The 57,427-nt window shown below is 50.5% G+C and carries 57 protein-coding genes (2 of these 57 only partly in view); 32 read left to right on the forward strand and 25 right to left on the reverse strand.

Going from position 1 to position 57,427, the window contains the following annotated elements; genetic code table 11:
* Together KNP02_RS07380 and nfsA are read left to right on the forward strand one after the other, a co-directional pair.
* Positions 1–227, forward strand: partial view of a catalase gene (locus KNP02_RS07380; RefSeq protein ID WP_214707948.1) — the 3' end only. The gene continues 1,243 nt to the left of window position 1, outside the view; only the last 227 of its 1,470 coding nucleotides appear in the window; its start codon lies beyond the left edge, outside the window; it ends in the stop codon at positions 225–227.
* A gap of 136 nt (positions 228–363) precedes the next feature.
* Positions 364–1,113, forward strand: a complete 750-nt coding sequence (nfsA, locus tag KNP02_RS07385) for an oxygen-insensitive NADPH nitroreductase (RefSeq protein WP_214707950.1) — start codon at positions 364–366, stop codon at positions 1,111–1,113.
* Between the two features lie 21 nt (positions 1,114–1,134).
* On the opposite strand, the gene KNP02_RS07390 is transcribed toward nfsA, so the two are convergent.
* From KNP02_RS07390 to KNP02_RS07400, 3 genes are all read right to left on the reverse strand, one after another.
* Positions 1,135–2,256: a redoxin family protein gene (locus KNP02_RS07390; protein WP_214707952.1), complete on the reverse strand. Its 1,122-nt coding sequence runs from the start codon at positions 2,254–2,256 to the stop codon at positions 1,135–1,137.
* 63 nt (positions 2,257–2,319) lie between these two features.
* Positions 2,320–3,720, reverse strand: coding sequence for an MBL fold metallo-hydrolase (locus KNP02_RS07395; protein ID WP_034776653.1), 1,401 nt, complete (start codon positions 3,718–3,720; stop codon positions 2,320–2,322).
* A 69-nt stretch (positions 3,721–3,789) separates the two neighbouring features.
* Positions 3,790–4,086: a rhodanese-like domain-containing protein gene (locus KNP02_RS07400; protein WP_029595926.1), complete on the reverse strand. Its 297-nt coding sequence runs from the start codon at positions 4,084–4,086 to the stop codon at positions 3,790–3,792.
* Positions 4,087–4,199: 113 nt separating this feature from the next.
* Here KNP02_RS07400 and KNP02_RS07405 point away from each other — a divergent pair, with 113 nt between their 5' ends.
* From KNP02_RS07405 to KNP02_RS07420, 4 genes are all read left to right on the forward strand, one after another.
* Positions 4,200–4,571 carry a rhodanese-like domain-containing protein gene (locus KNP02_RS07405; protein ID WP_235420128.1) on the forward strand — a complete coding sequence of 124 codons (372 nt, stop codon included), beginning with the start codon at positions 4,200–4,202 and terminating at the stop codon, positions 4,569–4,571.
* 42 nt (positions 4,572–4,613) lie between these two features.
* Complete coding sequence (locus KNP02_RS07410; protein ID WP_214707954.1) at positions 4,614–5,393, forward strand: sulfite exporter TauE/SafE family protein; 780 nt, start codon at positions 4,614–4,616, stop codon at positions 5,391–5,393.
* A 197-nt stretch (positions 5,394–5,590) separates the two neighbouring features.
* Positions 5,591–7,498 carry an LTA synthase family protein gene (locus KNP02_RS07415; protein WP_214707956.1) on the forward strand — a complete coding sequence of 636 codons (1,908 nt, stop codon included), beginning with the start codon at positions 5,591–5,593 and terminating at the stop codon, positions 7,496–7,498.
* Between the two features lie 103 nt (positions 7,499–7,601).
* Complete coding sequence (locus KNP02_RS07420) at positions 7,602–8,216, forward strand: class I SAM-dependent methyltransferase (protein WP_214707958.1); 615 nt, start codon at positions 7,602–7,604, stop codon at positions 8,214–8,216.
* Positions 8,217–8,235: 19 nt separating this feature from the next.
* On the opposite strand, the gene KNP02_RS07425 is transcribed toward KNP02_RS07420, so the two are convergent.
* From KNP02_RS07425 to KNP02_RS07440, 4 genes are all read right to left on the reverse strand, one after another.
* A complete protein-coding gene (locus KNP02_RS07425; protein ID WP_138859834.1) occupies positions 8,236–8,430 on the reverse strand; it encodes a hypothetical protein in 195 nt (64 codons plus the stop codon).
* Positions 8,431–8,536: 106 nt separating this feature from the next.
* Entirely contained in the window at positions 8,537–9,085 is a 549-nt protein-coding gene (locus KNP02_RS07430; protein WP_214707960.1) for a cysteine hydrolase family protein, read from the reverse strand.
* Between the two features lie 64 nt (positions 9,086–9,149).
* On the reverse strand, positions 9,150–9,887 hold the full coding sequence (locus KNP02_RS07435; RefSeq protein WP_034776666.1) for an ABC transporter permease: 738 nt from the start codon (positions 9,885–9,887) through the stop codon (positions 9,150–9,152).
* Positions 9,865–10,803 (reverse strand): ABC transporter ATP-binding protein, encoded by a 939-nt coding sequence (locus KNP02_RS07440; RefSeq protein ID WP_214707962.1) that lies wholly within the window; start codon positions 10,801–10,803, stop codon positions 9,865–9,867. The genes KNP02_RS07435 and KNP02_RS07440 overlap by 23 nt, the downstream gene beginning before the upstream one ends.
* Positions 10,804–11,137: 334 nt before the next feature.
* On the opposite strand from KNP02_RS07440, the gene KNP02_RS07445 reads away from it, so the two are divergent.
* Both KNP02_RS07445 and odhB read left to right on the forward strand, forming a co-directional pair.
* Positions 11,138–13,984, forward strand: a complete 2,847-nt coding sequence (locus tag KNP02_RS07445; RefSeq protein WP_214707964.1) for a 2-oxoglutarate dehydrogenase E1 component — start codon at positions 11,138–11,140, stop codon at positions 13,982–13,984.
* 18 nt (positions 13,985–14,002) lie between these two features.
* The gene (gene odhB / locus KNP02_RS07450) at positions 14,003–15,280 is read left to right on the forward strand and encodes a 2-oxoglutarate dehydrogenase complex dihydrolipoyllysine-residue succinyltransferase (protein ID WP_214707966.1); all 1,278 of its coding nucleotides are present in this window, start codon (positions 14,003–14,005) and stop codon (positions 15,278–15,280) included.
* 37 nt (positions 15,281–15,317) lie between these two features.
* Here the strand turns inward: odhB and KNP02_RS07455 are convergent, their stop codons facing one another.
* Entirely contained in the window at positions 15,318–16,910 is a 1,593-nt protein-coding gene (locus tag KNP02_RS07455) for a diguanylate cyclase domain-containing protein (protein ID WP_214707968.1), read from the reverse strand.
* Positions 16,911–17,067: 157 nt separating this feature from the next.
* On the opposite strand from KNP02_RS07455, the gene KNP02_RS07460 reads away from it, so the two are divergent.
* From KNP02_RS07460 to KNP02_RS07475, 4 genes are all read left to right on the forward strand, one after another.
* Positions 17,068–17,739: a DsbA family protein gene (locus KNP02_RS07460; RefSeq protein WP_214707971.1), complete on the forward strand. Its 672-nt coding sequence runs from the start codon at positions 17,068–17,070 to the stop codon at positions 17,737–17,739.
* On the forward strand, positions 17,736–18,152 hold the full coding sequence (locus tag KNP02_RS07465; RefSeq protein WP_214707973.1) for a disulfide oxidoreductase: 417 nt from the start codon (positions 17,736–17,738) through the stop codon (positions 18,150–18,152). The genes KNP02_RS07460 and KNP02_RS07465 overlap by 4 nt, the downstream gene beginning before the upstream one ends.
* 11 nt (positions 18,153–18,163) lie before the next feature.
* Positions 18,164–18,751 (forward strand): SCO family protein, encoded by a 588-nt coding sequence (locus KNP02_RS07470; RefSeq protein WP_214707974.1) that lies wholly within the window; start codon positions 18,164–18,166, stop codon positions 18,749–18,751.
* 88 nt (positions 18,752–18,839) lie between these two features.
* Positions 18,840–19,934: an MBL fold metallo-hydrolase gene (locus KNP02_RS07475; RefSeq protein ID WP_251129171.1), complete on the forward strand. Its 1,095-nt coding sequence runs from the start codon at positions 18,840–18,842 to the stop codon at positions 19,932–19,934.
* A gap of 22 nt (positions 19,935–19,956) precedes the next feature.
* Here the strand turns inward: KNP02_RS07475 and KNP02_RS07480 are convergent, their stop codons facing one another.
* A complete protein-coding gene (locus KNP02_RS07480; protein WP_034776679.1) occupies positions 19,957–21,174 on the reverse strand; it encodes an MFS transporter in 1,218 nt (405 codons plus the stop codon).
* 149 nt (positions 21,175–21,323) lie between these two features.
* Here KNP02_RS07480 and relB point away from each other — a divergent pair, with 149 nt between their 5' ends.
* The gene (gene relB, locus KNP02_RS14895; protein WP_251129181.1) at positions 21,324–21,539 is read left to right on the forward strand and encodes a type II toxin-antitoxin system RelB family antitoxin; all 216 of its coding nucleotides are present in this window, start codon (positions 21,324–21,326) and stop codon (positions 21,537–21,539) included.
* A gap of 61 nt (positions 21,540–21,600) precedes the next feature.
* Here relB and KNP02_RS07485 read toward each other — a convergent pair whose 3' ends face one another.
* Positions 21,601–22,296, reverse strand: a complete 696-nt coding sequence (locus KNP02_RS07485; RefSeq protein ID WP_214707975.1) for a DsbA family oxidoreductase — start codon at positions 22,294–22,296, stop codon at positions 21,601–21,603.
* Positions 22,297–22,516: 220 nt separating this feature from the next.
* On the opposite strand from KNP02_RS07485, the gene KNP02_RS07490 reads away from it, so the two are divergent.
* Entirely contained in the window at positions 22,517–23,422 is a 906-nt protein-coding gene (locus tag KNP02_RS07490; RefSeq protein ID WP_214707978.1) for a DUF6602 domain-containing protein, read from the forward strand.
* Between the two features lie 120 nt (positions 23,423–23,542).
* Here KNP02_RS07490 and trhA read toward each other — a convergent pair whose 3' ends face one another.
* Positions 23,543–24,187, reverse strand: a complete 645-nt coding sequence (trhA, locus tag KNP02_RS07495) for a PAQR family membrane homeostasis protein TrhA (RefSeq protein WP_214707980.1) — start codon at positions 24,185–24,187, stop codon at positions 23,543–23,545.
* A gap of 124 nt (positions 24,188–24,311) precedes the next feature.
* On the opposite strand from trhA, the gene KNP02_RS07500 reads away from it, so the two are divergent.
* A complete protein-coding gene (locus KNP02_RS07500; protein WP_214707982.1) occupies positions 24,312–24,836 on the forward strand; it encodes a DUF1836 domain-containing protein in 525 nt (174 codons plus the stop codon).
* Positions 24,837–24,875: 39 nt separating this feature from the next.
* Here the strand turns inward: KNP02_RS07500 and KNP02_RS07505 are convergent, their stop codons facing one another.
* From KNP02_RS07505 to KNP02_RS07520, 4 genes are all read right to left on the reverse strand, one after another.
* Entirely contained in the window at positions 24,876–25,154 is a 279-nt protein-coding gene (locus KNP02_RS07505) for a hypothetical protein (RefSeq protein WP_034776686.1), read from the reverse strand.
* A 14-nt stretch (positions 25,155–25,168) separates the two neighbouring features.
* Positions 25,169–25,783, reverse strand: coding sequence for a PH domain-containing protein (locus KNP02_RS07510; protein WP_021066768.1), 615 nt, complete (start codon positions 25,781–25,783; stop codon positions 25,169–25,171).
* A 13-nt stretch (positions 25,784–25,796) separates the two neighbouring features.
* Positions 25,797–26,630 (reverse strand): aldo/keto reductase, encoded by an 834-nt coding sequence (locus KNP02_RS07515; protein WP_214707983.1) that lies wholly within the window; start codon positions 26,628–26,630, stop codon positions 25,797–25,799.
* 63 nt (positions 26,631–26,693) lie between these two features.
* The gene (locus KNP02_RS07520; RefSeq protein ID WP_214707985.1) at positions 26,694–27,605 is read right to left on the reverse strand and encodes an MBL fold metallo-hydrolase; all 912 of its coding nucleotides are present in this window, start codon (positions 27,603–27,605) and stop codon (positions 26,694–26,696) included.
* A gap of 364 nt (positions 27,606–27,969) precedes the next feature.
* On the opposite strand from KNP02_RS07520, the gene abc-f reads away from it, so the two are divergent.
* The 3 genes from abc-f (at position 27,970) to KNP02_RS07535 (ending at position 31,479) form a co-directional block, all read left to right on the forward strand.
* A complete protein-coding gene (abc-f, locus tag KNP02_RS07525) occupies positions 27,970–29,664 on the forward strand; it encodes a ribosomal protection-like ABC-F family protein (protein WP_214707987.1) in 1,695 nt (564 codons plus the stop codon).
* Positions 29,665–29,676: 12 nt separating this feature from the next.
* On the forward strand, positions 29,677–30,453 hold the full coding sequence (locus KNP02_RS07530; protein WP_214707989.1) for a hypothetical protein: 777 nt from the start codon (positions 29,677–29,679) through the stop codon (positions 30,451–30,453).
* 114 nt (positions 30,454–30,567) lie between these two features.
* Positions 30,568–31,479, forward strand: coding sequence for a cation diffusion facilitator family transporter (locus KNP02_RS07535; RefSeq protein WP_214707992.1), 912 nt, complete (start codon positions 30,568–30,570; stop codon positions 31,477–31,479).
* A 43-nt stretch (positions 31,480–31,522) separates the two neighbouring features.
* On the opposite strand, the gene KNP02_RS07540 is transcribed toward KNP02_RS07535, so the two are convergent.
* The 3 genes from KNP02_RS07540 to KNP02_RS07550 all read right to left on the reverse strand — a co-directional run bounded on the left by KNP02_RS07540 (position 31,523) and on the right by KNP02_RS07550 (position 34,135).
* A complete protein-coding gene (locus tag KNP02_RS07540; RefSeq protein WP_114165942.1) occupies positions 31,523–32,662 on the reverse strand; it encodes a zinc-dependent alcohol dehydrogenase in 1,140 nt (379 codons plus the stop codon).
* 106 nt (positions 32,663–32,768) lie between these two features.
* Positions 32,769–33,626, reverse strand: coding sequence for a metallophosphoesterase (locus KNP02_RS07545; RefSeq protein WP_214707994.1), 858 nt, complete (start codon positions 33,624–33,626; stop codon positions 32,769–32,771).
* A 95-nt stretch (positions 33,627–33,721) separates the two neighbouring features.
* Positions 33,722–34,135, reverse strand: a complete 414-nt coding sequence (locus KNP02_RS07550) for an organic hydroperoxide resistance protein (RefSeq protein ID WP_214707996.1) — start codon at positions 34,133–34,135, stop codon at positions 33,722–33,724.
* A gap of 118 nt (positions 34,136–34,253) precedes the next feature.
* Between KNP02_RS07550 and KNP02_RS07555 the strand changes: the two genes are divergently transcribed.
* Together KNP02_RS07555 and KNP02_RS07560 are read left to right on the forward strand one after the other, a co-directional pair.
* Positions 34,254–34,700 (forward strand): MarR family winged helix-turn-helix transcriptional regulator, encoded by a 447-nt coding sequence (locus KNP02_RS07555; protein ID WP_214707998.1) that lies wholly within the window; start codon positions 34,254–34,256, stop codon positions 34,698–34,700.
* Between the two features lie 19 nt (positions 34,701–34,719).
* Positions 34,720–35,646 (forward strand): CAP domain-containing protein, encoded by a 927-nt coding sequence (locus tag KNP02_RS07560; protein ID WP_214708000.1) that lies wholly within the window; start codon positions 34,720–34,722, stop codon positions 35,644–35,646.
* A gap of 42 nt (positions 35,647–35,688) precedes the next feature.
* Here KNP02_RS07560 and KNP02_RS07565 read toward each other — a convergent pair whose 3' ends face one another.
* Complete coding sequence (locus tag KNP02_RS07565; RefSeq protein ID WP_029595900.1) at positions 35,689–36,162, reverse strand: glutathione peroxidase; 474 nt, start codon at positions 36,160–36,162, stop codon at positions 35,689–35,691.
* A gap of 162 nt (positions 36,163–36,324) precedes the next feature.
* Here KNP02_RS07565 and KNP02_RS07570 point away from each other — a divergent pair, with 162 nt between their 5' ends.
* Positions 36,325–36,846 (forward strand): VanZ family protein, encoded by a 522-nt coding sequence (locus KNP02_RS07570; protein WP_214708002.1) that lies wholly within the window; start codon positions 36,325–36,327, stop codon positions 36,844–36,846.
* 290 nt (positions 36,847–37,136) lie between these two features.
* Complete coding sequence (locus KNP02_RS07575) at positions 37,137–38,438, forward strand: murein hydrolase activator EnvC family protein (protein ID WP_214708004.1); 1,302 nt, start codon at positions 37,137–37,139, stop codon at positions 38,436–38,438.
* 33 nt (positions 38,439–38,471) lie between these two features.
* Here the strand turns inward: KNP02_RS07575 and KNP02_RS07580 are convergent, their stop codons facing one another.
* The 3 genes from KNP02_RS07580 to KNP02_RS07590 form a co-directional block, all read right to left on the reverse strand.
* Positions 38,472–38,678, reverse strand: coding sequence for a hypothetical protein (locus tag KNP02_RS07580; protein ID WP_214708006.1), 207 nt, complete (start codon positions 38,676–38,678; stop codon positions 38,472–38,474).
* A gap of 42 nt (positions 38,679–38,720) precedes the next feature.
* Positions 38,721–39,566 (reverse strand): GNAT family N-acetyltransferase, encoded by an 846-nt coding sequence (locus KNP02_RS07585; RefSeq protein WP_214708008.1) that lies wholly within the window; start codon positions 39,564–39,566, stop codon positions 38,721–38,723.
* 86 nt (positions 39,567–39,652) lie between these two features.
* Positions 39,653–40,867, reverse strand: coding sequence for a dicarboxylate/amino acid:cation symporter (locus KNP02_RS07590; RefSeq protein WP_214708010.1), 1,215 nt, complete (start codon positions 40,865–40,867; stop codon positions 39,653–39,655).
* 211 nt (positions 40,868–41,078) lie between these two features.
* Between KNP02_RS07590 and zapA the strand changes: the two genes are divergently transcribed.
* From zapA to KNP02_RS07640, 10 genes are all read left to right on the forward strand, one after another.
* Positions 41,079–41,300, forward strand: coding sequence for a cell division protein ZapA (gene zapA / locus KNP02_RS14900; protein ID WP_021066785.1), 222 nt, complete (start codon positions 41,079–41,081; stop codon positions 41,298–41,300).
* An 8-nt stretch (positions 41,301–41,308) separates the two neighbouring features.
* Positions 41,309–41,845 (forward strand): CvpA family protein, encoded by a 537-nt coding sequence (locus tag KNP02_RS07600; protein ID WP_034776712.1) that lies wholly within the window; start codon positions 41,309–41,311, stop codon positions 41,843–41,845.
* Between the two features lie 63 nt (positions 41,846–41,908).
* The gene (gene polX / locus KNP02_RS07605; protein ID WP_214708167.1) at positions 41,909–43,624 is read left to right on the forward strand and encodes a DNA polymerase/3'-5' exonuclease PolX; all 1,716 of its coding nucleotides are present in this window, start codon (positions 41,909–41,911) and stop codon (positions 43,622–43,624) included.
* On the forward strand, positions 43,625–45,979 hold the full coding sequence (locus KNP02_RS07610) for an endonuclease MutS2 (protein ID WP_214708012.1): 2,355 nt from the start codon (positions 43,625–43,627) through the stop codon (positions 45,977–45,979).
* A gap of 13 nt (positions 45,980–45,992) precedes the next feature.
* Entirely contained in the window at positions 45,993–46,403 is a 411-nt protein-coding gene (locus KNP02_RS07615) for a DUF350 domain-containing protein (protein ID WP_034776716.1), read from the forward strand.
* A gap of 141 nt (positions 46,404–46,544) precedes the next feature.
* The gene (locus KNP02_RS07620) at positions 46,545–47,009 is read left to right on the forward strand and encodes a hypothetical protein (RefSeq protein ID WP_214708014.1); all 465 of its coding nucleotides are present in this window, start codon (positions 46,545–46,547) and stop codon (positions 47,007–47,009) included.
* Between the two features lie 32 nt (positions 47,010–47,041).
* Entirely contained in the window at positions 47,042–47,509 is a 468-nt protein-coding gene (locus KNP02_RS07625; protein WP_214708016.1) for a hypothetical protein, read from the forward strand.
* 308 nt (positions 47,510–47,817) lie between these two features.
* Entirely contained in the window at positions 47,818–48,630 is an 813-nt protein-coding gene (locus KNP02_RS07630) for an EcsC family protein (protein ID WP_214708018.1), read from the forward strand.
* A 76-nt stretch (positions 48,631–48,706) separates the two neighbouring features.
* Positions 48,707–48,910 (forward strand): hypothetical protein, encoded by a 204-nt coding sequence (locus KNP02_RS07635; RefSeq protein ID WP_034776722.1) that lies wholly within the window; start codon positions 48,707–48,709, stop codon positions 48,908–48,910.
* A 9-nt stretch (positions 48,911–48,919) separates the two neighbouring features.
* The gene (locus KNP02_RS07640; protein WP_214708020.1) at positions 48,920–49,243 is read left to right on the forward strand and encodes a nucleoside triphosphate pyrophosphohydrolase; all 324 of its coding nucleotides are present in this window, start codon (positions 48,920–48,922) and stop codon (positions 49,241–49,243) included.
* A 38-nt stretch (positions 49,244–49,281) separates the two neighbouring features.
* Here the strand turns inward: KNP02_RS07640 and dptH are convergent, their stop codons facing one another.
* The 3 genes in view from dptH to dptF are tightly spaced (at most 1 nt apart) and all read right to left on the reverse strand, a layout consistent with a single transcriptional unit that may run on beyond the window.
* On the reverse strand, positions 49,282–54,459 hold the full coding sequence (gene dptH / locus KNP02_RS07645; protein ID WP_214708022.1) for a DNA phosphorothioation-dependent restriction protein DptH: 5,178 nt from the start codon (positions 54,457–54,459) through the stop codon (positions 49,282–49,284).
* Complete coding sequence (dptG, locus tag KNP02_RS07650; RefSeq protein WP_214708024.1) at positions 54,440–55,831, reverse strand: DNA phosphorothioation-dependent restriction protein DptG; 1,392 nt, start codon at positions 55,829–55,831, stop codon at positions 54,440–54,442. Before dptG ends, dptH begins: the two co-directional genes overlap by 20 nt.
* A gap of 1 nt (position 55,832) precedes the next feature.
* Positions 55,833–57,427, reverse strand: the 3' portion of a protein-coding gene (gene dptF / locus KNP02_RS07655; RefSeq protein WP_214708026.1) for a DNA phosphorothioation-dependent restriction protein DptF. The gene runs 730 nt beyond the window's last position; 1,595 of the gene's 2,325 nt are visible here — the last part of the coding sequence; its start codon lies beyond the right edge, outside the window — the gene reads right to left on this strand; its stop codon occupies positions 55,833–55,835.

Raw genomic sequence — 57,427 nt, forward strand, 5'->3', positions numbered from 1 at the left:
AGACGAACGACTTCGGTCAAGCGGGTGAAGTGTACCGTCGCTACTCGGAAGAAGAGAAAACGGCGCTCGTGAACAACTTGGTGGCACACATTAAAGAAGTTCGCCATGAGAATACGGTGCTGCTCTTGATTTGCAACTTCTACCGGGCCGACCGCGACCTCGGCGCGCGTCTCTCGGAAGCACTCAACGTCGATATCACACCATTCTTGAATCAAGTGACGGAATAACTTGTCCGCAACAGAGATGCGTAGCTGCATCTCTGTTTTTGTTTTTTTTTACCTTAGGAGGATAAGTGGTTCGAATCTCAAAAATTGTCCCAAGCCCGTCCATATGCCAAGATAAGAAAAAAGGGGGATGTTACACATGAACCAAGTCATCGACACACTATTGAATCATCGCTCCGTCCGCTCATTCACGAATGAGACGTTGACCGACGAACAAATCCGACTCATCGTCGAGAGTGCCCAGCGCGCTTCGACGTCGAGCTTCATCCAAGCCTATTCTATCATCGGGGTGACCGACCCGGAGAAGAAAGCAAGGCTAGCCGAAATCGCCGGTAACCAGCAATACGTCATCGACAACGGTCACTTCTTCGTCTTCTGCGCCGATTTGTATCGACACGAGTTGATTGGAGAACTGCGGGAGGCAGACGTGAATGCGACGCTCGAGACCGACGAGAAGTTGCTCGTCGCGGTCATCGATGCCGCGCTCGCGTCCCAAAACGCGGTCGTGGCCGCTGAATCGATGGGCCTCGGCATTTGCTATATCGGCGGAATCCGCAATGACATGTTCGCTGTGAAGGAACTGCTCAGTTTACCGGAGCGGGTATTGCCGCTCTTCGGACTTGCTGTCGGTGTCCCGGAGCACGTCGAAGACCAGAAACCGCGCCTCCCGCTCGAACATATTTATCATGAGAACACATACGTCGCCGACACCGAGCAACTGAAACAAGAACTCGATGCGTATGATGCGACGATTCATGACTACTACGCGGCCCGTGGGTCGAACCAACGAAGCGACACGTGGACCGGACAAATGGGACGGATGTTGTCGAAACCAACCCGGCTCGACGTGAAAGACTTCTTGAAGACGCAAGGCTATTTGAAGCAATGAAAAAACCGCCGGGAGGCGGTTTTAGTTTGTCTCGGCATCGAGCCAGGCGTGGTCGATCGCGCCGAATTGCTTGGCAATGATGACCCCATTTTCATCAAGGACGTATGTTGTCGGCATCGCTTGAATTCGGTAGGCGTTACCGACGATTCCTTCCTCGTCATAGACGACCTTGAACGCATCTTCATATGGGGCGACGAACGTCCGCGCATCCTCGATGTCCCGTTCACTCGTCGTCGTATTGACGGCGACGATGGTCACATCGTCTTGTTCTCGGGCAAACTTGGCCATATCCGGCATCTCGGCCCGGCACGGAGGGCACCACGATGCCCAGAAGTTGACGACGACCCGCTCACCGCGTAAATCTTCCAAGTTGAACGGCGTCCCATCGGTTCGCTTCAACTCAAAATTCGGTGGGACTTGGCCGATGTTCAATCCGGTCTGGGACGAGTCGGCCTCGAGCCGTGGCGTCTCGTCCGGTAAGCTCGCATTGATGACGGCGAGCACGACGATGAGCCCGAGTCCGTATTGGACCGCCTTTTGAGATGGCCGTGCTACATATGTGGCGACGGCGATGAGAAGAAAGAGCGGAATGAGCGACCACAACTCGAATGTATCGGTCACAAGCGACCCGACCGACCAAATCGCGAACGCACCGACCACGGTCCAGAGTAACAATCCGAGCGTAGGACTCTGCATCCAGCGCCATGTCGTGACGAGCAGCAAGGCGATTAGGCCGGCCATATAGATATGGAGCGGTTGCGGAGATGAGAGCAGTGGGAGCATCCCATATTTGGGGACGACGAGCGTCACCGCAAACCAAAAGACCAAGGCCGAGAACAACCAATAGCCACGAAGGCTAGGCGTGAGCCGGAATACAAAAATAGCAATCACGGCAGCGGCAATGAGAAGTGACCACGTGCCGCCGATCGCATAAAGGGATAAGGCCAAACTTCCCGTCGACGCGAGACCGAGGACGATCGCACTTCCTTTCCATGCGAGAAAGCCGGCGAACCAGGTGCCGAGGACGGCGTCGCGTTCTTTTTCTGACAAGCCGATTTTTTTAAAGCCGATGTAGAGAATAAGTAGGCTGGCCATCATAGCCAGCAAATCGAGTCGAACGTTCAATGGACCGATGGCAATCACAGAATCCCTCCTAGAGAAAAAGCGCCCAAACGAGTGGGCGCTTTCTTTGTTTGTAGTATAGCATTAGCCGATTTGTTCTGCATTGAGGACAGTCTTCATTGCGCCATAGCCACCGAGGATGTTTTGGATATCCTTGTAGCCGAGTGATTGAAGCACACTCGCGGCCATTCGTGAACGGACGCCAGATGCACAGTGAACGGCGATTGTTTGATCTGTCGGGAGACCTTCATGGTCGCGTGCCAGTTTACCGAGTAGGATGCGCTCGGCTTTCTCGTAGTGGCTCGCGTTCCATTCTGTCGCATTTCGGACATCGAGGACGAAAACGTCACCTTTTTCTGCCGACTCGATCGCTTGTTCCGCTGTCACATCTGTGTACGTTTCCGTCAACAGTTCTTGACCGAGTTCTTCGACTGGGACGACGAAGCGGAGACGGTCGAGACCGATTGATTGGAGGTCCGTCTGTACTTGATCGACATCTTCCGCGCTCGCGATGAGCGTGATGTCTTTGTCGAAGTTGACGAGCCAGCCGGCCCATGAGACGAACTTCGTGTTGTAAGGGATGTTGATTGTGCCTGGGACGTGACCTTTGGCGAACTCTTCCCCTTTACGCGTATCGACGACTTGTGTTTCCTCGACGAGCGTATCGAGGCGGTCCGAACCGACGACTTCTGGACGAGCGATTTCGTTCGTGACTTGGATGCCTTCTTTGTTCACTTTTTTCATCATCGCGAAGTAGTTCGGCGGTTCTGGTTGGTCCGTCGTCAACTCTTTGATGAACGCGTCTTTGTCTGTCATTTGAAGCGCCCAGTTCGTCGCTTTCTCGTAACCGACCGTCGATGTCGGGATGGCGCCGAGCGCTTTCCCGCAGGCACTTCCGGCACCGTGACCCGGCCAAACTTGAACGAAGTCAGGAAGATCTTTGAACTTCTTGAGCGAGTCGAACATTTGCTCGGCACCGATTGCTGTCGTTCCTTTTACACCGGCTGCTTCTTCGAGCAAGTCAGGACGACCGATATCGCCGACGAAGACGAAGTCGCCTGTGAAGATACCCATTGGTTGTGTTTGGTTTCGGTCGTAGAGCAAGAACGAGATATGTTCTGGCGTGTGCCCTGGTGTATGCATGACTTCGAGTGTGACGTTACCGACTTTGAACGTGTCGCCATCTTTGACGAGTTTTGAGTCGATGTCTTTCGCGAATGCATATTTCCATGACGCGTCGCCTTCGTCTGATAGATAAGCCGTTGAACCGGTACGTTTCGCAAGCTCGAGTGAACCTGAGACGAAGTCGGCGTGGATGTGAGTCTCAGCCGTCGCGACAATCTTCATGCCTTCTTTTTCAGCTTCCTGAAGATAAGGTGTGATGTTACGGGCCGGATCGATGACGACGGCCTCGCCGGTCATTTGGCAACCAACCATATAAGATGCTTGTGCTAATTTTTGATCATAGAAATAACGTAATAACATGTGAAATACCCCCTAAGAATAGTTGACTGTAAACGATTGTCGTTTTTGAAATATATATATAGAAGATTGTTAGACTGTTTCGCCCGTCCAGCTCATCATGCCGCCATCGACGTTGATGACATCGAAGCCGAGTGAATCAAGGTAAGCCGAAGCGTTCATGCTTCGTCCGCCTGCTGCACAGATGACGTGAATCGGTTTCGAACGATCGAGCTCATCGACTTTCGCACCGAATTCAGAGAGTGGCACGTTTTTCGCTTGCTTGATGTGGCCACCTGCAAATTCGTCTGTCTCCCGAACATCAATCAAGTTGAGTGTTTCATCAGATTGAAGCAATGTTTCTAGTTCAGTTGTCGAAATGGTTTTCATGAGTCATTGATCTCCTTTGTGATTGTAGAGTTTTTGAAGTGAGTTTCTTTCGTTGTTTTTAATATACCCCCTGAGGTATACTGAATGCAAGAAAAAGAATCGGAGGTCGAAAATTGAAGAAATTAATGCTGATTTTATCGATTTTGGTGCTAGTGACGATCGGAATCGTCCTTTTCACGTCCAAAGAGACTGGAATCACAAAAATCGACGTGGAAACACTACAAAACAGATTGGAAAACGAAGAAATAACCTTGTTAGACGTCCGAGAAGTAGACGAATACGAGGGGGGGCATATCGAAGGAGCGGTGAACGCACCACTTTCTTCATTAAATGAAACCGAATTGCCTTATCCGAAAGATGAACCGATCTATGTCATCTGCCGGAGCGGAAATCGAAGTGCCCAAGCGGCACAACTGTTGAAAGAACGTGGCTACACTGAAATTTATGATGTCTCGGGCGGCATGATTGCCTGGGAACAAAAATAAAAACTTACTTATTATATAGGGTAGGGAATTGGAGGAATTGATATGGAATTTGGATTTATCATCACCATCTTTTTGATCGGCTTTATCGGGTCGTTCATTTCAGGGATGGTCGGAATTGGCGGATCGATTATTAAATATCCGATGTTGTTGTATATTCCACCGCTCCTCGGCTTCGCGGCGTTCAGCGCCCACGAAGTATCGGGAATCAGCGCGATTCAAGTCTTCTTCGCGACGATCGGTGGAATTTATGCATACCGGAAAGGTGGTTATTTGAACAAACAGCTCATCTTGTATATGGGTGTCGCTGTCTTGATTGGGAGTTTCATCGGCGGCTACGGCTCGACGCTCTTGTCTGAGAACTTGATTAACGTCGTTTATGCCGTGCTCGCGACGATTGCGACAATCATGATGTTCTTACCGAAAAAGAACGTCGAGGATGTTCCGCTCGACCAAGTCACATTCAATAAAGTAATTGCAGCGAGCTCGGCGTTCATCGTCGGGGTGGCAGCAGGAATCGTCGGGGCAGCAGGAGCGTTCATCTTGATGCCGATCATGCTCGTCGTGCTCCGGATTCCGACGAAGATGGCGATCGCGAGTTCGCTCGCCATCACGTTCATCTCGTCAATCGGCTCGACAGCGGGGAAAATCATCACCGATCAAATCGTGTGGGAACCTGCCGTCATCATGATCATCGCGAGTTTGATTGCGGCACCGCTCGGTGCAAACGTCGGTAAGAACATGAAGACGAAGTCACTTCAAATGATTTTGGCGTTACTGATTTTAGCGAGTACAGTAAAAATTTGGATGGACATTATCGGTTAAGCGAATCAATGTTAAATGGCTACTGAGGCGACTTGGTAGCCTTTTTTTGTGTAAAGACTGCAATGGAATTGTTAAGTTTATGTATAGTTGTAAACGTCAATTAGTTGAATCGGGTTCACAAGAACGTTAAAATAGAGGCTATACGTCTAAAAAAGAAAATGAACCTTTCACTTGAATTCCATATAAGGAGTGTTTACATGAATCGCACGAATCAATCGAAAGGAAGAATGGACCGATTCCGCCAAGCGGCGCTCGACTCGTTCAAAACACATCGTCTGTTCTGGATGTTCACCATCTTGTTATGGACGAAGTCGCTGATCGCGTATCAGTTCTTCTTCAACATGCCGGCCGAGAATCTGGTCCAGGCATTCATTCTCATCATCAACCCGCTCAGCTTCACGTTGTTCTTGTTCGCCTTCAGCTTCTTCTTCGGGGGAAATAAGAGGAAGTGGGCGCTGTATAGTCTATATCTCGTCTCCTCGCTCATCTTGTTCGCGGATACGACCTATTACCGTGAGTTCACGGATTTCTTGACCGTACCAGTCCTATTCCAATCGTCGAACATGGAGACGCTCTCGTCGTCATTCCTCTCGCTTCTCGAATGGAAAGACTTGCTCTTGTTAGGGGATCTCGTCGTGCTCCCGTTCCTACTATGGAAAATGAAAGAGACGAGCCAAGCGTCACAGCGCCGCGTCTTGATCACATTTACGGCAGCCGCCGCCATGTTCGGGTTCAACCTCGTCCTTGCGGAAATGGAGCGTCCAGAGTTACTCACGCGCTCGTTCGACCGGGAACTGTTGGTCAAAAACTTAGGAACGTTCAATTTCCACGTCTACGATGCCATGCTTCAAACGAAGACATCGGCCCAAAAGGCGCTCGCAGACGGATCTGAATTGGATGAAGTCGAGAACTTCACACGTCAGAACTATGCGGCTCCAGACCCGGAGATGTTCGGGAAGTATAAAGGCAAAAACGTTGTCGTCGTCTCGTTCGAGTCGGCTCAAAACTTCACGCACAACATGAAAGCGTCGAACGGCGAGTACATCACGCCGAACTTGAACAAACTGATCGAAGAATCCCACTACTGGCCGAACTATTACCATACGACCGGCCAAGGGAAGACGTCAGATGCCGAGTTCGCACTCGATAACTCGCTTTACGGCCTCTCGCGTGGAGGAGTCTACTTCACGAACGCCGATAACGAATACAACGCGTTACCAGAAGTCATCAAAGAAGATAACTACTACTCGGCCGTATTCCACGCCAACAACAAGTCGTTCTGGAACCGCGACCAGATGTATCAAAACATCGGCGTCGACAAGTTCTTTGACGAAGCCAGCTACGACCTCGGGAACCCTGAGGATATGACGGAGTGGGGTCTGCTCGATGATGAGTTCTTCCGCCAATCGGTACCGATGCTCGAAGAGCTGCCAAAACCGTTCTATGCGAAGTTCATCACGCTGACGAACCATTTCCCGTACACGATGCCGAGTGAGAAGCACGAGCTCGTCCCGAAATTTGAGACGAACTCGACGACACTCAACAACTTCCCGCAGGCGCTCGCCTATCAGGATTACGCGCTCGGGTTGTTCATCGATGAGTTGAAGGCGAACGGCATGTGGGATGACACGATCTTCGTCGTCTACGGCGACCATTACGGCATCTCGACGAACCATAACGCCGCCATGGCGGATTTGCTCGGGAAAGACGAGTTGACGCCATACGACGTCGCCAAGCTCCAAGCGGTCCCGTTCGCGATTCATTTGCCGGGACAAGACAAAGGTGAAGTGCACGAGACGATTGGAAGTCATGTCGACATGAACCCGACGATTCAGCACTTGCTTGGAATCGATACGTCAGAACAGGTCGGATTCGGGAACGACTTGTTCTCGAAAGAGCATTATGACCGCGCCATCTTCCGTGATGGGACGGTCGTGACGCAAGACCATCTGTTCACGCAGTCGATGTGCTATGACGCCAAGACTGGCGAAGTCGCAGAAGACGGTGAGGCGTGTACACCACTTGAATCAGAAGCGAACAAAATCCTCGAGATGAACGACCAGCTCATCTATTCAGATTTACTCCGCTTCAAACAAGCTCAATAATGAAGAGAGAAAAGATTGGAAACAGTCTTTTCTCTTTTTTTGTGGTCGTCGCGCCTTAGGAAGACTAAGATGAAAGAAGTGCACATCAGAAAAGGAGAACGAGATGACATTAGATTATACGGGAGAACGGGTCATCCCAGATCGCATGGACCCGCTGAACGGCTTGTTGCTTGAACATATCGCCCGTTACCATTTCGCCCTCTTATACATGAACGGACGCGTCCTCGATTTTGCGAGCGGGAGCGGATACGGCAGTCAATTGATCGCCAAGAACTTGAAAGGGACCGTGACCGAGGTCGTCGCGCTCGACTTGTCAGAAGAGGCGACGCGCTATGCGAAAGGCCGCTATCACCATCCGAACGTGGCCTATGTAGTAGGCGACGTGTTAGACCGGACGTTGCCGGAGAAACTCGGGACGTTCGACTGCATCGTCAGCTTCGAAACGATCGAACACGTGACCGACTATGAGGCGTTCATGGCGAACGTGTGGCAACTCTTGAAGCCAGGGGGCATCTTGGTGTTATCGACGCCATTCGGGCAAGGGGTCGGGCAACCGACGAATGAACTGTTCCATGTCCACCAGTTCACCGAGGCCGAGTTTGAGGAATTATTTACGTCATTCACGTCGACCGAATTTTATTATCAACGAGGTGTGCTCGTCGAACCGAAACGGGGGGCACGCCATTATCCGATCGGGATCACCGTCGCGGTTAAATAAAAAATCCCGATGAACGAGGTCATCGGGTAATGAAATAGTATAACAGGCCGAGCGCCACGAAGGAGATTGGGAACAGGACGATATACGTCCACGACACCATCGACCAACTTTTCTTTTGACTGTAGTCTGATTTGTCTTTCCCGAGTCCGACCATGATGGTGAAGACGAGGGCAATCAAGCAAACGAGTAGCGATAATCCGATTGTGAGATACATATTGTCACATCCTTCTTTGTTTCTTCATATATCAAGCATAGCTGAAAACGTAACGAAAAAGCCTCTGAAATGTTGGGATTCTGTGTCCGACAATCAGAGGCTTTTATCACACCTGGGCATTTTTTATATATGTGTCGGCATCATCGATTGGAATGCCAAGCGCCTCGTGGATGACGATCAAGGCGCTGTCGTTGCGCTTGTCCGTCTCGGCGGCGACACAGTCGCGCGGGACGTGGAGCTCATACTCACGCATATAGCCGTCATTCGCCGAGAACAGGATACAGATATCTGAGGCGACACCGGTCAGGACGAGCGATGTGACGTCAAGTTGACGCAACAAGATGTCGAGCTGTGTCCCGTAAAACGTCGAGTGTCTCGGCTTGATGATGAAGTATTCTTTTTCTTCCGGCGCGATCCGTTTGGCGATGTCCCTGCCTTTCGAAGACTCGACGTGCCGGATGATATCCTCGGTGCTATCTTTCCACTGCCCGAAGTTATCGTTGCAGTAGATGACCGGCCAGTCGTTCTCTTTAAAGTGACGTTTCAGTTTCAAAATCGGGTCGACGATCGGCTCCGTATGTCGAAACAGGTCGTCCCCACCGACGAAGTCGAAGTCGTTAAACAGATCGATGATGAGTAACGCCGTCTTTGGCATCGTGGTCCCTCCATTCAAAGAAGTCTCTGTATAGGAAGTACCACACTCGTTCAGACGTTAATCGTCATTCAGCAAACGTTTTGCTGCGGAACATGAACGCCGTGATGATATAGAAGGCGACGATGTGAATCAAGACGTAGAACGCCGAGAACCAAATCGTCACGTCCATCGTCTCCATGAAACCTGGGCTTTGGTAGTAGATCGACAAGTCCGTGTGTAGGAAGACAATCCATTTGGCGATGGCCGGTTTCCACGCGATGAGAAGACCACCGATCATCGTCGAGACGAAGTTTGCGAGCACGGTGAAGCCGATCACGACCCCGACCGATTTGAAGACGACCGAGAACATGAGCGTCAAGAAGATGACGAACACGCCGCTCGAGACGCTAAGCAGGACATTGCGGAACTGCTCGAGCGTCAACTCCCCGTCGAGCGTCAACGCAAAACCGTACGTGACGGCAAGAATGAACACGAACTGGGCGAGCATGATGAGAAGGGCGGCCACAAGTTTCGACAGTAAAATTCGATCGCGCGAGTAAGGGCTCATGAGCAAATGCTTCAACGTATCAAATTTCAACTCGTTCCCAATCATCTCAGCGGTGAACACGATCGTGAAGATGCCGAGGAACGTCATCGCCGCCATCGTCGCATAGTTGACGAACGTTTCCGCGTCACCTGGGTTGTTGCCGCTCCGGACGATGAAGTACGTTAAGACGATGATCCCAGTGTACATACCGAGTGCGACGAGCGGTTTGATCGTACGTCGCCATTTCATGAACTCATTGGCTAGTAATGAACGCATTGTTCGTGCCTCCTTCTTTTTTCGTCAATTTCAAGAACTGTTCTTCAAGTGTCTCGTGTTTCATCCCGATCTGATAGACGGCGATGTCACGTTCGACGAGATGTTTCAACAAATGCGGGATATCGGTTTCCGGACGCGGGACGATGAACGTCTCAGCTGACTGTTGAATGATTTTCACATCATCAAAAGCGAGTGCCACGACATCGAGCGCTTCGTTCATCTGCTCGCGGCCGACTTTACAGAGGATGACACTTTCCGTCTTAGCCTCACCGTCTCCGCCTTGGACCGACTTGATTTGTCCTTGATCGATGATGGCGAACCGGTCGGTGATCAGTTCCATCTCGCTCAATAAGTGACTTGAGATGAGGATGGCGATGCCGCGGTGGTCGGCTAAATGCCGTAAGTAGTTGCGCAAATCAGCGATGCCTGCTGGGTCGAGACCGTTTGTCGGCTCGTCGAGGATCAATACTTTCGGGTTATGGAGCAGGGCACGGGCGATGCCGAGTCGCTGTTTCATTCCGAGTGAGTATTGTTTCACTTTCATATCGAGCTTTGTCTCAAGTCCGACGAGGGCACCGAGGGCGTTCAAGTCGACTTTCTTTAGACCAGGAATCAAATTCATCGCGTGAATCAGGTTCTCGCGGCCCGTCAAATACGGATAGAAAGCCGGGTTTTCGACGATGGCCCCGATGCGACTGAGCGCTTGTTGGCGTTCTGTCGAGACGTTGAATCCGTCGACGGTCACTTTGCCGTGTGTTGCTGGCATGAGGCCGGTGATAATACGAATCGTCGTCGTCTTCCCGGCGCCGTTCGGTCCGAGGAAGCCAAAGATTTCTCCGGGCGTGACGTCAAAACTGACATTCGTCAGGACGTTCGTCTGGCCCATTTTCTTGTGTACATTTTGTACGGATAACATAGGGTCACCTTGCTTTCGTTTAGAGTATTTTTCAACTGGACACCCCTATATACGGACTGGATTGAAACAAGGTTTCACCTTTTTTTGAAACTGTTGAAACAAAGCGGTGATTTCACAATTAATTGATAAGGAAAACTTATTGAAATAGTATGGACGAATTGTGAATTTGAAAGGGTCTTTCCACAGGGAAAGGTGTAGTATGAAGAGGAGAGAAAGAGGCAAGATTTGGCTCTTTTTGCAGGACGAATCAGATGGATGAACTGCTTCGTGCTTAATGTTAAAATGAAAGCGTTCACACATCGGACGCACAGGAACGGATAGGGGGATTTATTCAATGGGAGAGTCGTCGAACGGTCGCGAAGAAGTGCAAGCATTTTATGGTCCAAACTTAGGCTATATCGTTGAATTGTACGAGCAGTATGTGGAAGACCCAGAATCGGTCGACGCGGAGACGCGTCAATACTTTGACGAACACGGGGCACCGGAAGCGAGCGCACCTGTCGCGCCGGCTGCATCGTTTGATTTAGAGAAAGTCGTGGCAGCGACACGGTTGGTCAATGATATCCGGGCACTCGGCCATAAAGCGGCCGATATCTATCCGCTCAAAGACCACCCGCGCGAACACGGCTTGTTTGCATTTGACCGTTACGGATTGAGTGAGGCCGACCTCGAGCAAGTACCAGCTCACTTGTTGTCGGAAGACGTGCCAAAACCGGGCGCGAACGCGCTCGAACTCGCTCGTCATTTGCTTGACGTCTATACGGGCACGGTTGCCATCGAGCTCCGCCACTTGGACGATATGGAAGAGAAGCGTTGGATTCGCCGCCGCATCGAGCAAGGCGCATTGAAAGCGAAGTACTCGAAGAACGAGAAAATCGAGCTGTTCCAGCGTCTAGCCGAGACAGAGTTGTTCGAGTCGTTCCTTCATAAAACATACGTCGGACAGAAACGCTTCTCGATCGAAGGGCTCGACGCGATGGTGCCGCTCCTTGACGCCATGGTCGGCGGCCTCATCTCGAGCGGGTCAGAACATATCAATATCGGGATGGCCCACCGCGGACGCTTGAACGTACTCGCGCACGTGCTCGGCAAACCGTATGAGATGATTTTTGCCGAGTTCCAGCACGCCCCGAACAAAGAGTTGATCCCATCGGAAGGGTCGATCGGCATCAACTTCGGTTGGTCCGGCGACGTGAAATATCACCTCGGTCTCGACCGCAAAGTGTTAGAAGAGAAGAAAGAGGTCCGCTTGAACCTCGCCAACAACCCGAGTCACCTCGAGTTCGTCGGTTCGGTCGTCGAAGGCTACACGCGCGCCGCGCAGGACGACCGCTCAGAAAAAGGGATGGCAGTCCAACATGACGACAAAGCGGCATCAATCTTGATTCATGGGGACGCCGCATTCCCGGGACAAGGCATTGTCGCCGAGACGCTCAACATGACGAACTTGAAAGGCTATCGGACAGCCGGGACGGTCCACGTCATCGCCAACAACACGATCGGCTTCACGACCGACCCGAGCGACTCGCGCTCGACACGTTATGCGAGCGATATCGCCAAAGGCTATGAGATTCCAGTCTTCCACGTTAATGCCGACGACCCGGAAGCGTGTGTCGCCGTCGCCAAACTGTGCAGCGAGTATCGTGCCAAGTTCCATAAAGACATCCTCGTCGACTTGATCGGTTACCGCCGCTACGGTCATAACGAGATGGATGAGCCGATGAACACGAACCCGGTGCTCTATAAAGCCATCAAAGAACACCAATCGGTCCGTCACGTCTACGCAGATGTGCTCGAAGCGGAAGGTGTCATGTCGAAAGAAGACAAGGCGACGATCGAACAGTCGATTGAGGATCGTCTCAAGTCGGCCCGTGACCTCGTCCCGGCCGAAGAAGAAGATGCCGACATCGTCTTGCCGGAAGCGGTCCATAAAGGATTCCCGTTCGTCGAGACGGGCGTGGAACGTGACGTGCTCCAACAATTGAACGATGAATTGCTCGTCTGGCCGGAAGGCTTCGGCGTGTTCCATAAACTTCAAAAAGTGCTTGACCGTCGCCGTGACGCGTTCGCGGACAATGGGAAAGTCGACTGGGGCCATGCCGAGACGCTCGCCTATGCCTCAATCATCTCGGACGGCACGCCGATCCGCTTGAGCGGGCAAGATTCGGAGCGCGGAACATTCGCGCAGCGTAACATCATGTTGAACGATGTCGAGACAGGCCAGAAGTTCTCGCCGCTCCATCACTTGTCGACGGCGAACGCCTCGTTCTCGGTCCACAACAGCCCGCTCTCAGAAGGCTCGGTACTTGGTTTTGAATACGGATATAACGTGTTCGCCCAAGATACGCTCGTCCTATGGGAAGCACAGTACGGTGACTTCGCCAACTCGGCGCAAGTCATGTTCGACCAGTTCATCTCGGCCGGTCGCGCCAAGTGGGGCCAAAAATCAGGTCTCGTCATGCTGTTGCCGCACGGCTATGAAGGCCAAGGTCCTGAGCATTCGAGCGCCCGCATGGAGCGTTACTTGACGCTCGCTGGAGAGAAAAACTGGACGGTCGCGAATTTGTCGACGGCCGCGCAGTACTTCCACATCTTGCGTCGTCAGGCGAAGATGCTCGGTACAGAACAAGTCCGTCCGATGATCATCATGACACCGAAGAGCCTGCTCCGTCATCCGCTCGCAGCCTCATCGGTCGATGAACTGTCCGACAATAACTTCCGCCCGATCATCGAACAAGTTGGTCTCGGTGAGAATCCGGATCAAGTCGAACGTCTCGTCTTCTGTTCAGGGAAGATGGCAATCGATTTGCAAGAAGCGACGATGAAGTCAGAGGAGTCACTCGACTTCCTGCACATCATCCGTGTCGAAGAAATTTATCCGTTCCCGGTCCGTGAGATCCGTGAATTGATCAGCCGCTATCCGAACGCGAAAGAGATTGTCTGGGTCCAAGAAGAGCCGAAAAACATGGGGGCATGGACGTACATCGAGCCTCGTCTCGAAGCGGTCACATCGAACCGATTGAACGTCCGCTACGTCGGCCGCCGCCGTCGTTCGAGCCCGGCCGAAGGAAATCCGACGGCCCATAAACAAGAACAAGCACGCATCATCCGTGAAGCCATCTCACGTGACGCCGTCTCGGCTGCTGCCGGCACGAGCACATATCAAAAAGATCGTAAATAAGTTAAGGGGGAACTCATTGTGATCGAAATCAAAGTACCGGAATTAGCAGAGTCCATTACGGAAGGAACGGTCGCGTCTTGGCTCAAACAGCCAGGCGACCACGTTGAAAAAGGGGACGCCATCGTCGAACTCGAGACGGACAAAGTCAACATCGAAGTGCCGGCCGATGAGTCGGGCACGCTCGACGAGCAATTGGCGGCCGAAGGGGACACGGTCCAAGTCGGACAAGTGATCGCCCGCCTCAGCTCAGGATCGGGCGGCGGTACGGCTGTCGCGACGAAGACAAAAACGGAAGCGGCGACAGAGACAGCTCCGGCACCGGCCGAGACAAAAACAGAGGAAGTCGGCGAAGCGAAGAAAGTCGAACGCCGTGAAGAGCACGTGGCGAGCCCAGGCAAAGGACCAATCGCGACACCGGCGGCCCGTAAATTGGCCCGTGAGAAAGGCATCGACTTGTCGGCCATCCAAACGAACGACCCGATCGGCCGCATCAACGTCCATGATGTGACGAACCACGAGTCGAAACCGGCACCGGCACAAGCACCACAAGCGCCAAAAGCACCGGCAGCGGCACCGCAACCGGCAGCGAGCGGCAAAGATGAAGAGCGCATCAAAATGACGCGTCGTCGTCAAACGATTGCCAACCGCCTCGTCGAAGTGCAACAGACGGCAGCGATGTTGACGACGTTCAATGAAATCGATATGTCGGCCGTCATGGCGCTCCGCAAACGTCGCCAAGAGAAGTTCGTCAAAGATAACGACGTCAAACTCGGCTTCATGTCGTTCTTCACGAAAGCGGCCGTCGCGGCGCTCAAACGGATGCCATACTTGAATGCTGAGATTCAAGGCAACGAGATCGTCTTGAAGAAATACTATGACATCGGCATCGCCGTGTCGGCTCCGGACGGCCTCGTCGTCCCGGTCGTCCGCGAAGCGGATCGCAAAAACTTCGGTGAGATCGAGAAAGACATCTTGCACCTCGCCGATAAAGCCCGCAACAACAAGCTCGGGTTGAGCGACCTCACAGGTGGCACGTTCACGATCACGAACGGTGGCGTCTTCGGCTCACTCTTGTCGACACCGATCTTGAACGGACCACAAGTCGCCATCCTCGGGATGCACTCGATTCAACTCCGTCCGATTGCTATCGACGCAGAGACGATGGAGAACCGTCCGATGATGTACGTGGCCCTCTCGTATGACCACCGTATCGTCGACGGTCGTGAGGCTGTGACGTTCCTCAAGCACATCAAAGACATGATTGAAGACCCAGAACAATTGTTGTTCGAAGCATAAGCAAAAAATCCATGTCGCGTCGGCGACATGGATTTTTTTATGTGAGCGATTCATCGAGCGTGATTTGATTTTTTCCGTTCGCTTTGGAGCGGTAGAGCGCCTGGTCCGCCCGTTTGATGGCGGCGTGCGGCACCGTTTCTGTCTGCCAGAGCGAGGCGCCGATACTGGCCCCGACGGTTGCCGTCCCGCTTTCAATAGCGATCGGTTTGGACAGGGACGCGATAATGTCTTCGCCGATGCGTGTGATGGAGTGTCCGTTCTGTCCGTTCCGTTCGAACAAGAGGAAGAACTCGTCACCGCTCAAACGGACCGGATAGGACCCATCGAGCGTCACTCGTTTCAATCGCTCGGCAATCTTAATCAAGACGTCATCCCCGACGGCGTGCCCGTATGTATCGTTGATTGCTTTGAAACCGTCGAGATCGATATAGAAACAGACGTATTCGTTCTTTGTCGCCTGGGCTTCGTTCAAATAGTGACGAAGCGCCGTCCGATTGGCGAGCCCGGTCAAGACGTCGCGATGGGCGAGCGACTCGTAATGGACCCGCTCCGTCTCGGATTCGGTGAGTGACGTGACGAGCGATTCTAAGGCGAAAGCGAGCGACTCGATCTCATGGATGCCCGATTGGTGTGGAAACGTCTTCGCTTTGCCTTGTTTCATGAGGGCTGCCGTCTCGGTGATCCGTTTTAGCGGCCGGGTCACGACTGAGGCGAGGAGCCAACCGAGGATGGCCGTCACGAACGAGGCGACGAGGCCGATCGATAAGATGTTCCGCTCGAGTGAGGCAACCGGGGCGAAAGCGACTTCGGCCGGTTGGCGGACGACGACACTCCAGTCGAGGCCGGCGTAATCTTCATACCCTTCCCCGGTGGCGACGCCCGTCAAATAGGATTTCCCGTCCGCCCACGTGTCGACGTGCCATCCGTCGTCTAGTTTCGTCGGGAGCGGTTTCCCGACGAGATGGTCCGGGCCGAGCAACACGGTGTTGTCGCGTCCGCTGACGACGAAGAGGTCGGTATACTCGGACTGATGGTGGAGCGTCCGGTTGAAGTGGCGGAGCACTTCCTTCCCCCATTCCCAACTGAGGTGAGTCGCGAGCACGCCTTGGAAGGCCCCGTCACGGAACAGCGGGACACTGATGTCGACGAACTGAAGGACTTCACCGGTCGGGTTCGGCAACAGCTCCGCGAGCAACACGGCCTCGTGGACATCCCCGATGAACGGCTCATCCTGGGCTTCTAGAAAGACAGGGCGTTCGCTGATTGAAGCGCCTTCTAATATTCCATTCGTCGAAGCGACGACGTTCCCCGCCGCATCGGTCACGCCCATCCATGAGAAAGCGGGGATGTTCGTTTGGACTTGGTCGAGCAGGGCCCGGCTCGAGGCGGGTTCGTTCAAGGCGTCGAGTCCTTGGAGCAATTGGATTTCTTGATAGCGCGACCACATGTAAAAGTCGAGCTTATCGACGAGCTGGTGCGACGTCATCGACAACCGTTCCCCGATCTCTGCTTCGAGCGAGGCGGCGGAGCGTTGGCTGGTCATGTACGTTAGCGTGATGGTGAGCAAAAAGACGAGTGTGGCGATGCTGAGCGCCAAGATCAGGCCGAGGCGCATCGAAAATGATTTCATGAACAAATTCCTCCTACAGTGACAATCTCCACTCTGTTCATCGTCATCTTTTCCGTGACATGAAGCGAAGTTATAAAAAAACAAGGTCGATTTCGTGGAAACAGATAGCGCTTTCGTTATAATGAAAGACGAATCGATACAAATAGAGGTGAGACAAATGAAACAGAATAAACTATTGGTCATCGCGACGCTGCTCGCGGTCGCCCTCGTGGCCGTCGTGGTCGTTCTCTTGAACCGGCCGGCCGAACAAGCGGAGACGGCGGCACCGGTAAAGGCAGAGCATGTGTCGACCGAAGGACAGCCGACGCTCGGAGATGCGGACGCACCCGTCTCGGTCGTCGAGTTCGGGGATTATAAATGCCCGTCTTGTAAACAGTGGGGTGAGACGGTCTATCCGAAGTTGAAGCAAGACTATATCGACACAGGGAAAATCAGTTTCAGCTACATCAACGTCCTGTTCCACGGACAAGAGTCGATTTTGGCATCGCTCGCGTCAGAGTCGGTGTATAAACAAGACCCGGACGCGTTCTGGGATTTCCATAAGGCGCTCTACGACGCGCAACCGGCGAGTCAGCAGCACGACGAGGCATGGGTCACGGTCGAGCGGTTGACAGAGATTGCGAGCGAGACGACATCGGTCGACGTGGCGAAGCTCGAGGACGACTTGAGTGAGAACTCGACGGTGCTCGATCAAGTGAGCCTCGATGACGGGCTCGTCAAAGAGCACGGTGTCCAGTTCACCCCTTCAATCATGATCAACGGCGCCATGCTCGAAGATCCGTTTGACTATGAGACGATTGAACGATTGATTGAGCAAGGCACACCATGAAGCAGTCGTTCTTGACCCGTTATGGTCTCTATCTCGCTTGGCTCGTCGCTCTCACAGCGACGCTCGGCAGTCTTTACTTCAGTGAGATTCGCGAGTTCGTGCCATGTGAGCTTTGCTGGATTCAACGCATCTTCATGTATCCGCTCGTCATCCTGCTCGGCGTTGCCGTGTTCACGGACGACAGGGCGGTGAAGAAGTATGTATTGCCGCTGTCGATGATCGGCGGTCTCGTTTCTTTGTACCACTACTTGGTCCAAAAAGTGCCCGGGTTCGCCGACATCAAACCGTGTGTCGCAGGCGTACCTTGTAACGTGCAGTACATCAATTGGTTCGGGTTCGTGACGATCCCGTTCCTTGCCTTGACGGCATTTACTTTAATCACGCTCCTCGTCTGGCGCGTGAGACGCAATTGACAATGAAGGAGATGGAACGTGTGAAGAAATGGATGCTCATCGGATTGATCAGCTTGATGGCGGTGCTCGCCGCGTGCGGCCAGGAGATTGAAGACCCGCTCAATTGGGAGATCGAGTCGTTCGACTATATGAATCAAAATGAAGAGATGGTTAGTCTGGACGATTTGAAGGGCAAAGTTTGGATGGCCGACTTCGTCTTCACGAGCTGTGAGACGGTCTGTCCACCGATGACGTACAACATGACAAAGCTCAATGAGGCGCTCGTTGAGGAAGGTGTCGAGGACGTCCAGTTCGTGTCGTTCAGCGTCGATCCAACCGTCGACACGCCAGATAAAATCAAAGAATTCATGGCAAACTACGACTTGGCACAGGCTGACTGGCAGTTCTTGACGGGCTACTCGCAGGAGGAGATTGAGGCGTTCGCTCAACAGAACTTCAAGGCGCTCGTTCGTAAACCGGCAGAGGGCACGCAAGTCGATCACGGGACATCCTTCTACCTCGTCGACCAAGATGGGAAGATCATCAAAGTGTATCCCGGTTTCCAAGACGTACCGCTCGAGGATATCGTGAACGATATCAAGATTTTACAAGAATCATGAGACGGCCATGTGCCGTCTTTTTCTGTATTCAAAAACAGGGAAATCGGCGCTAGTACCGTATAATGAAAACGTAGAGGAGTGGATGAACATGAAGAAGACATTATTATTTACATTGATGGGCATGGCAGCCGTGACGGGGACCGTGCTTACCCAATATAAACCGCTCGGGAAAAAGCCGAAAACGCTACGGTCGCCGAACCTCGTGAACGGCAAGTTCCGCAATCAGCTCGATACACCGATGCGGTTTTCAACGGACGACATGATCTCGATGTCGAAGGAATATTTGAACCCGGACTCGCTCCGGAAACCGAGTGAGCGGTTGCCGGTCGTCCCAATCGACTTCAGCGAGAAACTCGGCTCGAGCTTCACCCGCATCTATTGGCTCGGCCATTCGGCGATGCTCGTCCAAATGGATGGCAAGACGATGCTCGTCGACCCGATGTTCGGCCGGAGCCCGTCGCCGCTCCCGTTCGCAAAGAACGTGCGGTTCAGCGAGGACTTGCCGTTCGAGCTCAACGACTTACCAGATATCGATGTCGTCCTGCTCACGCATGACCATTACGATCATTTGGACTATGCGACGATTCAAACAATCAAAGACAAGGTCGCGGTCTTCATCGTCCCACTCGGTGTCGGCAGCCACTTGAAACGGTGGGGTGTCGGGACGGAACGCATCGTCGAACGTGATTGGGGCGAGACGTACAACTTCGGGCCATGGACGTTCGTCTGCACGCCGGCTCGGCACTTCTCGGGCCGCTCGCTCACTGACCGCAACGCGACGCTCTGGGCGTCATGGGTCGTCCTCGGTGAGACGGATCGCCTGTTCTTCAGTGGGGACGGTGGATACGGACCGCATTTTAAAGAAATTGGTGATGCGTACGGACCGTTCGACTTCGCAGCGCTCGAGTGCGGCCAATACGACGAGCGTTGGCCGGACGTGCATATGCAACCGACTGAGACGGCACAGGCGTTCCGTGACGTGCGGGCCGACAAGATGCTCCCGATCCATTGGGGCGCGTTCACGTTATCGTTCCATGCCTGGTTCGACCCAGCCGAACAGATGGTGGGGCTCTTACCACGAGAGGACGTGCTCACGCCACGAATCGGTGAGCGGATCACGCTCGACGGACGGAACGACACGACCAACTGGTGGCGTGACATCGAAGACATGAACAAGCGGTGACCGAATTCAGTCACCGCTTTTGTCACGAAGAGAGGCGTTCGGCCTCGTCCGTTTCGATATGAAGTTTGTGTTTGCGCGTGTAGACGAGGAACGCACCCGTCATGAGGATCGAGCTGATCCCGAACAAGACGACCATGAGCTGTAAGCCGATCAAGTCGAGGAAGAAGCCAGTGACGAGTAACACGACTTGGAAGACGATCCGGTCAAGCATGTTCCGGAACGAGAAGAAACGTCCGTGATAGTCTTTCGGCATCCGTGTCTGGAAAATCGTCACCGCCGTCGGGAAGAAACAGCCGACCGAGAAGCCGAACAAGACGAACGCCGCGATCGAGACGGCCGGGATGTCGGCGAAGTAAAGCATGAGCTGGGCGACCCCGATCAAAAACGAGAACGTGAACAAGATGGAGAACACGGAGAACTTCTCACCGATCCGTTTGATGAGGAACGCACCGACCATGAAGGCAATCCCTTCGGCCGTATAAATCCAGCCTTTGATCGCCGTCGAGTCCTGCAGCTCGCTAATGTTGATGACGAGCAAGTTGAACCCGCCGATGAAGAGGAGCGGGATGAGCGTCATGACGAGTGTCATAAAGATGACCGGAATCGATTTGATGATCGGAAAGACGTCCTTGAACCCGCCGGACGACTTGGCGTCCACTTTCTTCGCAGACGGGACGGTCGTCTCGTCGATCTTCAAGAACCACGTCGCGACGGCGAGAAGCAGATAAGCGACAAGCGAGAGCGCGTAGACGTCCCGAAGTGAGATGAGCGTGAGCAAGATGCCGGCGATGGCCGTCCCGATGACCCGCGACAGCGTCGACACGTTCATATGCACCCCGTTCAAGGCGAGCAACTCCCGTTCCTTGACGATGAGCGGGATGGCCGCTTGGAGCGCCGGGAAGTAGAACGCGGCCGACCCTTGCAGGAAGACGAGGAAGACGACCATCCACAGCACGCTTCCCGTCTCGATGGCGACGAACATGAACAGGACGCTCAGCGCCCGGACAATACTTGAGATGAGCATGATTTTCTTTTTCGAGCCTTGGTCGGTGAGACGGCCGGCGAGCGGCCCGATGGCGACCCCGGCGAGCAGTCCGCCAGCGAGGATGAGCGCCTTGACGAAGTCAGACGGCACTTTCTCCTGCATGAACTCCAAGTTGCCGATGATGCCGAGCCAAAGCCCGAGACCGGCGACGAACTCCCCGGTCAAGATGATCCAGACGTTGCGATTTTTCCACATATGGTTAAGTCCTCGATTCTTATTAGGTAATAATAATTATCCTTCAGAACGATTTAGAAAGCTATAAAAAGGAGCAAAGATTTCGAACTGACTGTATGAGCATTTCATTTCGTAATACAATGTGTATAAAGGAGGCTAATCGTATGGGAATGATATCTGTACGACTCAATGAGGAGGATGAGCGCCTCATTAGAGCGTATGCGAGATCTAACAACCTGTCCCTCTCGACTCTCGTTCGAGATGCTGTCTTGAAACGAATCGAGGATGAGCACGACTTAAAACTTTATAGTGAAGCGATAAGCGTGCACCAGAAGCATTCCGAGGCAATTTCATTTGATACCATGGTCAAGGACTTAGACAAGTAAATTGAATCTAAAAAGCATTCGTCCAAATATGGGCGAATGCTTTGCTTTTATTCGTGTAACATCAGATATCGCAGTTGTCGTCCGTGCACGTCGCACCGCCTGAGAGCACTTGAAGCGTCGGTGCCGATTCGGCCCACGTCTTCTCAAGCACTTGTGTGAACGCCTCGGTCGGTTGCGCGCCAGAGACGCCATATTTTCCGTCAAAGACGAAGAACGGGACGCCGGTGATGCCGAGGTCGCTTGCACGCTTCTCTTCAGCGCGAACGTCTTCCGTGTATACGTCTGAAGCGAGCACGTCTTTCACGGCGTTAGCATCGAGTCCCACACTTGTCGCGATCTCGACGAGGACGTCGTGGTCGCCGATATGTTTCGCATCGACGAAGTACGCCTTGAGGAGCGCTTCTGACAGTGCTTTCTCTTTGCCGACCGTCTTCGCATAGTGCGTCAATCGGTGCGAGTCGAGTGTGCCCGTGACGACCATGTTGTCGAAATCGTACTCAAGTCCGACGGTGCGGGCCTGGGCAGCGACTTGTGCCGTCGTGCCTTTCGCCTGCTCGAGCGGCATGCTGTATTTCTTCGCGAGCGCTTCGTAAATCGAACGCGAGTCGGTCGTCGGGGCGTTCGGGTCGAGCTCGAAACTCTTGAACTCCACTTCGACGTTGTCCGCGTGCGGGAACTGTTCGAGCGCTTCTTCTAGACGGCGCTTGCCGATATAACAGAACGGGCAGACATAGTCTGACCAAACTTCAATTTTCATATTTAATCCCTCCTACAGTCAGTGTAGGATGTCTTGAATTTGAAGTAAATGAATGTGCTCAAGTTTTAAATTAGAGAATTTCAAAATATATTGTGATTAATTTTTTATTGAACTTTTTTGGTGATTAATACTAGATTATTTAGCGGAATACAGAAATGGTCTAAATATTGAAAAAATCGATAAAATGTTTACATTTTAAATAAAGTGTAGAGTTAATATTATGTTGACTAAGGAGTTTACAATCAATTTTATACATATTCATTTTAAAGACTTATTAGAGTTTAAAAGTATAATTAATTTAAGGGAGAGTTTAATAAGCTTTCAGCTTTTAAAAAATTTTAAGGTGAGGGATATGATGTTAAAACATAGACTTAGATTGTTACAAGAAGAAATGGAAATAAAGTTAAAACAAATTCATGTAGCGCATCAACATCGAGGAAATCGAGGAGAAAATGCAGAGGAAATAATGAGAGAGTTCTTAAGAGAATTTCTCCCGCCATTTAATAGGATTGGACAAGGTGAGATAATCGATACTAAAAATAATATATCGAACGAAACAGATGTTGTGATATTAAACGAGTATCATCCATATTTGAACGAACTATCAAAGCCAAGTCTATTTTTTATTGAAGGTGTGGGTGCAGTTGGAGAGGTAAAGAGTTTGCTTAGTTCGAATGACATAGAAACCACATTGAATAAATGCTTAAACTTTAAAAAAATGCATATAAATATGCAGACTGGAGCTACAGTTCAAGGGAACGAATCAGATATAAAAAGATTTATTGATAAAAGACCATTTTTTTTGGTGGCTTTTAAATCACAATTAACTCTTGCTACAATTCATGAAAAAGTCTCAGAATTTAACATGAGGAATGACTTAGATATTCAATATCAAATTGACGGCATATTCATTTTAGATCGAGGAACAATTTTTAATCTTGGTGATGGACAAGGTGCATTAAAATTTGGTTCGATTGAAAATCCAGATCAGTTTGCAACAGGTTTAGTTTCAATTAATAAAGAAGTTGATGATTTAGTTCTTTTAAATCTTCTTATTTTTTTAAGTACCTCAATGGTAAAGTTAGATTTGCCTAAATCTATAGTTCAAGACTATTTATTTGTTTGAAAATATCCTCTTTCAATTTTAAGAACTAAAATTGAAAGAGGATATTTCGTGAAATAGCATATTGAAATACAACATTAATACAGAAAGAAATTTAATTAAAAAAGCCCTCACGAGGAGGACTTAAAAGACGTACCAGAACACGCAGACGAAGTGGGCGAAACTGCCGAACAAGATGAACAAGTGGAACACCTCGTGGAAGCCCCAACCGCGCCAGTTGACGAACTTCGGTTTGAAGCCGTAGATGAGCCCGCCGATCGTGTACATGACGCCGCCGAGGATGAGCCAGAAGATGCCGGCGTTGCCGATGACGTCATGAAGCGGCCCGATGAAGAACACCGATAACCAGCCCATGCCGATATAGAGTGCCGTCGACAAGAAGCGCGGGGCATGGAACCAGACGAGCTTGAAGACGATGCCGAACAAGGCGAGCGCATGGACGGTGCCGAACAATACCCAGCGCGTCGGACCTTCGAGCGCGAGCAAGGTGAGCGGGGCATACGTCCCGGCAATCAAGGCGTAAATCATCGCATGATCGATTCTCCGGAAGAAGGCGATGACGTTCGGTGAGGCGATGATGCTGTGGTAGAGGCCGGACGACAAGTAGAGGAAAACAAGGCTGATGCCGAACAAAATCGCGGCCATGATGGCGAGCGGCTCGCCGAGCAGTGACGCTTTCACCGTCATCGCAATCAACGCGACGAACGCGAGCACGGCCCCGGCCAAGTGGGTCAGTGCGTTAATCGGTTCCCGAAAAATCGAATTCATGCTAAACACTCCTTATTACGTCATGTAGTATCCATAACTACATGATAAGCTGTATACTGAAAAACAACAAGGTTTTTGTTTCGACAAATCCGGTTTGTCCGTATACTGAAGGGGAGGTGATTGAATGAAACCGCACGAGATAATAGAGACGGAAGGGACGCTGCCGAAGCAGGTGCTCCCGACGATTGACTTATATATGGACCAGGTCATCCAGTTGTTCGAGCAACATTACGGCAAGATGAAACGAAGCGACGATGAGACGATTTTGACGAAGACGATGATCAACAACTACGCCAAGGGCAAACTGTTCCACCCCGTCAAAAACAAGAAATACACGAACGAGCACTTGATGTTGCTCAGCCTGATTTACGAGATGAAAGGATTGCTCTCGATCAATGACATCAAAGAGACGCTCCGGCCGCTGAACGAGTCGGACGAGGGCTTCTCACTCGAGGACTTCTATGACGCGTACCAAGTTCAGAAAGAGCAGAACATGCAGGCGTTCGAGGCGCAAGCCGAGACGCTCCTCGCCAACGTACGCACGAACGAGACGAACGGCATCCAACAGTCGCTCGCCATCGCCTCGGCCGTCCATATGAGCCACTTGTTCCAACGGCTCGCTGAACAGTTGATTGATGAAGGCAAATAAAAATGTCCCCTAGAATCCGATTGGAGTCTAGGGGACATTTCATTTCAGACGATCGCGTTCGAAGCGCTCACCTTTGTTGTACAGTTTGATGACAAGAAGTGGTGCTGCATAACTGATGGTCACGAGAACGAGTAGCGTCCAGAAGAGATTATAATCTAACATGAGACGCTCATACGCAAACGATAACAACAAGATGACAGCGATATGAATTACCGGGTGGAGGTGCCGGAACAAGGCGTTGAGCACACTACTGATGAATACAGTCAAAATTACGAGCATGAACAAGCCGAACGCAATCAACAGCCACATGTAATCCATAAGTCACCGCCTGGTTAATTATTGATGTACTTCTCGAACACGTCACCGAAGTCTTTGCGGTTCCACTCGTGATAGTGACCTTTGAGCCAGTCGAAGCTTTGTTCGTTCAATTCCTTGAACGTCGACGCCACGTTCATGTCGCCTTGGCGGAGCCCGCTCAAAATCGACACCGAATGCGTGAGTGACGCGTTGGCATACTCCATCATCTTCCGGCCTTCACGTTGCTTCTCAGCGATGGCGAGGAGCGATTTGTACAAGTCTTTCACATGCTCGATTTGTTTCTTGTTCACGTCGATCGAGTACGGCTTGTCGCCGATGGTGAACTTGATCTCGACGTCCATGTCGACCGTACCGGCCGTCTCGAACATGACGTTATTCAATGGGAAATGAGCGTAAGGATAACGGTACAAGACGCGTTTCGAACTCATCGCACTCGTCCCGTCGAGGTGGATCATCGCCAAGTTTGTGAAGCAGTACTCGTCCGATTTCGATTTGATCAAGAAATAAATCTTCTCGTTGTCCTCATGCAGGACGTAATCATCCGAATCCGCTTTATCGAAATCTTTCGGGTCGATGACTTCGCCGATATCGCTGAAGCCTGTCAAATCAGAAGCTAGTTTTTTGAACATGTACAATCTCTCCTCAGTAGTGGATTTTGTGCATCTCGTTCGGGTCAGACCCGGTCCGCTCGTCGCGGTTGAGTCCATCGATCGCGTGCATCTCTTCTTTCGTCAACGTGAAGTCGAATACCTCTATATTCTCGCAAATCCGGCTCGGCGTGACTGATTTCGGGATGACGGCGACGCCGTTCTGCAAATGCCAACGCAAGATGACTTGAGCCGGCGACTTCCCGTATTTTTCAGCAATCTTAGTGATGACCGGGTCCTCAAGCGCCTCACGCCCTTTCATGAGCGGGCTCCACGCCTGAATCTGGATATCGTAGCGCTGACAGAACGCAATCAACTCTTTTTGGGACAGGTATGGGTGGATCTCGACTTGGTTCACCGCCGGGACGATCGAGCATGACTGGATGATCTGTTCGAGGTGGCTGATCTCAAAGTTCGAGACCCCGATGGCCCGAACCTTGCCTTCCTCATACAACTGTTCGAGCGCTTTATACGTCTCGACGAACTTACCGAAGCGCGGCATCGGCCAGTGAATCAAGAACAAGTCAACATACTCGAGCCCGAGCCGGTCGAGGCTATCTTGGAACGCTTGGAGTGCCTCGTCATAGCCGTGGAACTCGTTCCACAGTTTCGTCGTCACGAAGATGTCTTCCCGCGGGACGCTTGACTCGCGAATCGCTTGGCCGACGCTCTCCTCGTTTTGATAGATGGCCGCCGTGTCGATTAACCGATAGCCGGCATCAAGCGCCGCTTTGACCGTGTCGACCGTGACCGCTCCGTCTTCCACTTTGTACACGCCGAGTCCGAGCATCGGCAGTTTCACATCATTGTTGAGTGTGGTCCATTCCATAAATTGATTCCCTCCCTCTCACCTCTTACGTTACCGAAAATCGTCCGGAAGTGAAAGCGAAAGCTACAGCCGAATACTTTCGCCGTGCGCCTTGATCACGATTTGATCACGTTCAAGCTTTGCCGCGGCGACGAGTCGCTCATACGGCTCCTCGACGGGTTCGTAGGATAAGACGAACGTGTCCCAATGCATCGGGAAGAAACGCTTCGCGCCGCTCTGTTTGAACATTGTCCATGCCTGCTCCGGGGTGCAGTGCGCTTCCTCGAACGACTCGGGTTGATAGGCACCGATCGGAAAAAAGGCGAGGTCGATCGGCTCTTTGTTCGCGAGCCCGTTGAACGACTCGGTGTACGCCGTATCCCCGGCGAACAGCATGCGGACGCCTTTATATTTCAAGACGTAGCCGTTATAACCCATATGTTTGTCCCATGGGAAACGATTGCCCCAGTGGGCGACAGGGATCGCTTGGACGTGGAGCCCGTTCGCGAGCGTCAATTTGTCGTGTGGATGCATCTCGAGCGTCTGTAAGCTCGGATATTTACGCAACAGTTTGCTCGTCCCTGGAGCCGAGATGACGACCGTATCGCGATTGATGAGTCGCTTCAGGCTCTTATGGTCGAAGTGGTCCATATGGGCGTGACTGAGCAAGATGACGTCGACGTGCCCGATTTCCTCGATCGAGAGGGCGGGGGCGGTATGGCGTTTCATCCCGAACGTGACCGGGCCGACGTGGACCCCAATCCGGTTCGAGAACACCGGATCGGTCAAAATCTTTAATCCGTACCAATGGATGAGCACGGTCGAATGGCCGACCCAGGTGGCGCCGACCATCGTCTCATCGAACGAGGCGAGGTCCGGCTTGACTGTCGGGACTTTGAAGGCGGGGCGAGGCAGTCTTTGTTTGAATCGTGTATATAAGAACGTACCGACGCTCGCTAGGACAGCGCTCGGGACGAGTAGGTTTCGTAATTTCATGGCAGTCACCTCATCATCTAAGTTGGTTTAATCATACCGCTCGCATGACGCGCTTGCATCCGCCGGAAGGTGTAGAAAAAATCGGAGATTGTGGGGCACCTCTTGCGAATCCGCTTTCAATTTGGTACGGTTGCAATAACTTAGGAAAGGAAGGTACAACGTGCCATGAAAAAGTCACACGCCCTCAACTGATGAAACGAATCATCACTGTTCGCACGAACAGTCACGGGTGAAGTGTGTCCAATTTCAGGCTACGGGGGTAACCCTTCTTTCCGCTTGACCGGAGCTCTTCACACCATCGCTTTTGAGCGGATGGTGTTTTTTGTTTCATCGCGTATCCGAACAATTAGCGAGGTGAAACAATATGTTATCAATCCAACAAGTCCGGTTCGACCACGACCGGCAACCATTATTCGACAACGTCTCGTTCGACGTGGCGGCAGCAGAACGGGCCATCTTATTCGGACAGAACGGGTCCGGCAAGACGACGCTGTTCAAGCTGCTTATCGGCGAGCTGACCCCACAGGCAGGCACGATCGACGTCTTAGGTTCGGTCGGTGTCGTCGAACAGACGGTGTTTGACGGAGAAGAGACTGCGCTGGACTACGTCATGCAAGGCGACCCGCAGCGCTATCCGCTCTACATGGATGTCACATCAGGTGACACGGCGCGCGTGCTTGAAGCATACGACGAGGCGCTCGCAACTGACGCCTTCGGACTCGAGCTTGAGGCGAGACGAGCGCTCAAACGGCTCGGTCTCGACGCACAGGACTCGATCCGGCTCCGAGAGTTGAGCGGCGGTGAACAGACACGGGCCCAACTTGCTCGGCTCACGATGCGACATGTCGATATCGTCCTCTTAGACGAGCCGACGAACCATCTCGATGTCGACTCAATCGAGTGGCTGACGCGCTGGGTGAACGAGTTTCCGGGTACGGTGCTCGCCATCTCCCACGACCGCCAGTTCATCGACGATGTTGCGACGGTCATCCTTGAATTAGACGAAGGGAAAGTCGTCCGCTATCCTGGCAACTACACGGCCTATAAACACCAGAAGGCCGAGGAACGTGTACGCGACGAGCGAGCCCATGCCCGCTACGTAGCGCGGAAGTCGGAGCTGCTTGATATGATCGCCCAATATAAGGGGTGGCATTTGAAAGCGAAAGCGACGGCGAGCGTACGGAGTCCCGGCGCGCAAAAAGGAGCGGCGAACCTCGCCGTCAAAATGAAGGCAAGGGAACGTAAGCTCGAGCAACTCGAAGGTTCTCGGCCCGATCGTCCGAAAGACGCGGCCCATGTCTCCGTCCGTTTCCAAGCCGACCCGCTCGAGGCGAAGACGTGGATCACGGTCGACGACATCTCGTTCGGTTACGACGAACCCCTCTTTGAACGACTCTCGCTCACGGTGAACCGGGGTGATCGCATCTCCATCGTCGGACCGAACGGGAGCGGGAAGACGACGCTGTTGAAACTATTGATTGGCGAACTCGCACCGGAGGCAGGGGATATCAAGCGTCATCCGAAACTGAAAATCGGTTACTTCTCACAGACGCTCGCCCGATTACCGGCCGAAGGAACGTTGCTCGAGGCGCTCCTGGCCGAAAGTGACATCACCGAGACGGAGGCGCGGACGCTGCTCGCCCATTTCTTGTTCCGCCGCGATGAGGTGTATAAGCCGATCCGAGAGGCGAGCATGGGTGAGAAGTGCCGCATCGCCTTCCTTATCTTGTACTTCTCGGACGCGGACCTGCTCGCCCTCGATGAGCCGACGAACTATTTGGATGTGGCGACGCGAGAACAAATCGAGGCCGCACTCGACGTATACCGGGGCGGGTTGATTCTCATCTCGCATGACCGGACGTTCCATCGATTGACGGACCGGACGATCGAGCTCGGAAAGACGGTGCGCGTCCTTGAGTCGGGTGATACAAAGCCGCCGGTCGACGTCGACGCGACGCTGCGGACGCTCGAGACGCTGACGAGCGAGCCGCAAATTTTCTTCGACGAGGCAGGAAACGGGATCCCCCTTGCCGAATCGGAGAAGGGACGAAACAAATAGGGGTGGAAGAACATGAAAGAAGAAGTACGGGTATCACGGGCAGCGTCACGGAAACGGAAACGGTTTTGGCAATCAGCGACAGTGGTGTTGTTGATCGCCTCGCTCATCGGCGTCATCGCTTTCGCGGCGCTCATGGACTCGAGGAAGTCGGCGTTGCCGGAGACGGACGACATCGCGACCGAATCGGTCAACAGTGAGACGGAAGCGACAGAGGAGACCGAGGCGGAAGCAGAGGCTGACGAGACCGACGGGGTGTTCGTCTATATCGCGGCGCCGTATACGAAAGTGTTCGCCGATGACCGGGTGACTGTCATCTATGAGGCCGACCTCGGCGACCGTTTCGAACAACTCGAGGCCGTCAGTGGTTTCGTCAAGCTCCAATTGAACGAGCGGACGATCGGTTGGGTGACGGAAGCGCAAGTGACGAAGGAAGCGACGAGTGTCTCGGACGAAGATGTGACCGCGGCCTGGAAAACGGTCGTCCCTACGGCCGACCCGGCGACGCTTGAATGGCTCGGACAAGATATCTCGAGCGTCCGCGCCACGCTCGGGGCCCCGAAAGCCGTCCAGCGTGACCAAGTGAACGAATATCATTTCTATGACGGTTTCTTCTTGATGGTGCGTGACCAGCAGGTGAAGGCGATCGACTGGGACCGCCAAGCGGTCGCGACGCCTGATATGACGGCGACGAGCAGTCAAAGCGCCGGAAGTTGGTATGAGGGCGAGACGCGACAATTGAAGTTGTTCCCATATGACGGGGTCATGCGGGTCCGGCTCGAACAAAAATAATGACGATCGTCGAGAGGACATCCCTTTCGACGATTGTTTTTATGTATTCATTCAAACGAAAGTTTGAATGTTAAAGGAGAAAGGTATAGAATGAAAGGGAGAGGAGGGGATGGGATGGGTGCACATCACGATCACCACGGAAATGACCACCATCATCACCATACGACGAATCAACGGGCGTTATTCTGGTCGTTCGTCCTGATCGCGACGTTCATGGTCGTCGAGGTCATCGGCGGATTATGGACGAACAGTTTGGCGCTCTTGTCGGATGCGGGCCACATGCTCAGTGACGCGGCCGCGCTCGGTCTCAGTTTTCTCGCCGTACGATTCGGGGCACGGCAGGCGACGCCGGAGCGCACGTTCGGCTATCGGCGGTTCGAGATTTTGGCGGCATTCGTCAACGGATTGACGCTGCTCGTCATATCCATCTACATCATCATCGAGGCGTATCAGCGCTTGTTCGCCCCGCCTGAGATTTTGAGCGGGGGCATGCTCACGGTCGCCATCATCGGGCTGCTCGTCAACGTACTCGCGGCCTGGCTGCTCATGCGGGGGGAACGTGACAACTTGAACGTCCGCAGTGCACTGTTGCACGTGTTCGGCGATTTGCTCGGCTCGGTCGGTGCCATCACGGCGGCCGTATTGATCATGGCGTTCGGATGGACACTTGCCGACCCGATCGCGAGTCTGTTCGTCGCTGTCCTGATTTTGTTGAGCGGCTACCGCGTGACGCGGGAGGCGATCCATATTTTGATGGAAGGGACACCCGACCAAATCGACGTCGTGGCGATGCAACGTGAACTCGGTGGCGTCGATGGCGTCAAAGAAGTCCATGACTTACATGTCTGGTCAATCTCATCGAACGAACTCGCCGTCACGTGCCACGTCTTGATCGGGGCAGACACGGACGACCAGCGCGTCTTGCGTGAGGTGACGAAACGAATCCGACAGTTCGCCACGTTCGAGCGTTCGACCGTTCAAATCGAAAGGGAAGCACAATGTTGCGAAGAACGGACGATCTGGTAAATAAACAAGCGGTCCCTGACATCTGTCGGGGACCGCTTGTTCGTTATGGTTTCAAGACGACTTTGACGCAGTCGTCCAAATGATCATTGAACATCTTGTACGCATCAGCTGCCTGCTCGAGCGGCAGACGGTGCGTGATGATATCGGTCGGGTCGAACTTCTTGTCGACAATCATTTGGAACAGCTCAGGCATGTAGTGAATGACCGGCGCTTGTCCCGTCCGAATGCTGACGTTTCGGGTAAAGAAATCACCGAGCGGGAACTGGTTGTAGTTCATCGCGTAAATCCCTGTCAATTGTACGGTACCGAACTTACGCACCGCTTCTTTCGCGACTTTGATGGCGCTGAGGGTTCCTCCTTGGACCATCAACTTTTGTTCGACTTTCTCAATCGGTGATTTTTTTCCGTCGAATCCGACACAATCGATGACCACGTCAGCCCCGCCGTTTGTAATTTCATAAATATACTTGCCAGTATCGATCGGGTCTTTCATCAACACGGTCTCGACATTGTTAGAGAGTTTAGCCCGGTTCAACCGGTAGATTTCCGGGTCGACGGCGATGACGCGTTTCGCACCACGCACCCAGGCTAATTTTTGTGTCATCAAACCGACAGGACCTGAGCCGAGGATGACGACCGTGTCTCCCGCTTTCATACCGGCATTCTCTAGACTCCACCATGCTGTCGGAATAACGTCCGACAAGAACAAGAGTGCCTCGTCGTCTAGTTCACATGACTCCGGGATGACAAGCGGCATGAAGTTTCCATATGGCACTTTTAAGTACTCGGCTTGACCGCCGGGATGGTTCCCGAACTGCTCCGTGAAACCGAAGTAGCCGCCTGCATCGGTATGAGGAGCATGGTTCGAGTTGTCGCACTGGCTCTCCATTTCATGCTCACAGTAGTAACAGTGTCCGCAAGAGACGTTAAACGGTAAGACGACACGGTCGCCTTTCTTCACTTTCGTCACATCCGGACCGACTTCTTCGACAATTCCCATCGGCTCGTGACCGATCACATAGCCATGACGGGTCGGCATATTTCCTTGGTAAATATGCAAATCGGATCCGCAGATGGCCGTTGACGTGATTTTGACGATAATCTCTTCCCGGTTCTCAATCTCCGGGTCTTTCACATCCTTGACTTCAATGTTTTTTGCTCCTTGATAGGTGACAGCACGCATATGTCCACTTCCTCCTTTTTTTGAAAACAGGTAAGTTACAACAAGAGTACTGTACCCTTCTTAAGCGCCTGCGAATCCGATTTATGGGGAACATAGGAAAAGGGGCTCACTGGGGAGCCCCTTTCCCGATGACGTCGATGACGACAATCTCCGGTGGATTGAACACACGCGGTACGCTGACGCTATAGTTGAAGCCACGCCCGATGACGTGTGTGAATGATTCGTGCTCGTACAAGCCCCCGGCGTACTTCGGGAAGAAGCCTTGGTCCGGCGCATACAGCCCGTTCAATAAATAGGGAATTCGAACCTGTCCGCCGTGGGCATGGCCTGACAGGACGAGGTCAAACGGTAAGGCGGCGTACGTCTCGACCTGCTCGGCCCGATGTGACAAGAGCAGACTGAACGCCGTCTCCGCGTCGACATCACCGAGTGAGGTCAATGCCGTCTCTTCCCAGCTGCCGTGGATGTTTTCCGTATACGTCCGCAATGGGTCCTCGAGTCCGCCGACGAGGACGTCGACGCCGTTGACATTGATTGACGCGGTCTCGTTCTCGAGCACGGTCACACCATAGGAGCGAAATACGTCCTTGACGTCGTGGCGGACGAAATCGTCCGAGCCGTCGATCTCATGATTGCCGGTGACGAAATACATCGGCGCGATGCCTTGTAAGCCTTTGATCAATTCAAACGAGGCGTCAGGTGAGCGGAACCGGTCGAGAATATCGCCGGGAAGGGCGATCAAATCGGGTTCTTGTTCTCGTACTTTGTCGATCAAGACACGTTGGTCGTCCCCGTATGAATAACCGTGCAAGTCGGACAACAAAATCACCCGGAACGATTGACCGGTCTCAAGTTTGTCGGATTCGACCTTATAATTTCGAATGGTCAGTCCGTTATAAAAAGCAGCGAGGAGGAACGCGACCCCGACGCCGATCGTCACATATTTGCGTTTACCTTTGAACATCGTCCGCCTCCTCTCGATGAATCGTTCGTTTCTTCATTCTACTCTGTAGAGTAGGGAGACGCAAAAAAAAGCCCGCTCGGAAGCGGGCCATCTGATTATGCTGCTTTGGCAGTCAACTTGACGTCGACGTTGCCGCGTGTCGCTTTCGAGTACGGGCAAACTTGGTGTGCCGCTTCGACGAGACGTTCCGCCGTCGCTTGATCCACACCTTTGATCTCGACTTCGAGTTCGACCGAGATGAAGAAGCCTTCATCGTCTTGGTTGAGCGTCACGTGTCCTGTGACGTTCGTGCCATCTGTTTTAATACGTTCTTTGCCGATAACGAGGTTCAAGGCGCTACCGAAACATGCCGCATAACCCGCTGCGAAGAGTTGCTCCGGGTTCGTCGCTTCGTCCGCGTGTTTTGAGCCAGGCATTGAGACGTTCAAGTCGATGACGCCGTCCGTCGATGTAACGCGACCTTCGCGGCCACCGATTGCAGTTGCAGAAGCTGTGAATAATTGTTTCATGATTCAATTCCTCCATTTCGTTTTTAGGCAATTAAGTTGTGCACAATCTAATTATAGAGCAGTCAAACAGATAATCAAATGATATGCTTGTCCTAAGACTGTAGCCGGAGGAAATACTATGAAAAGTTCGTTAACATTAGAGCATCAGATCTGTTTTCAGCTCTATACCGCTTCAAAAGAGCTTACAAGATTATATCGCCCAATCTTGGCGCCGTTAAACCTGACATATAGCCAGTACTTGGTCATGCTCGTTTTATGGGAAGAGGACAATATCGATTTGAAACAGCTCGGGGAGCGGCTCACGCTCGATTCGGGCACATTGTCACCGCTCGTCAAGCGGCTCATGCAACTCGATTACGTGGAGAAAGTGCGGGCGACCGACGACGAGCGCCGTGTCCTGTTGTCACTCACGCCGTCCGGGAGCGCATTGCGTGAGCAGGCCGAGGAGGTACCGCTCAAAGTGAGTGGTATGCTGAATATAGATGAGGCGACGTATATCGCTTATATGGAGATGCTCATCGACATCAAGGCGCGGTTGCGTGCGTTCGGTGAGCGAGAGGAGTAGGTTTTCGAAAGGAGACGCGATGTTTCGTAAATTAGTGATTTTATTGCTCGCGATCGGCATGTATGCGGCCTGGAAATTTGAAGTGCCGAACGTGTCGGCGCCGACGAGCATTCAAGTGAAGTCGACGGAAGTGGCGGAGGAGCAACAAGAACGCTCGACCGACGCCCCGCGCTTCACGAGCCAATATGCCGGGCACGACTGGTACTTGCTCGAGAAGAGCGGCGACCGTAGCCTCGAGTTGATCGATGCTGACGGTTCGAAGAAAGGCCATTACCAGTTCGAGACGGGCAGCATCTTTGAAGGGCTCATCGTGGGCAAGACGACGCGACAACAAGTCGAGCAAATCGGTTTCGATGAGGTCAAGTCATACAATAAGGGATTGAAACGCTATTTGATTCCGGACGACCCGTCGTTCAACGTCTATGCGATTGATGATGACTACTTGACGCTGTTCTTCGATCAGCACGATGAGGACAAGCTAAAGGCCGTGCTCACCGTCGACCGGGACGTCGAGGAGTCGAGCGACGGCTATTACGGCGACGTGTCGGAAGACAATCTCGTCGCGAACGAACAATTGATGCGGATGCTCATGAACTGGGACCGTCAGAAGTTTGGATTGTCGGCGCTCGCTGACTACGAACCGCTGCTCCCGGTCGTGCGCGCCCATAGTGAGAACATGGCCCGCAACAACTTCTTCAGCCATACCGATCCCGAGGGCCGCGACCCGTTCGAGCGGATGAATGAAGCCGGCATCGCCTACTCCCTCGCCGGAGAGAACTTGGCGATGGGGCAGATGAGCGTCTTCCACGCCCACTGGGGACTCATGAATTCGCTCGGCCACCGGGAGAACATTTTGAAAGATGGTTTCACGCACGTGTCGGTCGGCCTCGTCTATAATGAAGAATCAAGTCCGTTCTACACGATCAACTTCATCACCCCACGCTAAAAAAAGAATGGCCCGCCGGATTTCGGTGGACCATCCTTTTCCTTATAACAGGCGTTTGACCGCCGTCTCGATCTCGTCCGGTGTCGTCTGCGGCGAGAACCGTTCGATGACGTTGCCGTTCCGGTCGACGAGGAACTTCGTGAAGTTCCACTTGATCGTCTTCGAGCCGAGCAGGCCAGGTGCTTCTTTCGATAAGTATTGGAAGAGCGGGTGGGCGTCTTTCCCGTTCACGTCGACTTTGGCGAACATCGGGAACGTCACGCCGTAGTTCAATTGACAGAACTCGCTGATTTCCTCGTTCGAGCCCGGGTCTTGATTGCCAAACTGGTTGCACGGGAAGCCGAGGATATGGAAACCTTGCCCTTGGTAACGTTCATATAATTTCTCGAGCCCGTCGAGCTGTGGTGTGAAACCGCACTTGCTCGCCGTGTTGACGATCAACAGGACGTCCCCCTCGTATTTGGATAGCGGTTGGAGCTTGCCGCTCATGTCGGCCGCTTCATATTGATAGATCATGTTGATTCCCCCTTTTTGATTTTATTATACCAATCGGAATTTCAAGACACGACTTTGAACCGGTTGTTCGCAATCAAATTGTCATGAAATGATGAAGTCGTTGTTACAATGAAACATGATGGACGGCGTATAATGAGACTCGTTGTAGAAAGGAACGGTGTTATGTACATACTGAAAAATGAATTTATATGGATCAGTTTGATCCTGATTGGCTTATTCTTCTCGAGCGCGACCCCGTATTCGGACCAGAGCATCGTCTCACCGCTCGAACGGTTCGATTGGACGTGGGCCGAACCGGTACTCTCGACCGTCGACTTCGAGTACGCCGGAGGACCAGTATCGCTCGAGGCGAAAGGGAGCGTCGGCTTGATTGAGTTCTTGATTCGGAAAGCGGCGCACTTCACCGTCTTCTTCGCTCTCGGGGCACTTCTCGTCAAAGCCGTGTCACGGACAAGACTCCATGCCGGTCTGACGATCTTGTTTGCATGGACGCTCGCAAATACGGTCGCCATCTTTGATGAGTTCCATCAAAGCCTGACGCCTGAGCGGACGCCGCTCATTCAGGATATCCTGCTCGACAGTTTCGGGGCAGCCTGTGGCGTCCTTCTCGTTGGCGGTTATTATTTGTGGAAACACGGCCGAACGAACCGGTCGCGATCGGGGTATGTCTCCCCAAGGTGGTAAAAAAATCATATAGGTAGTTATTTGAAAAGCGCTTTCAAGAAGTGCTTTTCTTTTTTATTTATAACGTTTTTGTGACATGAGTAAATGAGAAATCCCTTTATACCCCCATTTTTAAACGTATAAAACCCAAAACAGGTCAATGTAATGCGAATGAAATATAAGTGTAAAATAACTTTAGGTTTGGATTGCTATAATGAGTCTCAGAGCGATACAGGAATTCGCGTTTTAACTTATAAATTATTCGATCTATTTTATATAGAAATTCACAGAACTCAGCGGAGGGAAGCACATTGGTTAACTTGAAGAAACTTGCAGCAACCGTCACTTTAGGAGCTCTTCTCATTAGCGGCACGACACCTGGCTATGCAGCGTCACTTACAGACAAACAGAAAAAGGTGCAGCAGCAACAACAAAAGAATAGCAGTGAACAGAGCAAAGCGAACGCCTCGATCCAAAAACGTGAACAGGCAATCAGCAAAGAGCAGCAAGAAATCAACAAGTTAGATGCTGAACTCCAAGACGTCATCAACGACGTCGCACAAAAGAAAGCTGAGATTCGTGCGACACAACAAAAAATCGCAGCCCTTCAAAAGCAAATCAAGCAATATGAAGCGAAGATGAAGGCGCAAGAAGAGCTCATGAAAGAGCGCATGGCCACAATGCAAAAAAACGGCGGCGGCTCGATCGACTGGGCAGAGTTCATCTTCGGTTCGAAAGACTTCGGTGACTTGCTCACACGCATGATCACAGCTGGTACGATCCAAGAGAACGACAAGCAAATCTTCGAAGAGTACCAAGCGACAAAAGAGAAGTTGGCGAAAGCGCAAGCTGAATTGAAAGCCGAGCGCGACGCTCTCGTGAAACAAAAAGAAGAACTCGAACAACGTCAAAAGACGCTCAACAAGAAAATGAAAGAGCGCGCAGCGAAGATCAAGAAACTCAACGCTGAAAAAGTGAAGTTCGAATCGAAATTGGTGAGCCTCCAAGAAATGGAGTCAACACTCAAGTCACAAGAAAAAGCCATCAAAGCTGAAATGGAAGCACAACGTCGTGCGGCCGAAGAAGCCAAACGTGCGGCAGCGGCAGCAGCGGCAGCGAAGAAACAACAGAGTTCGAACTCTGCTGCGAGCGCAGTCAGCACGCCGACAGCATCGGCAGCAGCTTCAGTACCAGCAAGCGGCGGCATGTTCCAACGTCCGGCGAACGGTCGTCTTTCACAAGGTTGGGGCGCGGCGAGCGGTGCGAACGGCTACCCGTTCCACAACGGACTTGATATCGCGGGACCAGTCGGAACGCCGATCAATGCGTCACAAACAGGTACGGTCACACGTGCTGGATGGGGTGGGGCCTACGGCAACCACGTCATCATCACACACGTCTTGAACGGGCAGGTCTGGACGACAGTGTACGCACACATGAGCTCGGTATCGGTATCAGCCGGTCAACGTGTGACACAAGGCCAAAACATCGGCGCGATGGGTAGCACAGGGAACTCGACTGGCTCACACTTGCACTTTGAGATTCACCGTGGCGGCTACTCGTACTCGTCTTCGAGCGCGGGTAACACGGTCAACCCAGCTTCATTCTTCTAAACGTATAGTAAAAGTGATCGACGAACGCGTCGATCACTTTTTTGTTGCCTTATACGCGATCAAGGTCAGCAGGGCGGCACCGATGACGCTCAGCCAGAGCGTATCCCAGTTCGGGTCGTCGAGCATGCTCCTTCCGCCGAGGAAGACCATGTAGCCGAGCACCGCGAGCGTGACGACTGTCAAGGCGGTCATCCGGACCCGGCGCGGGATGCGGAGCCACCAACCGAATAGTCTGTTCATCAAAAATCGCCTCCCCCTACAGTATAGGGGAGACGCATCAAATCAGCTAGGCAATCGAATCCACGCCGAGGTGAAGATTTTCTGATAGCCGACTTCTTTGTAAATCTTGTTCGATGTCGGGTTGCTCAAATCTGTATAGAGCGTACAATATTGTTTCGACGTCAAGAGCTCCCGGCTCAGCTCGGCGACGAGCGAGCGGGCATAGCCGCGCTTGCGCAACGCTTTTGGCGTGTAGACGAACGAGACGGTGACGCCGTTTGCGGTCTCACGCGATTTCTTCGCGCAGGAAACGACCTTGCCGTCGACTTCCCAGACGTACACTTCTTGATTCTCGAGCATCGTCGCGATCTTTTGTTTCGCTTCCTTCTTCGAGGAGACCCGCAAACCGGTTTCCTTTTCAAACGCGTTATACGCCTTCACGAGGAACGTCTCATCTTCCTCGGTGGCACGTCGCATCGACCCTTCCGACAGCGGGATGTCGTTGACGTGATCAAGACGATACAGGCCTTGCTCCATGAAGACTTTCGGCTCTCGCGCCGTCAGGATGTACCAGAGCGTGTAGAAGTTCATTGCTGAATCAGCTTGCGAGACGACCTCGGTGAAGGGAATATCCCCGTTCAACAGTTCAGGCACGAGCAGACGAAGGACGTCATTCTCTCGCTCAAGATTCACGAGCACATAATTGAGCGGATGAGGCGGCGTCACTTGCAGGATCGCGAGCACATCACCGTCATCTTCGACGGTCAGTTGATGATACGACTCGTATCGGTCTTGCTTGATGGCATCGAGCACACCGATCATCAAGCTGTTCTCGGCCTCATGTTCGAGCAGGTGGGGCATGACGCGTTCTTCAAATCCGGACAGGTCGTTCCAACGAATCAGTTCCATGTAAACACCCTTTCTTCGTATGTATGAAAAACGGGCAAACCGCGTGGCCTGCCCGTTTTCCTCATTCTATCAAATTTTGGAGCGTATTATGCGATTTCTTCGCGCGCTTTCGCGTCGTCGAGGAGTTTCGTGTTGCGTTTGAAGTAATGAACGATCTTGGCGATGGCCCCGTCTCCCGTGACGTTCGTCGCCGTGCCGAAGCTATCTTGTGCCAAATAGAGAGCGATGACGAGACTTTGCATCGTCGCATCGAACCCGAGGATTGAACCGAACAAACCGAGCGAGGCCATAACGGCTCCACCTGGTACGCCTGGTGCCGCGATCATCGTGACGCCGAGGGCGAGGATGAACGGGAGCACGATCGCGAAAGACATCGGCATGCCGTTCAAGTACATGAGGGCGACACCGACCGATGTGAGCGTGATCGTCGACCCTGACAAGTGGATTGTTGCACAGAGCGGGACGACGAAGTTGGCGACGCCTTCGTCTGTGTTGTTCGCTTTCGCTTGACGAAGCGTGACCGGGATTGTCGCCGCTGACGACTGTGTCCCGATGGCTGTGAAGTAAGCCGGCATCATCGTCTTCAAGAGGCGAAGCGGGTTCTCTTTGTTGAGACCCCCTGCGATCGAGTATTGAATCAAGAGCATCGTCAAGTGTAGGACGATGATTGTGACGAAGACGAGCGAGAACACCGAGAGAATCTCAGCGACTTGTCCGGCATACGTCATGTTCATGAAAATTCCGGCGATGTGAATCGGTAATAGTGGAATGATGACTTTGCTGATGAGTAGTTCAATGATATCGCGGAAATCCATGGCCAAATCGAGCGAGCGCTTGCTTTCGATGGCGGCAATCCCGATGCCGATGACGAATGCGAGAATGAGCGCCGTCATAACGCCGAATACCGGTGGGATCTCGAATTCCATGAAGCCTTTTAAGAGCGCTTCCTCCGGGCTTTCAGCTGACGCGTTGTTACGTGTCAAAATTTGTGGGAACAGGTTGCTCGTCGCGAAGTAGGCGAGCGTCCCGGCAACGATTGTCGATACGTATGCGATCAGTGCCGTCAAACCGACCAATTTCCCAGCGCCTTTTCCAAGTTCCCCGATTCCTGGAATGATGAAGGCGAGAATGATGAGTGGGATGGCGAAGCCTAGGAACTGTCCAAAGACCGTGTTGAACGTGACGAACGTCCGGACAATCCAGTTCTGGCTTTCTGGTACGATGCTACCGAGTAGAATCCCGAATGCGATAGCGATGATGATGCGACCTAGAAGGCCAATGCGTAATTTCAAATAAATCATCCTCTCTTGATGTTTGAATTGTTGCTATTTTCGCACATTTCATGCGGTGTTGCCACCCTATCTTTCATTTTTCAATGAAGATTGACGTTTGACAACTTTGAAATAGGGTATTACAAAATGTTGGAGTGGAAAAGCGAGGGACCTTCTTCTTTTCCTAATATACAAACGATGTTATGATTAATTTTGAATAGACGTAAAGGAGGGGTGACGCGTGCAGGTACAACGAACAACAATTCATATCGCGGGTCAAGACTATACGATCGTCAGCGAAGAGCCGGCCGATCATGTGAGGGAAGTGGGCTTTCTGGTCGATAGCAAAATCCGTGAGATTCGTGAACAGTCCCCTCATCTAGACGCTCGTCAGGCAGCGGTGCTCGCCGCTATCCAAATCGCGAGCGATCACGTCAAAACTAAACGAAATACGGGAGAATAAATCACTTTATGGTTACTCTACTTATACTGTTTTTCTTGTTCATCGGAATCGTTAACGGGTTCCGTCGCGGGGCGATCTTGCAGCTCGGCCATTGGGTCGCGCTCATCATCAGTTTCCTCGTCGCCAATGCATACTACCGTGATCTCGCCGAAGCGTTCAAGCTTTGGATTCCGTATCCGTCGCAACTCGATGGAACGCTTCCGAAAGGTGTCATCGATTTAAACGCGCTCACGGGGCTCGAGATGACATTTTATAACGTCTTTTGGTTCGTCGTCTTGTTCGTCATCACGAAACTTGTCTTGCATCTCATCCTATCGATGCTCGACTTCTTGACGGACTTGCCGATTTTGCGCCAATTGAAAGGCATCATCGGTGCCGTCCTCGGTTTCTTCGAGGCGTATGTGATCACGTTCTTCATTTTATGGGTCATCGCCTTCGTGCCGATGGCAAGCGTCCAAAGTGCGGTCGATAACTCGTCGCTCGCGACGTACATCATTCAAGACACACCATACCTCTCAGAATGGTTCTCGAATAAGATGTTGTAACACGACAGGCCGGAATGCAAGCTAGTGCTTGTGTCTCGGCCTTTTCTGTATGGAAAAGGGGGAATTTCAATGAATAAAGTTGAAGCGATGATGCTGTTAGAAAAGATCGCGCAATATATGGAGATTAAAGGGGAGAACCCGTTCAAGATCAACGCCTTCCGGAAAGCCGCGACGGCGCTCGAGAACACGGAACTCGAACTCGAAGACATCGAGGATTTGACGACGATCTCTGGGATCGGCAAAGGGACGGCCGCCGTCCTCGAAGAGTGGCGGGACACGGGCCGCAGTGAAGTGCTCGAGTCACTCCAAGAAGAGATCCCGTACGGTCTCATGAAACTGCTCAAAATCCAAGGGCTCGGCGGCAAGAAGCTCGCCAAGCTCCGTGAGATCGGCGTCGTCGACCTCGAGACGCTGATTACCGTGTTAGAGGACGGCACGGCCGCAAGCCTGCCGGGATTCGGGGCCAAGAGCGTCGAGAAGTTGCTCACGGCGGCAAGGAACCTCGAGTCACGTCCGGAACGTTTGGCGTACGCCATGATGCGTCCGGTCGTTGAAGAGATTGAGACGGTGCTCGAAGCCGAGCCGCTCGTCTTGCGCCATTCGGTCGGAGGCAGTTTCCGCCGTGCCGAGGAGACGTGTAAAGACCTCGACTTCATCATCGCGACCGAGGAACCTGTCGCCCTCCGCGATAAGCTGCTCGCCCTCCCGTTCATCAACGAGGTCATCGCGGCCGGCGAGACGAAAGTGTCGCTCGTCCTTGAGCGCGAGGAGATGGTGTCGATCGACTTCCGCATGGTCGAACCGGGTGCCTTCGCTGCGACGCTCCATCACTTCACCGGCTCGAAAGACCACAACGTCCGCATGCGCCAGCTCGCCAAGGCGAAGGGTGAGTCGATTTCCGAGTATGGGGTCGAGACAGCGGACGGCCTCTGGCAACCGGAGACGGAAGCCGAGCTGTTCGAACGCTACGGTCTGCCGTTCATCCCGCCTGAGCTCCGGGCAGGGAACCTTGAGTTCGAGCACGATATCTCGAAACTCGTCACACTCGACGACATCAAGGCCGACGCCCATATGCACACGGTCTGGTCGGACGGGAAGCTGACGGTCGACGAGCTCGTCGCGGCGATGAAAGCACGCGGCTACGAGTGGATCGCTATCACCGACCACGGCAAATACATGTCGTTCGTCAACGGCTTGACCGAGGAACGGCTCGAGGCGCAAGGAGAAGAAATCCTTGAGGCCGCGAAGAAACACGACATGCACGTCCTACGCGGTGTCGAGATGGACATCCGCCCGGACGGGACGCTCGACTATGAGCCCGAGTTCTTGGCGACGCTCGATTACGTCGTCGCCTCGATTCACTCAAAGATGGACCAATCCGTCGACGAGATCATGGCCCGGCTCGAGAACGCCTGCCGCTCGCCGTACGTCAACGTCATCGCCCATCCGACCGGCCGCCTCATCGGGCGCCGTGACGGCTATCCGATCGACGAGGAGCGCTTGATTGCTCTCGCCAAAGAGACGGGGACGGCGCTCGAGTTGAACGCGAACCCGAACCGGCTCGATTTGACGGCCTCGACGCTGAAGAAAGCGAAGGCGGCCGGCGTCAAACTGATGATCAACACCGACACGCACCACCCTGATATGATGGAAGATATGGCACTCGGCGTCCTGCACGCCCGGAAAGCCTATCTCGAACCGTCAGACATCATCAACTGCCTCTCGTTCGAGGACGCCAAGGCGTTCATCGACGCGAAGCGACAGAAAGGAACATGCTAGATGGATCACGCGTTACGCGTTTTAGAATATGAAAAACTACGCCAGCAGCTCGCTGCCCACGCCGCGAGCTCGCTCGGGAAAGAACGGGCGCTCAACATGCAGCCCGACTATACGTACGACCGGGTATTGTCGAACTTGAACGTCACTCGTGAGGCGACCGAGGTCGTCCGACTCCGGGATCGTCTCCCGCTTGGCGGGCTGACCGACGTCCGCAGTGAAGTGAAACGGGCCGCCATCGGCTCGGTCCTCTCGACGAGCGAACTGCTCGCCGTCGCCGCCGTCATGTACAGCGGCCGCCAAGTGAAGAACTTCTTCGAGAAGCTTCATGAGGACAATGAAGACCTCCGAATCCCGCGCCTCGACGAATACGCCGAGCGTTTGACGAAGCTGATCGAGGTCGAACAGTCGATCCGTCACGCCATCGACGACCAAGGCACGGTCCAAGACTCGGCGAGCGACCGGCTCCGTGGTCTCCGGACCCAGCTCCGCAGCTTTGAAGGCAGCGTCCGCTCACGGATCGACAACATCCTCCGCAACAACGCGAAGATGCTGTCAGACGCCATCGTCACGATCCGGAACGACCGTTACGTCGTCCCGGTCAAGATGGAGTACCGCCAAGCGTTCGGCGGGATCGTCCACGACCAATCGGCATCGGGCCAGACGCTCTTCATCGAGCCACAGGCGATCGTGTCGATTAACAACGAGATTCAAGAAGTCCGCCTGAAAGAGCGCGCCGAGATCGACCGCATCTTGAGCGAACTGTCGAACCTCGTCGGCGGTGTCGCCGATTCGGTCGTAATCAATCTCGACGTGCTCGCCACGCTCGACTTCGTGTTCGCGAAAGTCGCCTACGGCCATCAGCTCAAAGCGACGGAGCCGAAATTGAACGACGAACGCGAAATCAAGTTGAAACAGGCGCGTCACCCGTTCATCCCGCAAGATGAGGTCGTGCCGATCACGGTCGAGCTCGGTGAGGCGTTCACGTCGCTCGTCATCACCGGACCGAACACCGGCGGTAAGACGGTGACGCTCAAGACGCTCGGATTGCTCCAACTGATGGTGCAGTCAGGTCTGTACGTACCGGCCGAGTTCGGGACGGAGCTGTCCGTCTTTGACGCCATCTATGCTGACATCGGGGATGAGCAGTCGATCGAGCAGAGCTTGTCGACGTTCAGCTCGCACATGACGAACATCGTCAGCATGCTCGACAAGATCGACTTCATGTCACTTGTCCTGTTCGATGAGCTCGGTGCCGGGACCGACCCGCAAGAAGGGGCGGCCCTTGCCATCGCCATCCTCGACGAAGTGAAACGACGCGGCGCCCGCGTGGCGGCGACGACGCATTACTCGGAACTGAAGGCTTACGCCTATAATCGCGAAGGCGTCATGAACGCCTCGATGGAGTTCGATATCGAATCACTCAGCCCGACGTATCGCCTGTTGATTGGCGTACCAGGTCGTTCGAACGCGTTCGAGATCAGTCGACGTCTCGGCTTATCGGAACAAGTCATCGACAAGGCGCGGAGCCATGTCGGCACCGACGCCGAATCGGTCGAATCGATGATCAATGAGCTCGAGGCGGCCAAGCAACGCGCCGAACAACTCGAGAAAGAACTCATCGTCAAACGCCACGACCTTGAAGAAGAGCAGGCGGCGTTCGAGGCGAAGCTGACCGATTTCGAGCGCGAACGCGACGCGATGTACGGCGAAGCCGAGGCTCGTGCCGAGAAGGCCGTCGAACAGGCGAAGCGCCAGGCGAACGAAGTCATCGACCGTTTGAAGAAGCTACGCGCAGAAGGGATCGTCAAAGAGCACGAGATCATCGCTGCGAAGAAGCAGCTTGAATCGGCGAAACCGACGCTCCAAGAGAAAAAGATCCAAAAAGTGAAACAAAAAGCGCAACAGAAACGTACGTTCAGTAAAGGCGAAGAAGTGAAAGTGACGACGTTCAACCAAAAGGGCTATATCGTGAAGCAATTGAACGACAACGAGTACAACGTCCAAGTCGGGATCATGAAAGTGAACGTCAAAGCGGACGACCTTCAGAAGATCGGCCCATCGAAAGAGCAGTCGCTCCAGTCGAAAGGCAGCTCGCTCAAGCGTCAGAGCTCGACGAAGTCGGAGCTCGACTTGCGCGGCGTCCGGGTCGAAGAAGGGCTTTCCCGCCTCGACAAATATATCGACGAGGCGCTCGTGTCCGGGTATGACAACGTCCGTATCATCCATGGTCTCGGGACCGGTGCGATGCGACAGGCGACGCAAGAGTACCTAAAAGGACATCGTCACGTGAAGAGTCAGCGCCCCGGTGGGATGGGTGAAGGCGGACTCGGTGTCACGGTCGTCGAACTGAAGTGAGGGGAACAGACGGATGGGGAATGTGAACGTGAACGTATTGCTTGAGTCGCTCGGCCTGTATTCAATCGCCGGACTCATGATTGTCGTCGGTCTCGCTGTCTTCGAGGTGACGACACCGTACAGCAATTGGCGCGAGATTCAAAAAGGAAACATCGCCGTTGCACTTGCGACCGGCGGGAAAATCGTCGGTCTCGCCAACATCTTCCGCGTCGTCGAGAGCCATCACGACCAGACGATGGATGTGTTGGTCGGGGGGAGCTTCGGCTTCTTCCTTCTCTTGACGACGTATTGGTTATTCGAATTTTTGACGCCGTCGCTCAAAGTGAACGAGGAGATCGGGAAAGGGAACATCGCCGTCGGCCTGATGGCGTTCCTGCTCTCGATTGGGGTCTCGCTCGTCGTCGGCGCGGCGTTGGTGAGGTGAAGACATGGTATATGAAAGACTAGCAAAGATTCTCTTCATCGGGGCCGGCCTGTTTTTAGTGGCAGCGGCACTGTGGTTTATCTTTTATTGAGGGAAAGCGACGTTTTCGGACGTCGCTTTTTTTGAAAAGGGGAGACAAGTGTGGCAATCGATTTTAACTTTTTGATGACGACGGAAGACTATGTGCTCGAGACGGAGTCGTTCCAGATGAAGGGTGTCACCAATTATCCACTCGAATGGACATTTTTCGGGGCAAGCGACCCGACGATGTTGCTGACGTGGGACGCGGAACGCGACCGAATCAGTATCCGTTTTGAGCAATATGCGGTATTTCTTGGGACGATCGAGGACCACAGTATGCATGAAGATGGGCTACGCAATGCCTGCCCAATCGTGAAACTGAAGACGTCCCGATTCACACGATTTGCTGCAGAGAACATGGGGACAGAACGTGTCAACACGTACCGAGGTGAGCTATCCCATTATGTGATTCGGACGTTTGAACAAGAGTTTCACGTCTTGGCGTACGAAGACCCGACCGTCATCGACTTGGGGAAAGTTGAAGATACAGGGGTTGTGGTCGAAACCATAGATGAACTTTCTTAAGAAAATCTAGCAGATGCGGAGGAGGATCGATGATGAAGAAGTTACTCTTATCCGTTGCTCTGTTCGCAGGAGAAATGCTTGCTTTAACCGGTTGCGGAGGAACGGACACGGTTGAAACGATTGACGACAGACCCGTTATTCATTTCGATGCCGGTTCAATCATTTCGTCAGCACGCGACCATCAAATCAAGATGCTCACGCTATCGAGTGTTCCGACCGATGTCGTCGCCATATCCGGAGCGGTTAAAGAATTGCAGGGCATGCAAGCAGACAACGACACTTATTTAGCCGAACTGGAGGGCTTGCAACATGAGGATTCCTCGGCCGATGAGTTTAAAGACCTCATTGTCGAATATTTAGAAGCTGAAAACGCGTATATCGATCAAACCATCGAGGCCTTATACGGTGGAGGCACGAGCCGCCCAAGTCGATTTTCGATGGAGTCGCTCTACTCGCGAATAAACGCAAAAGTGTCAGACTTCCGATATGAGTCCAAATAAACGGCTATTTCATAAAGTCAGAGTATGAAAACGTGTATGCAGAAGATGTGATACACGTTTTCAGCCTCTATATCAGCGTATTCAAAAACCCTCAATCTTACAGATTACATCGCACAGCCCTAAACGCAGCTAGGTGACGTAATTCGTAGTGAGGTTTTTTGATTTTTAGTTGGTGACAGAAATCAACCCTTAAGAAGGCAATCAATCTAAACTGAAATGTTTCTCTAGACGAGCTTAAAGGAAACAGTATATAGCTGAGTAGGATTTTAGTGATGATGAGTGCTATAAAAGGGGACGAGGTGTGGACCATGTTGAACGGGGCAAAATTTTTCGAACAGTTAGTGATCAATGTCGTGAAATTGCCAGGGGTGAAAGTAGATCGAACAGAGTTTTTAGCAAAAAGTTTTAGTAAGCAGGTGACCGCAAGACAATTAGCAGACATCCTTGAAAAAGGACCGGTTCAATCAAACGTTTCAAAAAAGTTAATTCGACGAGTCGCAAAGAAGACCATCTTGAATCGAACGATGAAAAGTTCATCGGCTTCGTTTGCCGCGGGGTTACCTGGTGGGGTGGTCATGGCGGCCACTGTTCCAGCGGACACGGCTCAATTCTTTGGTGTAGCGCTTCGAGTGGCTCAAGAAATTGGTTATATCTATGGATATGAAGATTTTTGGAGTGAGAATGGCCTAGATGTCAATCGAGTGAGCGGAGAATTGATTTTGTTTCTCGGTGTCATGTTTGGTGTTGGCGGAGCGACGGCCACCATTAAAGTGTTGTCTTCGCAATTATCCAAACAAGCATTAAAGAAAATTCCGAATCGAGCAATGATGCAGACGATTTATTATCCGATTCTTAAGAAGATGGGAAGCTACATCGGATTGAAGATGACGAGAAAATCTTTCGCGCAAGGGATTTCGAAAGTGATTCCGATTGCTGGAGGTGTGATTTCAGGATGGATCACGTATTCATCCATGCATCAAATGGGAAATAGACTACTGACAGCACTTGAAGAAAGCATGGATCTCTCTGATGAGGAACTTGTAGCGAGTATCAAAGAGATGGAACAAGAAATTCCGAATATGACTGAGAAAGATTTCGGGATTTTGCAAGCGAGTGTATAAACAAGGAGACGGAAATATGTCTGGCAGACGGTGACGAGCGGTAGAAGGACATCATGAGTGTAACGGAGGAGACGACATGAAATCGTATGAAATTGAGTTCCATATGATCAACGATGAGGTGTTGACGCAAGTGGTGGAAGCGGAGAGTCGCTATGCGGCGCTCGAATCGATTTATCAGTCGTTCCGTCATGCGACGGACGGATTCGTCCAGTTCGAGGATGAATGGATCATTTTTCTCGACCATGTCGTGTATGTGAAGGCGTTTGAGATTGTGGAGTAGGGGGTAGCTATGGTGAAGCATAACAAGTTGGTTCGAGACCGTGTGCCTGAACTGATTCAGGCAGAAGGGAAGCAGGTCATCGTCAAGCACTTGAATCAGGCCGAACATTTCGAACAAGCACGACTGAAGCTATATGAAGAATTAAAAGAGTATGAAGATGCGAATATTGATGAGGAGTGCCTTGAAGAGCTGGCAGATATCCTTGAACTCGCGTATGAACTAGGGAAGATGCATGGGGCTTCGTTTGAAAAGATGAATGCGATTCGTGCCGAGAAGCGGGAACGGAAAGGTGGATTTGAGAAGGGAGTGTTTTTGGAGGAAGTCTTAGATTAATGAAAAATCACGCATCCGAGAAAGGATGCGTGATTTTTTTAATTCATTGGTGGAACCTTAAGGTGATGGTGCTCTTGGTTACCCAGTTCTTCAGCATTGATTTTATATTGACCAACGGCTAAACAATGTGCTTTCTTTAGGCTTCTTAAGTCTTCAAGTGAGACTGCGCCGATACGGTTAGCAATCACTTTTAATTCACTATCAGCTGGTGCAAAGTAAATCTTCGTGGCGGCATTATCTAAAATCGCAAGTTCTTCTTTATCGAAGTTGCTGAACGATTGTGTAGCAAACCAAGCAGACCAACCGAACTTCCGACCTTCTCTTAGGATTTTCTCAGAAGGAGATCCTTTTCGGAATGATAAGTTCTGGGCTTCATCTAAGATGACCGGCATTGGTCGGCCTTCTGAACCAGATAAAGAGTAATACCATAGATCCCAAAGAATAAATTCAGCTAATAGCTTTTTGATTTCATCTTGGTCATATCCTTCAAGTTGAATGACTGTCACTCCGTTATTGCTGTCAAAAATCTTACTCCAATCGTTATCTGATTCATAATCGAATGGGTCCATATCAACCATTTGTGTAAGGCGACTGATGACAGATTGGACAGTAGATTTCGAAGAACTCTCAAGGTTTTCTAGTTCTTCGATGAGTAATTCCATTCGCATGTCATCGCCATACTTTTCAATCCCGTTTTTTGTTGCCATATAGATGGCATTTTTTTGTTGGTCTCCCAATCCTCTGTATACAGACGCGAACACGGCCGCCACTCTTGTAGCGACAGAAGTAATCTTCTCCGGTTCTTTGTGCCCGCTGATTTCTTTTTCTCGTCTCTTGAACGGATTCAATGGGAACGATTCATGGTAAACGATACGTTCTGTAAGTTTAGAACCCATACGATTCACAAACGTCTCATCGAGTTGCCCCAATGTATAACTGTTTGAGTAGTCGATGACTAAAGCAGACTGATTCTGTTCAACCAATTGCAAGAGGAGCGACTGGACGAAGTAGGTTTTCCCTTGCCCTGATCGTCCGCCGATCAGTAGATGTCTGTTTGATAGACGGGGATGACCATACTCCCAGTAATATTCTTTATTAAATTCGCTTCCTAATAGCAATCTAACATCGCTTAAGCTATTTACTGCAGATTTAATGGGAAGAGTTGCTGAAGCAGTAGGTTCAGGGACCAGAATCTTTTCCTTTCCGCTTATAGAAACGTTGCTACCATTGTTTGTTGTATTAACGTTTTTATTACTCTTTTTTTCAATATGTGTAACCGGCGTCTTCGAAGACATCGCTATATTTTCGGAAACAGTAGTATTGGATTTGTCTTTTTGTTTAGTGCTGAGTGAATCCAATGGTTGTGTCAGCACCTCGTAGCCATATTGTTCAGGTAATTCGAGAATGACTACTCCTTGATTCCTCGAACTTCGCACTGACTCTGAGTGCTTCTTGAAAGAGACGAGGACGCCGTTTCCAAATTTGGCTCGTTTCTCATCAACGATTTCAAAGTCGTCGTTCATTAATCGATCAATCAAATCAGCGCCTAAGCAATAGTCCTTACTTGTCCAAATCTCATTCTCATGCATTTTTTGAGCGTTGTTAATAAAGAGTCTAACGAAGTAATTTCTTAAGAATTTTGCATCAAATGTAGTCAAGTCAAGTAGATGGTCATTCAAACGAGTTTTCAATTCGGAAATTTGTGAAATTCCTTTTGTCACGACAGAATTGTCATTTAATCCGATTTTTACTTCTACCGGGAACAGATGGACTTTTAAATCTGATTCGTTGATCTCAAGACCAATCATCAGTAAATCATCACTACAGTTCCCTTGGCGTCCGATTGTCTTACCGGAGAACAAGCCAGCACGCTTGCTTAACTTCACGTTACCTGTTACTCGAACAACTTCCTCCATAGAGATTGGGACCCAAACTGTATTGTCTTCGTTGAACAGCAAGAGCGTCTCTTTAATGGCCGAAACGATGCTCATCTTTTCCCGTTTGTCGTGGCCTCGCCCTTGAACGGCGCGAAGTAACCATTCGCCGTTGAACGTATTGAAGGCTCGAATTGTCTCCTCAATCTGATTTTGAGAAGAGGTGACGCCTTGAGAACTGATGAACTCTTGGATAACGTTAAAATATTGATCTGATTTATCGGTGACTGTGATGGCGTCGTATCCGTTCGTAGATGAATACTGATCGCTGTAATGTACAATAATTAGATTATCAGAAGAAGATTTAAAGAAATCTAATCCTACTGGCGGGTCGATGAACGTCACCCAGTGCGAAGAACCATAAATTTTTTCGAGTTCATCTTTATCAGCAACATCTATATGCATCGTTAACGAGACATCTTTCATATATGAGCTATGACCACCATCTCCCATATTCGCGGTCAGCTCATTAAAGTGATGCCCAAATCGCGTCATAAGACTACGATTAGTATCAGCCCCCGCCGTACCAAATCCGACACGGTACCCAGTGTCATCGCTTTGAACAGAAGATACAGTAGTGAACAGTCCGTCTAAGTTCATACTACTGGCCAATTCGCGCATGGGTTGACGTACAATTCTTGATTCATTCCCCATTTTATAAAACGAAATATGAGCGTAATAGACAGGAGCGTCAAGATTTAGTTTCCGATAAAAGATAGATTGCTGGAGAAGGTGCAGTACTTCATTCGTATCAAACTCATGAATGGATAAATCAACCCCTAATTCATCTTTAAGTTGTTCTGCTGACTTGATATCGTTTAATTTATCAAAGGCACTTAAGCTGGAGGTATCGGGAGTATATAACGATACTTCTAAGGTTTTTATCGACTCTAGACTGCCATTTAGGGAAATCTGTTTTTTGAACCATGTAATGATACCTTTTAAAATTTCATCATCATTCATTACGTTTATAACATTCACACAGAGTGGGGAAGATTTTTGAATCGAGAATAAATAATCATAGTGTTCAGTGAAATGATTCATTTTCTCCTCTACGACTTTTGCTAAGTATGAGTTGGTTTCACCTATACTTACTCGCTCTCGTAACGTATATTCGTGCCACTCTGGCAATGGAGATTGGTCTGTCGGTTTAAGAAGCATCTCGTACATGTTGTAAGCATATGGGACTGTATAACTAGCTTTTAGCTTTTTCAAGATATTTGGATCAATGTCTTCAGATCCTAACGATTCATTTACTTGCCACTGATATGCGATATTTAGAGGTGAAAATGGCGTCAGCAGCATCCCATCAATCGTTTCTAGTTGGCCTAGACGATATAAGTTTCGTTGTTGAACAGTCATCAATGACTGAGAAGGAATGTTCTCAATTTCAATCAAATAGTCATTCACAAATGCATAGGCGGCCGCCTGAACTTCGTCATCGTAAAATAATAACGAAGGAATCGTACCTTTTCTTTTAATTGTATTTAAAAAAGCATCGTAACTGTTTTCAACAGTAGCAGGAATGTCTAACTGAATGCTTTCAAAAGAATCATCAGAAACTTGTTTTCCGTAGCGGACATTGTTGTCTAACCAATCTTGCTCCATTTTGAAAAAGTTTCTCTCAACGGATCTCGTCGAGTATATACGTTGGCCGTTATGCACTGTTTTAAAGTCTAAATCAATCTTGAACGACATTTCGTCTTTGCGCTTTCTCATCCAAATACTTAGTCCATCTAACGGCATAGTTTTCAACATGTCGTCTTTGATTGCAAGAGGGATTTCGACATTGTCCAATAGGATAGAGAATTGAAGACGCGACTCACCTTCGTCTAAAACATTTAAAGGTAGATTAATGACGTCATGTTGGTAAACCGTTAGGGCTTCAGGGGAGTCAATTACAACTTCACTAATGTCACCATTACCGTCGCCGAGCATGATTGTATTATGACCATCTAAAATTAAACGGATGGCTTGCTGGCTCATCGGTGTTGTATCAATCAAATATCTCGTCTGATAAGGCAGTAAAAATTCAGGGCTCAGTGGTACTACAGCGATATTATATGAATAGGTAGTAGATGACTGTCCTTCATGCCTATACCCGACTTTTGAAAAGGTAACTTGATTAGAATCAACCTTTAGCGTGGTCACAAGTGAGTGACCAGAGCTTGTTGTGCTTTTGGCACTTTTACTGTCCAGAAATTGTTTCGATGTATGACGATCAAAAGGAAGTTGGATTTGGACGTCTTTTGTATCTTCAGATGCAAAGATGAGAAGATGCCAAGTGCGTTGACCAGACTTTGTTTCTGATTGAGGTCTGTTCCAAAAATGTGAGTTAGGAATCTTTGAACCGTTTATTTTCGCTGTCATTTTTTCAGGTATAAATTGGATATCTCGATTCGATTTGGCTTTTTCTTCCCATTTTCTCAAAATGTCATAGTCAGCTTGTTGCCAAGTGCCCTCTTTTAATTTTGACGCGCGATTATCAAATCGTTCTTCTAATTTTTCACGCGTGTTGCCTAGCGTAAAGTATCTTTCTACATCTTCAAACAGTTCATGGTTCTCAGATAAACGAGTCTCGATTTGTTTACTCATCTTTTTCCAAGAAGAAGACAAGTATTTTTGCTCATCTCTCTCACGAATAAGTGAAGAGAGTTCTCCATCCTGAAAATATTGTAATGAAGTGTAATCTTCCATATCCAACGTATCTTTGTGAAGCAGGCCTAATATATCAATAAAATCTAAGAATGAGCCATTTGTGATTTGTGTTTGGTGATTGCGACGTTTTAGATAATCTGAAATAATCATCTGTTCAGATTTTGCTAATCGACTGCTTGCCAACTGACTGTTTAAGTGTTGAATGATTTTGCTGATATGCAATGGGCGACCCTCAGAAGTTAAGTCAAGACTACCTCCACGAATGGAGTCATTCAAGTTGTCAGTCAAAACTAAGAGAGAAGTGTTCGCCCACTGACCAATCTGTTCGCTCATTTCATTTCTCAAAGTAACGAGGAAATCAATATCTGTATCGAAAGAGCTAGCCACTACTAATTTCCCGGATGAGAAATTTAATGAAGTAGTAACGTAGTCCTCATTACCAAATGGGTGTTTGTACATGAATCTATTTGCTTCATTCAATTCTGATATGGCATCGTACATTTCTTTGACATCCTGTTTGGAAGGAAGATAGACATAATAACGGTCCGTTCTTCTCTGCTTAATTTCGCTTTCGAAGAAATCAAGCAATTGTTGCGTGATGAACTTATAAAATTGATTTGACATACTGTGCATCCCCACTATCGCTTTTCTTTTCAAGGTAGTTTAATTTATCTAGCAATCCTACAATCTCTTCTTTTGAATGGTGATCGAAGAATAAGCCTCTCGCTTCGAGTTCATGCCAGAGTTTGTTCAGTTCGATTTTTTCTTGTTTGATTGAACAAGCGATTAACGCCAAAAGTTGTTCTTGATTGACAGCAAGCAATGAACCTAATGAGCCACCGTGCTTTTTATAGAATTTTAAAACAAATGCGTCAAAAGCTGTAGGGTATCTTGATTTATTTTCATTACTTAATCCAGATGAAATAGACTTGGCTAAGTCTCGGAATGCCTCGTCTAATGTTTTTTCTGGAGTATAAAAAGGAGTCTCGATAGCAGTGTAGATAGTGTAGAAATTATTCATCCAATCATAAAGAGATTGAATGTACGTAGCTACGGCATCCTCACCGGTTGATGTCAAAAGTTCATCGAGATGATGGTAGTACAAATTTTTTTTTGCTTTAATAGCAGGTATCTGGCAGACAATATTCAAGGCATGCTCGTGTTTATAAAAGTCTTCTACTTGTTCCTTTAATAGTTTATATCCGCTCATGTAACTAGTTCTCCAGCGAGCTCCTTTTTCCCATTCCATCAAAAAGAAGAGTGGCATTATTTTCTCGTGATTAAACTTTGTAAAACGATTTGTTTGAAGAACCGTTTGAGAAATCACAATAAATGTGTAATGAACCAATAAGTGATTTAAGTTGTCTAAAAAGAATTTTGGATTCTGAGATAGATGAATCAAATCTTGTTTGAACTGATTTTTTATGTTTGGAAACAGACAAGGGTATGGGCTTGAATATGAGCCTTCTTTTTCAAATTGAGTGCTTCGGAAGATTTGTGTTAGTAAATCATCGTTGTCATCGTCAGTAAAAAGTGGTGAAAGTACGTCTTCATTCCCTTCAATGAGGGCACCATATACATAGTTAATGAAATCAATTTGTCCCTTTCGTTCTTTCTTTTCGCTTAATGTTAAAAGTGGCAATTGCGAAAGTCTTGAAACGTCTGCCTCTTCTACTTTTCGTTGTTGACTCTGCAAGAAATGCTGAAACCATTCATAAGTTTCAGGTGAGTCAAATTTACCTAGTGATAGGATGTCGCTCATGTCTAAATTGTCTTTTTCAGGAACAATCGAATCATTAGAAAGCAACCTTGCAAGTCCTCCTGTTATTGGCCAAAAACCATTTTCGAATTTTGATCGTTCAGGTTCACGGGTAGGTAAGGGTAAAACATACGTATCTTTACGTCTGGCGTATCGATAACCTTTATTCTGAATGAAGAATGATTCAAGTTTTGACCAGTTGAGTGAAAAGTCATTTAAATGTTTTCCGTTCGTCATGTCACTGTTTCACCTTTCTTACTTCGAACTTAGACTTACTGAATTTATTAGGCTTTGTCAGTTCGACCATGGATCCGTTATGAGTGGACACTAATAAAATTGATTTTGATTTATCCGTGTAACGAATGAGTTCTTCATAAAAATCGACAAATTGAACTGCGTCTCGCAAATCGCTTCGATTTGGACGATAACCATCTTTAATTTTCACTAACAGGATGTACAGTTTATAGTCTAAATCAAACAAAATCTCTTTTCCGCTTACTTCAAAACCGAGACGTATGAATGGACTGAAACGATAAAAATCAGATTCTTTATTTTCAGAACTTGCAAATAGACGGTCGTCTACGATTTCTTCAGCTTGAAACGGATAGGCGACTCTATATTCATTATTCGTTCCGTCAATGTACAGGTAATTTTCTCGAGGGGAACCACGCCACAAGTACATTACCTTTCGAATCAGCCCAAACAAAGCTCCGAGATTCTCACCATCTCCTACGTAGTAAGCATTTAAATAGTTTAAGAAATCTAAATAAGGTTGATCGATTTCTTGTGGATTCAAGAGCGAATAGCTTCGAATTAGAAGTGAACCAAGCGCGTTCATTGATTCTACGTTTTCAGGCGGATGATGAATAAAGCGATAGACATCCGCCATATCACCTAAAGCATCCTTTGCAACGTCTTGAGGTTGTTGTGCCAACACGTATTTCGTTATCAATTGATCGAAAAAGTTGATTCGGAACGAAAGAGGATCAATTCGGTGTAAGGCGTTCAATATATTTGATCGGTCCGGATGTCCAAAAATAAGATTCGGTAGTGCTGCATTTGGATTATCTGATTCAAAAGTCAATGTTGGTGGGACGAGGATATCAAAAATAAAGTTGTAGAATGCTCGAGTCGATATAATTAGTTTTTCTTTCACCATTATTTGGATGACGATGTTTTCTACCGATTTCCTGACCGCTGGATTGGATAGGAAATCATAGTTATCATGAATGATTGATTGAGTACCACGATTGATATCATCACGATAAGCAGAATAAAAAGGGTTGTCACTCGACGGCGAAACCACTTTTTCTAAAATATTTGAGAAGAACACGGACTGTGCACCATCTGTCCCCAAGCTATACGTTTGGTAGCCGGCTATATTCAATAAGTGAAGTGACTTACTCGAAAAAACGATACGTTCCCCATTTCCAAAAATATCAGAGTTATCAATAAAATTTCTAAGCAAATCGTATCGATTTTCGGAAGCGGCAAAATTATAAAAGTTGTGAAGAACCCCAAGGTTAATGGCAATCAATAAATGTTTAGTTTTTGACTCTTGGTTGTAAAAAGAAGCAAGAACACTATCTAACGTTTCAATTGAGTTTTTTGATGGATCAAACGACTCAGTAGAATCGTTGTGAATTCTAAAGTCTTCGACTAAGTGAGGATGTTTTTCTTTGATAAAGGCGAGCAAATGACTTTTTCCGTCTCCTACACTTCCGCTCAGCAAAATCAGTTGTGGTGTAGATTCGTGGCTAATTTTCTCCAATGTTTCGATTAGAGAATGTTGAATTGGTCGATCGATGTGCATGTACTCTCGAAACTCTCCAA

This window comes from Exiguobacterium sp. s40 (assembly GCF_018617905.1).
Classification (GTDB): Bacteria; Bacillota; Bacilli; order Exiguobacteriales; family Exiguobacteriaceae; genus Exiguobacterium; species Exiguobacterium mexicanum_A.

Excerpts from the sequence above, each read along its gene's own strand:
- nfsA (WP_214707950.1), top strand. The coding sequence starts at position 364 with ATGAACCAAGTCATCGACACACTATTGAATCATCGCTCCGTCCGCTCA.
- KNP02_RS07395 (WP_034776653.1), bottom strand. The coding sequence starts at position 3,720 with ATGTTATTACGTTATTTCTATGATCAAAAATTAGCACAAGCATCTTAT.
- KNP02_RS07400 (WP_029595926.1), bottom strand. The coding sequence starts at position 4,086 with ATGAAAACCATTTCGACAACTGAACTAGAAACATTGCTTCAATCTGAT.
- KNP02_RS07410 (WP_214707954.1), top strand. The coding sequence starts at position 4,614 with ATGGAATTTGGATTTATCATCACCATCTTTTTGATCGGCTTTATCGGG.
- KNP02_RS07415 (WP_214707956.1), top strand. The coding sequence starts at position 5,591 with ATGAATCGCACGAATCAATCGAAAGGAAGAATGGACCGATTCCGCCAA.
- KNP02_RS07420 (WP_214707958.1), top strand. The coding sequence starts at position 7,602 with ATGACATTAGATTATACGGGAGAACGGGTCATCCCAGATCGCATGGAC.
- KNP02_RS07425 (WP_138859834.1), bottom strand. The coding sequence starts at position 8,430 with ATGTATCTCACAATCGGATTATCGCTACTCGTTTGCTTGATTGCCCTC.
- KNP02_RS07430 (WP_214707960.1), bottom strand. The coding sequence starts at position 9,085 with ATGCCAAAGACGGCGTTACTCATCATCGATCTGTTTAACGACTTCGAC.
- KNP02_RS07435 (WP_034776666.1), bottom strand. The coding sequence starts at position 9,887 with ATGCGTTCATTACTAGCCAATGAGTTCATGAAATGGCGACGTACGATC.
- KNP02_RS07440 (WP_214707962.1), bottom strand. The coding sequence starts at position 10,803 with ATGTTATCCGTACAAAATGTACACAAGAAAATGGGCCAGACGAACGTC.
- KNP02_RS07445 (WP_214707964.1), top strand. The coding sequence starts at position 11,138 with ATGGGAGAGTCGTCGAACGGTCGCGAAGAAGTGCAAGCATTTTATGGT.
- KNP02_RS07455 (WP_214707968.1), bottom strand. The coding sequence starts at position 16,910 with ATGAAATCATTTTCGATGCGCCTCGGCCTGATCTTGGCGCTCAGCATC.
- KNP02_RS07460 (WP_214707971.1), top strand. The coding sequence starts at position 17,068 with ATGAAACAGAATAAACTATTGGTCATCGCGACGCTGCTCGCGGTCGCC.
- KNP02_RS07465 (WP_214707973.1), top strand. The coding sequence starts at position 17,736 with ATGAAGCAGTCGTTCTTGACCCGTTATGGTCTCTATCTCGCTTGGCTC.
- KNP02_RS07470 (WP_214707974.1), top strand. The coding sequence starts at position 18,164 with ATGGAACGTGTGAAGAAATGGATGCTCATCGGATTGATCAGCTTGATG.
- KNP02_RS07475 (WP_251129171.1), top strand. The coding sequence starts at position 18,840 with ATGAAGAAGACATTATTATTTACATTGATGGGCATGGCAGCCGTGACG.
- KNP02_RS07480 (WP_034776679.1), bottom strand. The coding sequence starts at position 21,174 with ATGTGGAAAAATCGCAACGTCTGGATCATCTTGACCGGGGAGTTCGTC.
- relB (WP_251129181.1), top strand. The coding sequence starts at position 21,324 with ATGATATCTGTACGACTCAATGAGGAGGATGAGCGCCTCATTAGAGCG.
- KNP02_RS07485 (WP_214707975.1), bottom strand. The coding sequence starts at position 22,296 with ATGAAAATTGAAGTTTGGTCAGACTATGTCTGCCCGTTCTGTTATATC.
- KNP02_RS07490 (WP_214707978.1), top strand. The coding sequence starts at position 22,517 with ATGTTGACTAAGGAGTTTACAATCAATTTTATACATATTCATTTTAAA.
- trhA (WP_214707980.1), bottom strand. The coding sequence starts at position 24,187 with ATGAATTCGATTTTTCGGGAACCGATTAACGCACTGACCCACTTGGCC.
- KNP02_RS07500 (WP_214707982.1), top strand. The coding sequence starts at position 24,312 with ATGAAACCGCACGAGATAATAGAGACGGAAGGGACGCTGCCGAAGCAG.
- KNP02_RS07505 (WP_034776686.1), bottom strand. The coding sequence starts at position 25,154 with ATGGATTACATGTGGCTGTTGATTGCGTTCGGCTTGTTCATGCTCGTA.
- KNP02_RS07510 (WP_021066768.1), bottom strand. The coding sequence starts at position 25,783 with ATGTTCAAAAAACTAGCTTCTGATTTGACAGGCTTCAGCGATATCGGC.
- KNP02_RS07515 (WP_214707983.1), bottom strand. The coding sequence starts at position 26,630 with ATGGAATGGACCACACTCAACAATGATGTGAAACTGCCGATGCTCGGA.
- KNP02_RS07520 (WP_214707985.1), bottom strand. The coding sequence starts at position 27,605 with ATGAAATTACGAAACCTACTCGTCCCGAGCGCTGTCCTAGCGAGCGTC.
- abc-f (WP_214707987.1), top strand. The coding sequence starts at position 27,970 with ATGTTATCAATCCAACAAGTCCGGTTCGACCACGACCGGCAACCATTA.
- KNP02_RS07530 (WP_214707989.1), top strand. The coding sequence starts at position 29,677 with ATGAAAGAAGAAGTACGGGTATCACGGGCAGCGTCACGGAAACGGAAA.
- KNP02_RS07535 (WP_214707992.1), top strand. The coding sequence starts at position 30,568 with ATGGGTGCACATCACGATCACCACGGAAATGACCACCATCATCACCAT.
- KNP02_RS07540 (WP_114165942.1), bottom strand. The coding sequence starts at position 32,662 with ATGCGTGCTGTCACCTATCAAGGAGCAAAAAACATTGAAGTCAAGGAT.
- KNP02_RS07545 (WP_214707994.1), bottom strand. The coding sequence starts at position 33,626 with ATGTTCAAAGGTAAACGCAAATATGTGACGATCGGCGTCGGGGTCGCG.
- KNP02_RS07550 (WP_214707996.1), bottom strand. The coding sequence starts at position 34,135 with ATGAAACAATTATTCACAGCTTCTGCAACTGCAATCGGTGGCCGCGAA.
- KNP02_RS07555 (WP_214707998.1), top strand. The coding sequence starts at position 34,254 with ATGAAAAGTTCGTTAACATTAGAGCATCAGATCTGTTTTCAGCTCTAT.
- KNP02_RS07560 (WP_214708000.1), top strand. The coding sequence starts at position 34,720 with ATGTTTCGTAAATTAGTGATTTTATTGCTCGCGATCGGCATGTATGCG.
- KNP02_RS07565 (WP_029595900.1), bottom strand. The coding sequence starts at position 36,162 with ATGATCTATCAATATGAAGCGGCCGACATGAGCGGCAAGCTCCAACCG.
- KNP02_RS07570 (WP_214708002.1), top strand. The coding sequence starts at position 36,325 with ATGTACATACTGAAAAATGAATTTATATGGATCAGTTTGATCCTGATT.
- KNP02_RS07580 (WP_214708006.1), bottom strand. The coding sequence starts at position 38,678 with ATGAACAGACTATTCGGTTGGTGGCTCCGCATCCCGCGCCGGGTCCGG.
- KNP02_RS07585 (WP_214708008.1), bottom strand. The coding sequence starts at position 39,566 with ATGGAACTGATTCGTTGGAACGACCTGTCCGGATTTGAAGAACGCGTC.
- KNP02_RS07590 (WP_214708010.1), bottom strand. The coding sequence starts at position 40,867 with ATGATTTATTTGAAATTACGCATTGGCCTTCTAGGTCGCATCATCATC.
- KNP02_RS07600 (WP_034776712.1), top strand. The coding sequence starts at position 41,309 with ATGGTTACTCTACTTATACTGTTTTTCTTGTTCATCGGAATCGTTAAC.
- KNP02_RS07610 (WP_214708012.1), top strand. The coding sequence starts at position 43,625 with ATGGATCACGCGTTACGCGTTTTAGAATATGAAAAACTACGCCAGCAG.
- KNP02_RS07615 (WP_034776716.1), top strand. The coding sequence starts at position 45,993 with ATGGGGAATGTGAACGTGAACGTATTGCTTGAGTCGCTCGGCCTGTAT.
- KNP02_RS07625 (WP_214708016.1), top strand. The coding sequence starts at position 47,042 with ATGAAGAAGTTACTCTTATCCGTTGCTCTGTTCGCAGGAGAAATGCTT.
- KNP02_RS07630 (WP_214708018.1), top strand. The coding sequence starts at position 47,818 with ATGTTGAACGGGGCAAAATTTTTCGAACAGTTAGTGATCAATGTCGTG.
- KNP02_RS07635 (WP_034776722.1), top strand. The coding sequence starts at position 48,707 with ATGAAATCGTATGAAATTGAGTTCCATATGATCAACGATGAGGTGTTG.
- KNP02_RS07640 (WP_214708020.1), top strand. The coding sequence starts at position 48,920 with ATGGTGAAGCATAACAAGTTGGTTCGAGACCGTGTGCCTGAACTGATT.
- dptH (WP_214708022.1), bottom strand. The coding sequence starts at position 54,459 with ATGTCAAATCAATTTTATAAGTTCATCACGCAACAATTGCTTGATTTC.
- dptG (WP_214708024.1), bottom strand. The coding sequence starts at position 55,831 with ATGACGAACGGAAAACATTTAAATGACTTTTCACTCAACTGGTCAAAA.